The 57,671-nt window shown below is 55.7% G+C and carries 34 protein-coding genes and 2 pseudogenes (2 of these 36 running past the window's edge); 18 read left to right on the top strand and 18 right to left on the bottom strand.

Annotated features, from left to right (window positions below):
* The 4 genes from fdhF to ACXAEW_RS10590 form a co-directional block, all read right to left on the bottom strand.
* Positions 1-195 carry the 5' portion of a formate dehydrogenase subunit alpha gene (gene fdhF, locus ACXAEW_RS10605; RefSeq protein ID WP_474941292.1) on the bottom strand. Its footprint begins 2,580 nt before the window's first position, so only the first 195 of its 2,775 coding nucleotides appear in the window; the start codon lies at positions 193-195; its stop codon lies off the left edge, out of view.
* A gap of 3 nt (positions 196-198) precedes the next feature.
* Positions 199-1,902, bottom strand: a complete 1,704-nt coding sequence (locus tag ACXAEW_RS10600) for an NAD(P)H-dependent oxidoreductase subunit E (RefSeq protein ID WP_474941291.1) — start codon at positions 1,900-1,902, stop codon at positions 199-201.
* Positions 1,903-1,984: 82 nt separating this feature from the next.
* On the bottom strand, positions 1,985-2,869 hold the full coding sequence (locus ACXAEW_RS10595) for a LysR family transcriptional regulator (protein ID WP_474941290.1): 885 nt from the start codon (positions 2,867-2,869) through the stop codon (positions 1,985-1,987).
* Between the two features lie 88 nt (positions 2,870-2,957).
* The gene (locus ACXAEW_RS10590; protein ID WP_474941289.1) at positions 2,958-3,479 is read right to left on the bottom strand and encodes a winged helix DNA-binding protein; all 522 of its coding nucleotides are present in this window, start codon (positions 3,477-3,479) and stop codon (positions 2,958-2,960) included.
* Between the two features lie 875 nt (positions 3,480-4,354).
* Here ACXAEW_RS10590 and ACXAEW_RS10585 point away from each other — a divergent pair.
* A complete protein-coding gene (locus ACXAEW_RS10585; protein WP_474941288.1) occupies positions 4,355-6,082 on the top strand; it encodes a methyl-accepting chemotaxis protein in 1,728 nt (575 codons plus the stop codon).
* A 44-nt stretch (positions 6,083-6,126) separates the two neighbouring features.
* On the opposite strand, the gene ACXAEW_RS10580 is transcribed toward ACXAEW_RS10585, so the two are convergent.
* A complete protein-coding gene (locus ACXAEW_RS10580; RefSeq protein ID WP_474941287.1) occupies positions 6,127-6,684 on the bottom strand; it encodes a hypothetical protein in 558 nt (185 codons plus the stop codon).
* Positions 6,685-6,708: 24 nt separating this feature from the next.
* A complete protein-coding gene (locus ACXAEW_RS10575) occupies positions 6,709-10,305 on the bottom strand; it encodes a hypothetical protein (protein ID WP_474941286.1) in 3,597 nt (1,198 codons plus the stop codon).
* A 382-nt stretch (positions 10,306-10,687) separates the two neighbouring features.
* Here ACXAEW_RS10575 and nadA point away from each other — a divergent pair, with 382 nt between their 5' ends.
* Genes nadA through nadC form a run of 3 tightly spaced genes read left to right on the top strand, consistent with a single transcriptional unit; the run spans position 10,688 to position 14,162 of the window.
* Positions 10,688-11,740 carry a quinolinate synthase NadA gene (nadA, locus tag ACXAEW_RS10570; protein WP_474941285.1) on the top strand — a complete coding sequence of 351 codons (1,053 nt, stop codon included), beginning with the start codon at positions 10,688-10,690 and terminating at the stop codon, positions 11,738-11,740.
* 8 nt (positions 11,741-11,748) lie between these two features.
* A complete protein-coding gene (locus ACXAEW_RS10565) occupies positions 11,749-13,320 on the top strand; it encodes an L-aspartate oxidase (RefSeq protein WP_474941284.1) in 1,572 nt (523 codons plus the stop codon).
* Positions 13,317-14,162, top strand: a complete 846-nt coding sequence (gene nadC / locus ACXAEW_RS10560) for a carboxylating nicotinate-nucleotide diphosphorylase (RefSeq protein WP_474941283.1) — start codon at positions 13,317-13,319, stop codon at positions 14,160-14,162. The genes ACXAEW_RS10565 and nadC overlap by 4 nt, the downstream gene beginning before the upstream one ends.
* 712 nt (positions 14,163-14,874) lie before the next feature.
* Here the strand turns inward: nadC and ACXAEW_RS10555 are convergent.
* From ACXAEW_RS10555 to ACXAEW_RS10545, 3 genes and pseudogenes are all read right to left on the bottom strand, one after another.
* On the bottom strand, positions 14,875-23,097 hold the full coding sequence (locus tag ACXAEW_RS10555) for a PA14 domain-containing protein (RefSeq protein WP_474941282.1): 8,223 nt from the start codon (positions 23,095-23,097) through the stop codon (positions 14,875-14,877).
* 46 nt (positions 23,098-23,143) lie between these two features.
* A pseudogene (locus ACXAEW_RS10550) lies at positions 23,144-24,485 on the bottom strand (IS3 family transposase).
* A 161-nt stretch (positions 24,486-24,646) separates the two neighbouring features.
* Positions 24,647-25,486, bottom strand: coding sequence for an IS110 family RNA-guided transposase (locus tag ACXAEW_RS10545; protein ID WP_474941281.1), 840 nt, complete (start codon positions 25,484-25,486; stop codon positions 24,647-24,649).
* A gap of 586 nt (positions 25,487-26,072) precedes the next feature.
* Between ACXAEW_RS10545 and ACXAEW_RS10540 the strand changes: the two are divergent.
* Positions 26,073-27,036 (top strand): annotated as a pseudogene (locus ACXAEW_RS10540) (IS3 family transposase); the annotation flags it as partial.
* Positions 27,037-27,214: 178 nt separating this feature from the next.
* On the opposite strand, the gene ACXAEW_RS10535 reads toward ACXAEW_RS10540, so the two are convergent.
* Complete coding sequence (locus tag ACXAEW_RS10535) at positions 27,215-31,456, bottom strand: choice-of-anchor I family protein (protein ID WP_474941280.1); 4,242 nt, start codon at positions 31,454-31,456, stop codon at positions 27,215-27,217.
* Between the two features lie 303 nt (positions 31,457-31,759).
* On the opposite strand from ACXAEW_RS10535, the gene ACXAEW_RS10530 reads away from it, so the two are divergent.
* Positions 31,760-32,170, top strand: coding sequence for a group III truncated hemoglobin (locus ACXAEW_RS10530; RefSeq protein WP_474941279.1), 411 nt, complete (start codon positions 31,760-31,762; stop codon positions 32,168-32,170).
* 11 nt (positions 32,171-32,181) lie between these two features.
* Here the strand turns inward: ACXAEW_RS10530 and ACXAEW_RS10525 are convergent, their stop codons facing one another.
* From ACXAEW_RS10525 to ACXAEW_RS10515, 3 genes are read right to left on the bottom strand one after another with little or no spacing between them, the layout of a single operon-like run.
* Positions 32,182-33,204 (bottom strand): YcjF family protein, encoded by a 1,023-nt coding sequence (locus ACXAEW_RS10525; RefSeq protein WP_474941278.1) that lies wholly within the window; start codon positions 33,202-33,204, stop codon positions 32,182-32,184.
* Positions 33,201-33,689, bottom strand: a complete 489-nt coding sequence (locus ACXAEW_RS10520; protein WP_474941277.1) for an N-acetyltransferase family protein — start codon at positions 33,687-33,689, stop codon at positions 33,201-33,203. The genes ACXAEW_RS10525 and ACXAEW_RS10520 overlap by 4 nt, the downstream gene beginning before the upstream one ends.
* Positions 33,686-35,098, bottom strand: a complete 1,413-nt coding sequence (locus ACXAEW_RS10515) for a YcjX family GTP-binding protein (protein ID WP_474941276.1) — start codon at positions 35,096-35,098, stop codon at positions 33,686-33,688. Before ACXAEW_RS10515 ends, ACXAEW_RS10520 begins: the two co-directional genes overlap by 4 nt.
* A 123-nt stretch (positions 35,099-35,221) precedes the next feature.
* On the opposite strand from ACXAEW_RS10515, the gene truA reads away from it, so the two are divergent.
* From truA to ACXAEW_RS10490, 5 genes are all read left to right on the top strand, one after another.
* The gene (gene truA / locus ACXAEW_RS10510; protein ID WP_474941275.1) at positions 35,222-35,995 is read left to right on the top strand and encodes a tRNA pseudouridine(38-40) synthase TruA; all 774 of its coding nucleotides are present in this window, start codon (positions 35,222-35,224) and stop codon (positions 35,993-35,995) included.
* Between the two features lie 152 nt (positions 35,996-36,147).
* A complete protein-coding gene (locus tag ACXAEW_RS10505) occupies positions 36,148-36,939 on the top strand; it encodes an IclR family transcriptional regulator (RefSeq protein WP_474941274.1) in 792 nt (263 codons plus the stop codon).
* A gap of 451 nt (positions 36,940-37,390) precedes the next feature.
* Positions 37,391-38,221, top strand: a complete 831-nt coding sequence (locus tag ACXAEW_RS10500) for a bifunctional allantoicase/(S)-ureidoglycine aminohydrolase (protein WP_474941273.1) — start codon at positions 37,391-37,393, stop codon at positions 38,219-38,221.
* Positions 38,222-38,326: 105 nt separating this feature from the next.
* Positions 38,327-38,641 (top strand): hypothetical protein, encoded by a 315-nt coding sequence (locus tag ACXAEW_RS10495; protein WP_474941272.1) that lies wholly within the window; start codon positions 38,327-38,329, stop codon positions 38,639-38,641.
* A gap of 137 nt (positions 38,642-38,778) precedes the next feature.
* A complete protein-coding gene (locus tag ACXAEW_RS10490) occupies positions 38,779-39,765 on the top strand; it encodes a type I glyceraldehyde-3-phosphate dehydrogenase (RefSeq protein ID WP_474941271.1) in 987 nt (328 codons plus the stop codon).
* A gap of 114 nt (positions 39,766-39,879) precedes the next feature.
* On the opposite strand, the gene ACXAEW_RS10485 is transcribed toward ACXAEW_RS10490, so the two are convergent.
* From ACXAEW_RS10485 to puuE, 3 genes are all read right to left on the bottom strand, one after another.
* Positions 39,880-41,238 carry a uracil-xanthine permease family protein gene (locus ACXAEW_RS10485; protein WP_474941270.1) on the bottom strand — a complete coding sequence of 453 codons (1,359 nt, stop codon included), beginning with the start codon at positions 41,236-41,238 and terminating at the stop codon, positions 39,880-39,882.
* A gap of 78 nt (positions 41,239-41,316) precedes the next feature.
* A complete protein-coding gene (locus tag ACXAEW_RS10480; RefSeq protein WP_474941269.1) occupies positions 41,317-41,811 on the bottom strand; it encodes an ureidoglycolate lyase in 495 nt (164 codons plus the stop codon).
* A complete protein-coding gene (gene puuE / locus ACXAEW_RS10475) occupies positions 41,808-43,241 on the bottom strand; it encodes an allantoinase PuuE (RefSeq protein ID WP_474941268.1) in 1,434 nt (477 codons plus the stop codon). Before puuE ends, ACXAEW_RS10480 begins: the two co-directional genes overlap by 4 nt.
* 162 nt (positions 43,242-43,403) lie before the next feature.
* On the opposite strand from puuE, the gene uraH reads away from it, so the two are divergent.
* Complete coding sequence (gene uraH, locus ACXAEW_RS10470) at positions 43,404-43,760, top strand: hydroxyisourate hydrolase (protein WP_474941267.1); 357 nt, start codon at positions 43,404-43,406, stop codon at positions 43,758-43,760.
* Between the two features lie 207 nt (positions 43,761-43,967).
* Here uraH and ACXAEW_RS10465 read toward each other — a convergent pair whose 3' ends face one another.
* The gene (locus ACXAEW_RS10465; protein ID WP_474941266.1) at positions 43,968-44,900 is read right to left on the bottom strand and encodes a LysR family transcriptional regulator; all 933 of its coding nucleotides are present in this window, start codon (positions 44,898-44,900) and stop codon (positions 43,968-43,970) included.
* A 130-nt stretch (positions 44,901-45,030) separates the two neighbouring features.
* On the opposite strand from ACXAEW_RS10465, the gene ACXAEW_RS10460 reads away from it, so the two are divergent.
* From ACXAEW_RS10460 to ACXAEW_RS10445, 4 genes are all read left to right on the top strand, one after another.
* Positions 45,031-46,266: a urate hydroxylase PuuD gene (locus ACXAEW_RS10460; protein WP_474941265.1), complete on the top strand. Its 1,236-nt coding sequence runs from the start codon at positions 45,031-45,033 to the stop codon at positions 46,264-46,266.
* Between the two features lie 107 nt (positions 46,267-46,373).
* Positions 46,374-48,185 (top strand): autotransporter assembly complex protein TamA, encoded by a 1,812-nt coding sequence (locus ACXAEW_RS10455; protein ID WP_474941264.1) that lies wholly within the window; start codon positions 46,374-46,376, stop codon positions 48,183-48,185.
* A complete protein-coding gene (locus tag ACXAEW_RS10450; RefSeq protein ID WP_474941263.1) occupies positions 48,182-51,619 on the top strand; it encodes a translocation/assembly module TamB domain-containing protein in 3,438 nt (1,145 codons plus the stop codon). The genes ACXAEW_RS10455 and ACXAEW_RS10450 overlap by 4 nt, the downstream gene beginning before the upstream one ends.
* A 12-nt stretch (positions 51,620-51,631) precedes the next feature.
* On the top strand, positions 51,632-52,588 hold the full coding sequence (locus tag ACXAEW_RS10445; RefSeq protein ID WP_474941262.1) for a glycosyltransferase family 2 protein: 957 nt from the start codon (positions 51,632-51,634) through the stop codon (positions 52,586-52,588).
* Here the strand turns inward: ACXAEW_RS10445 and ACXAEW_RS10440 are convergent.
* The gene (locus ACXAEW_RS10440; protein WP_474941261.1) at positions 52,558-53,340 is read right to left on the bottom strand and encodes a WecB/TagA/CpsF family glycosyltransferase; all 783 of its coding nucleotides are present in this window, start codon (positions 53,338-53,340) and stop codon (positions 52,558-52,560) included. The genes ACXAEW_RS10445 and ACXAEW_RS10440 overlap by 31 nt on opposite strands.
* Before the next feature lie 180 nt (positions 53,341-53,520).
* On the opposite strand from ACXAEW_RS10440, the gene ACXAEW_RS10435 reads away from it, so the two are divergent.
* Together ACXAEW_RS10435 and ACXAEW_RS10430 are read left to right on the top strand one after the other, a co-directional pair.
* Positions 53,521-54,984 carry a hypothetical protein gene (locus ACXAEW_RS10435; RefSeq protein ID WP_474941260.1) on the top strand — a complete coding sequence of 488 codons (1,464 nt, stop codon included), beginning with the start codon at positions 53,521-53,523 and terminating at the stop codon, positions 54,982-54,984.
* Between the two features lie 206 nt (positions 54,985-55,190).
* Positions 55,191-57,671, top strand: partial view of a type I polyketide synthase gene (locus ACXAEW_RS10430; RefSeq protein WP_474941259.1) — the 5' portion only. Its footprint extends 3,960 nt past the window's final position; 2,481 of the gene's 6,441 nt are visible here — the first part of the coding sequence; the start codon lies at positions 55,191-55,193; its stop codon lies off the right edge, out of view.

The raw sequence follows: 57,671 nt of genomic DNA, 5'->3' as shown, positions 1-57,671 counted from the left end.
GGCCGCCAGAGTACGCTCCCCCTCGATCTCGACCATACAGGCACGACAATTGCCATCAGGGCGATAACCCGGCGCAGGCTTATGGCACAAATGCGGGATTTTGAGCCCGCGGCCATTTGCAACTTCCCAGATGGTCAGACCTTTTTCGGCGGTCACTTCTTGCCCATCGAGGGTAAACGTAACAGTCTCGGACATCGCTTATATCTCCTCGGGGAAGTGTTTGATGGTGAGGCGAATTGGGTTAGGAGCCGCCTGCCCCAGACCACAAATGGACGCGTCGACCATCACGGTGCTCAGCTCTTCCAAAAGACCCTGATCCCATTTTTCTGCCTGCATCAGCTTCACAGCTTTTTCACAACCCACCCGGCAAGGGGTGCATTGGCCACAGCTTTCATCCTCAAAAAACCGCAGCATGTTCAACGCCGCTTCCTTGGCACTGTCCTGATCTGACAGCACCACTACGGCGGCTGAACCAATAAAGGTGCCATGGGGTTGCAGCGTGTCAAAATCGAGGGGGATGTCATTCATATGCGCCGGCAAAAGACCGGAGGACGGGCCGCCTGGTTGATAGGCCTTGAATACATGGCCATCCAACATACCACCCGCCGCTTCGATCACGTCCAGAATGGTGGAGCCTGCAGGCAGAAGGTGTACGCCGGGCGCCTTTACTCGGCCCGAGACCGAATAGGAGCGCAGCCCCTTGCGGCCGTTCTTTTCAACAGCGCTCAGACACTCTGGCCCTTCGCGATTGATTTTAGCCACCCAATAGAGCGTCTCCACATTATGAACCAAGGTTGGCTGACCGAAGAGTCCGACCTGTGCCACAAACGGCGGCCGGTGGCGCGGTTCGCCCCGTTTGCCTTCGATGGATTCAATCATCGCGGATTCTTCACCACAGATATAGGCCCCTGCCCCACGGCGCAGGTCGATATATCCCGGCTCGACAAGACCCGCGTCTTCGAGCGCTTTGATTTCGGTTTTGAGGATGTCCAGAACCGCCGGGTATTCGTCCCGCATGTAAATGAACGCTTTCTCAGCCTCCACGGCCCATGCGGCAATCAGCATGCCCTCAAGGAAGATATGCGGTGTGCGTTCCAGATAATAACGGTCCTTGAAGGTTCCCGGCTCGCCCTCGTCACCGTTTACAGCAAGATAGCGCGGCCCCGCGTTGGCACGGACAAATCCCCATTTCTTCCCAGACGGAAATCCCGCTCCGCCAAGGCCACGAAGCCCGGCAGACAGCACCTTCTCCTGCACCGCTTCCCAATCACCGTTCGCGCGCAGATCTCGTAACGTTGCGTAACCTCCTGCGGCTTCATAAGAGGAAAAATCTTCATATTCCGGAATGTGAGCATGCGTGTCACCTGCCGCGATTGCTGCTTCGACCTTTTCCAGAGTTGCATTGTCGATGTGATTGTGCCCGATCTCCAGCACTGGAGCCGTATCACACCGTCCCATACATGGCGCACGCAGAACGCGGACCTTTGCCGGGTCCATTCCCTGTTCCAAAGCGGCCTTGAGCTGGGCCGCTCCTGCCAGTTCACACGAGAGACTGTCGCACACACGAATGGTCAAATCAGGAGGCGGCGTTTCCCCTTCACGCACAACATCGAAATGCGCATAAAAGCTTGCGACTTCATAGACTTCCGCCTGCCCGATCCGCATCTCTTCGGCAAGTGCCCGCAAGTGGTCAGCACGCAAATGGCCGTAACGGTCCTGGATAAGATGCAGGAACTCAATCAGCAGATCCCGATTGCGGGGACGCGCCCCCAAAAGGTCGCAGATTTCGCTGTGCGCCTGGTCTTCCAGCTGGCGGCCTTTGGGGGTCTTGCGCCCCTTGCCGCGCCCAGATTTCCAAACGCCTTTGCCCTGATCCAATGGTGCCACAAGCGCCTCCTGCATATACGGTGCCTGTGTTTCGAGATGTCATCACGAATATGGATCGTCAAATCTGTAATTTGAATTGTGTGATAAGGTTTTCTGATCACAAAACCGCGTCAATCGCCGCCCTCAGAACCTTTACAGTGGTCAAATCCGGGGTGCGATGAAGCGTCGCCAAACAAACAGGGCGCGCGGGTTCAGGTTCGACCAATCGCAGCACCCGCGTTCCTTCGATCGGGCCTAATGCGTCCACCAATGCATGTGGCAAGATCGTCGCAACGGACCCTTCGCGCGCCATGATCATTGCAGACATAAAACCAGAGGATTCCGACATCACATTTGGACGCACACCCTGCTCCTCCAGCAAGCGGTCCAGAATGCGCCGATTCTGCATTTGTGGCTCCAAAAGGCTCAGCGGCAATGGTTCAAGCTCAGCCCAGGAAATCGTATCCACGAAATCACGTACCATAGCTTCAGGCGCCATCAACACGTAGCTTTCCTCATACAGGTGCAGAACATCCACCATTTCGCGGCCAATACTGTCCGAATAGGTAATTCCGGCATCCAATGACCCGTCATAAAGCTGCTGCTGAATGGACTGAGCGTTTGTGACCTCTAACCGTGTCAGAAGACGCGGATGTGTCTGATGCAGCGAATTGACAATTTTCGCTGCAAAAGCTGTGGCCGCAGGCACGACCCCGATGGTCAGAACACCGGTGACTTGTCCCTTGAAAGCTGAAATTTCCTGCTCCAGAGCGCGGGACTCATCCAGAAGTCGCCGCGCGCGGCGCACGATCATCTCCCCTTCTTCGGTCAGCCCCTGAAACCGGTTGCCCCGCCGCACCAATGACAAGCCAAGGCGTTCTTCCAGATTGCGGATCCGCATAGAGAACGCCGGTTGAGACATGTTACATTCATGCGCAGCGCGGGCAAAATGGCGGTGTCGTGCCAAAGCTGACAAAATGCTGAGGTCGCGCAGTTCGATCATTGGAGGCGGAAGCTCTTTTTAGTTGGGACATCCTATACTGACGGAAAACGCTTCCAATGACACGACAAAAAAGCCCAACAGGTATCCGCTAACCTCGTGTAGCGATCTCTCGCACGGTATCCTCGAATGCGCCAGTCATTCGGTTCAGTAAGGATTGAGCCGTATCCAAATCCGATTCAATTGAGCCGAATGCCAAGAGCGCTGAAATAAGTTGCGCACGGCAACTCATAGAAATTTCTTCAGTCACCCGCATGCCTTCGGGAGTTGTCGCATAGCTGACACCTGTCCGTCCCGAACCAGATTTACTCACCAATCCCGCAGCCGCCAATTTTCGGAGGGAATACTGGATGTTCGGAATATCATCCCTATTGGTCAAACGTGCGAGCTCCTTGATCGATTTTGGGCGATCGTGCATTCGAATGATCCGCAGCAGCGCGCCCTCAGCCCCTGACAGAGGTGTATCGCATACAAATGCGACGCTTTGTTGCTGCCAACGGTCAAGACCATTGTAAGCTCTGATCAAAGCCAGTTCGAATTCATTCAAAGACGTCTCGACAGTTTGATGGGCGGTCTGTTTATCTATGGTTTTTATCGTAAGATCTTCGGTCATGGCAGTTGATTTCAAAAAAATATCTCCAAGGAATGGATCTTTCAGCCCCGCGAGCCGCCGCAGCAAACAGAGCAAATGCACGTGCAAATTTGCGTTGCATTGTAACAGGATGTCAACTTACTAGTTGTAGTACTACGTACTGATCTAATCTGCAAAGCAGGTGATGACGCGGAACATCTGAGGCAAACCGAATGCCTCCAATTCACTTAATTTAAACAACTTCAAATCTGCTGACGGCGTGGCAATGCACCGCTATCGTTGGGAATGATGTTTGAGCCATCCCTCAAAAAACATAAAACACGACTTAAATCGCCTGCTTTTGGATTGAAAAGCCACGCAAATTTCGCGCTCCGACGGTTGCGCGGGTGGCAACCTGCCACCAACACGTGGCGTATATTAAGGAAAAAGAAAACATTCGGATGTCATTGTTTTTGCAGCACGCGTAAAATCACGAGCAAAAAAAATGTTATGCATCGGTCGGTCACTCAAATTGAGGTACGCACAGAAATGTGCCTTTGGGAGAGTGAATGCGCGAGCCCTTGCAACTTGTAGCGTGAAAGTGATGTCGCGACGGACGAAAATTAGGCGTCGCCATCTGCCAGTGCGGCCACGAATACGGCTTCAAGATCAGATAAAAGCGTTAGTCGAACGCATGTTTTACCGATGTCCCGAACGATTGAGCCGCCTACGAACCGGCGCTTGATACATCCGAAACTACTAGCCTCTCTTTTCGTTCTGTCACTTCCAACGACAGAAGCCAGTCAGAAAGTACGTCGATAATGATCTCTCAGTCCCTACGCGCTCTAAGCGGCTTTTCCCTGTTCAGCAAGTGCCTTGCGCTTAGTGTCTTCACTACGTTGACCGTCGCAGCAATAATGTTTGTGTCTTCTGAGCTACTGCTGAATAAGTCAGTCGTCAACGGCGTGAACAACCTTGGACGCAGTGTGACCTATACAGTTGCAGCACGTAGCGGCGGAGCCATTCGCTTTGGCGATGCCACGCGACTACAGCAGGACCTCAGCGAGATCATGGCTTTGACCGAGGACCGCGCCATCTACGGCGCCGCTATGAACCATGCTGGCGAAATTGTGGCTGAAACCGGTTCAGCCACCGAGGCTGAAATAGCCGAAATGAGAACAGCCGCAGCAGTGGCGGTCGAGAGTAAAGAGATGACTGAGGCCCTTGGCGGTTTGGCGACTGTTGCACCTGCTTTGGCAGGCAAAGAGCGGGATGTAGCAATCGGGGCCGTGGCCTTTATCTGGTCTTCCGAACAAGATTTAGCCCATGTTGGTACTGACAAACTTTTGGCGCTGGCGATTGCTGCCACAACATTCCTACTGATGGCTGGCTGCAGCGCATGGATGCTTCGCCGCGCAATGGGTATCCCCTTAGCCAAAGTTGCAAATGAATTGGAGACCATTGCGGGGGGCAACTACCAATCCGATCCGCTGTATAAAACGCGCCGTGATGACATAGGGCTTATCTGTCGAAACGTTGACGCCTTGAAAGAGAAGCTACTGAGTGGGCAGGAAGCCGAAACCAAGCGTCAGAAAGCACAAGAAGAGCAGGCAACAATTGTCGAAAAGCTCACATGCGGACTGAAAGATCTCTCCGAAGGCGACCTGACCAAGCCGATCAACACCCCCTTCCCGCAAGACTATGAAGAGCTGCGCCACAACTTCAATAGCACCGTGGACAAGATGACTTCGATCATTGGTGCCGTTGTCGACAACGCCTCCCGGATCCGTGCTGGTGCGTCAGAGATCAGCCAATCCTCGGACGATCTGTCTCGCCGCACCGAGAGCCAAGCCGCCACACTCGAAGAAACTGCGGCAGCGATGGAAGAACTGACCATAAGTGTTCGCTCAGCTGCTGACAGCGCGCGCACTGTCGACGGCATTGTCAAAGACGCAAAGACTACTGCTGAAAACAGCGATACCGTTGTATCAGACGCCGTCACAGCAATGGGCAAGATTGAAGCGTCTTCCAGTCAGATCTCGCAAATCATCACCGTGATCGACGATATCTCGTTCCAAACAAACCTGTTGGCTCTGAACGCCGGTGTTGAGGCCGCACGTGCAGGCGAGGCCGGACGAGGTTTCGCGGTGGTCGCGTCAGAAGTACGTGCGCTGGCTCAGCGTTCCTCGGATGCTGCGGGCGAAATCAAAGGCCTCATCTCGGAAAGTGCGCAACACGTGAATCATGGGGTCGATCTTGTCGGCCGCGCAGGCGAAGAGCTGAAGAAGATCACATCGCGCGTCAGCGAGATTTCTGATCATATCTCAGGCATCGCAGCCGGAGCAGCAGAGCAGGCAACCACGCTGGCCGAAATCAACACAGGTGTCTCGCAACTGGATCAGGTGACACAGCAGAACGCAGCAATGGTTGAAGAAGCCACTGCTGCGGGCCAATTGCTAAACAACGATGCCGTATCTTTGGCTCAACATGTGTCGGTCTTTAAAACAGGAACATCCACCACAAACGTGGCCCCCTCTGCACCACGTGATTGCTTTGATGAACCCGCAGAAGGCGCCTTTGACGCGGCAAACGAAACTGAGGAACTTGCCCCAACAAAAGCAGCCGTCGGCTGGGACGATTTCTGATCGCCCGCCCAAAGCCAGCACATGACACTCTTGCGGACCGGCCCCTAATCGGGGTCGGTTGTCGTTTCCAAGCTGTCGAAGAAGGCCTTGTCCTCTTCCGACAGTTCGTTTTCTGCGAAAGGATCCTCATCGTCGCCAATCGGTTCCAAGTCGAGGGCTTTATAGTCGTCTTGGCCAACAGACGTTGCGGAGTTGAGAGCAACTTCGACACGATATGGCAAGCCTGTAAAGCCATCGCGCGCGAAAAACACCAGTGTTTCACCCGTCAACGTTGGCACTGTAATCTCAGCAAAATCCGGAACACCAAAATCCGTGAGCCGCATAACACCGTCCTGCCATGGTGCGTTCGGATCTTCCTGCGAGAGCTGCGCCTGATAGGCTGTTGCAAAGGCCTGCGGATCGTCGATCACCGAAAATCCATGCCCTTGCGCAATGTGGTTTACCGCTTGCGACAAAATCAACGCCGCCTCGGGGTCCATCAATCCTGGTGCCAAGGACAAGAGCTCTTTTAGGTCTGACGCTTTTTGCGAATCGTCAACTACAACCATGTATTCCGAGCCCGCGCCCAGAGCCAGATCGATATTTGGAAGTCCATCAGCCATCTGATTTCCCTTTCTTAAAGCGCGTTACTTTTGAATTGCAGCCCATTCGGCTTTGGCCCAGTCATCGGTTGCAGGGTGCAAAGTTCCCGGAGGAACCGTCTTTTTCCAAAGTTGCGGCTCTCCCGTGGTGGGATCAGGCGCAATCACAAAGAACGTGTGATCTTCAGCACTGCCCCAGTTCGTGTCCGCGATTACGAATTCCGGCGCACCCAAATCCTTCATCATCGCAGATTTAGCCCCACCTGCGGCCTTGTCCTTGAACCACTCTGCGGCTTTATCAACAGGCGTATAGCCTTTGGCCTTTTCATCGATGTAGTCCGCCACGGCATCTTCAACAGCTTTCGCCAGTTTTGCCGGTGTGATGTCATTCCCTGTTGGACGGTGCGTCGCGGCCCCGGCATCCAGAAGCGCGATCAGATTTGCATCTGTCAGATCCTTCCTATGATCAGCAATTTGCTTGTCATAGAGATACTGCGCACGTCCTTCGTCGATGTTCATGTCTTTAAGCGCGTTGCCCACATCCAGCAGATGCGTCTTTACGTTGGCTTCAATTTCAGCCCTATCCCTGCCCTTTAGCTTGTCTAGAGAAGGATCATTTGGCAAGGCGTTGAACCCGTGCATGCCAACGGTGCGGATGGTGACCATTTCTTCGGGTGAGCCGGTAAAATTGTCGAGTATATCGGTCAGAACCTCTTCGGTCCGATCCCCCATGTCCACAGTTCCCGTAGCTTCGGCGCTCATCTGTTCCTGGTTCAGGTCATCACCAAAGAGTGCACGTGTTGCCTCTCCGGTTTGTCCACCCGAACTTTGCTGCCAAGGCAAGTACTGGTTCGCACCTGTGCCAGGTGTGACTTTATCGATGAAAGCATCACTCCCTACATAATCGCGCACGTCATCCGCAGCGTCGGACGTCGGATCCAAGTTCAGGAAGTCAATTGCCACAGCGCTGACCTCGCGCACGAAATCCGCCCGGGTGCGAATTTCATTCCCGTTGGATTTACGCACCAAAATGAACCGCCCCGTCGAAGAGCTGCCATCGCTTGAGTCGGTGATCGTTGAGGTGGGATCATACGTGAATTGGAACGCGCCCTGAATCGCCTCGCGCAGCTTGTCCGTTTTAAACAGGCCGACAAATTTTTTCTTCAATTTGGTAAAGAGACCCTTAACCAACCCTTCTTCATCGGCTTTGTCGAGCAGGATCTCGTTCAGCTCATCCGACAGATCCTTCATCCCGAGGTCCATTACCTGGTTCAGGTCGTCAGAGCGGCTGCTCCCCGCTTTACGCGACATTGAGGTCGCCAGCGAATATTCCCAGCTGCGCATCAGCGGGTCTTCATGCCGCGGCAAGTTGGTGACCGCAGCGACTTCTGGGCCAAACGGTGGTTTATACTTCCCTTCACCCGCAATCGAGGCATAGGCATCCATCGCTTTCAAAGGCTCCGTTTCCCGCAGGCGGCGCGCGGGAGCGGTCGCGAAACAGGATCCAACCGGCCCCTGATCCAACGGTTTCATCATAGAGGCCATAACCGCCTGCTGCGCGTCGCCTTTGTCCACGGTCTCGGAACCACGTTTGCCAAGCGCCTTTCTAACCAGTCTACGGCTGGTCTTGGTATTGGTGTCCGGGATGTCATCCAGAATTTCATTAGCCTTGGCCGCATTGGCTGGATCGCCCAAAAAGTCGAGCGTTTTGACCACATGTTCATTCATCGCAGGCATGGGATTGCGCAGTGAATAAGGACTGAACAACATGTCGCCCACGGTGTCCTTGGCAGCCTGACTGTTGAGATCCAAGGCGCCGTCTTTCAGCAAGGCACCGCCCAAGGCCACCGAACGTTTTTGCGCCTTGGCCGTATCATTCGCGATCCGCGCATCACCCAGCGGGTTACGTTTGTGCTGACGCCCGGACGCCATATAGTCGTCCATGCGGCCAAAAAACTCAGGACCAACATTCGCGCCCATCTTGAGCAGGTCTTCGGCGTATTTCTCAGCGGTTTCGGGTCTGCTAAAGGCCCTCCCGCTTGCGTCCTTGAACCCGGTGTCACGCTGGTCCATGACTTTGGTCAGGCCCTTCGCCACAGCATCCGGGTATTTCCCGGTTGACGCGGATTCCAGCGCGACTTGGGTCAGGTCCGGGTCTCGCGCGAAGCCTTCGATCAGTGCTTTTGCCGCTTCATCCGAGAAACTCTGCGCAGAATTGGCGGACAAAGGACCATAGGTCAACGCCTCGGTAAGGGCCTTTTTGCCTCGCGCAGCTTTTACAAAGTCCTTGGCCTCTGTCAGCCGCTCCTTCATCCCATCGACATCAAGCTGGGCCAGGCGGATCGCTTCCGCCTTGTTCGGCCCGTCGCCCATGTCTTGCGCTTTCTTCAGGCGTGCCTCTGCCTGCTTGAGACGTTCCTCGGCTTGTTCGATGCCTTTCTTGGCATCTTCCATCAGTTGCGGCGTAACGTCCTGATCCCCAAGGACCGCCGCAAACCCATCCATCGCATCCTTCGCCGCGGCAGAGGCGCCTGGGTATTTGCCCTGTATGGAACCCGACTTTGTATATCTGCCCGCCGGGACCGGCTGCCCCTCTGCGGCCTGAAGCGCGAGTTTAGCCTTGTCCGCGGCGCTGACAGGCGGCAATGCAGCAAGCTGCGCCTCAACAAACTTTTTGAGAGTTGAGACGACTTTACCAGCCTTGGCGAGATCACTGTCAATGATCGCTCCAAAGGCATCGTAAAGTTGCTTCGCTTTTGCAGTCAGAGATTTATCGCCACGCACCATAAAAGCTTTGTAATCGTCTTGCAGCGCCGCAAAGGCAGCTTTGAGACGCTCACGCAAGGCGTCTTCGTCCACTTCTTCCGACGCGGGGCCTTGGTCATCACCAGGGGGAGGAGGAGGTGGTGGTGGTGCTTTTGCCTTGGCATTGGCGACCGCCTGAGCAATCTTGTCCGCGATGGCCTCCGCCACTTCAAACTTACCTGCCTTTAACGCCTCGACGACTTTTTCAAAGGCTGCCACCAGCTTCGGGTCAACAGGTTTGGGAAGGGTTTGAAGCTCGGCCTTGGCGGCCGTCAGCTTTTTCATCACCTTCGATTTGGGGTCCGGATCAGACTTGTCCTCTGGATCACTGTCTTTTTCCCGAGCCTCGTCTTTTGCCTTGGGCTCGTCTTTCACCTCGTCTTTCGCATCGACCTCTGGCGTCTCTTCCTTTGACACGCTGGCCGGTGTTTCTTTTGCTTCGTCCTCTGGCGCATCTGCAAATTCAGGATCATCAGGGATGTCATCCGTAATGTCGGTTTCAACCAAGTTGCCCGCAGCATCAAGGATCTGGACGTTCAGCGGCACTTTCTGTTTGCGCAGGTATTTCTTGAGCGTTTTGGCCAGCGCGGGGACCAATTTGTCGCACTTTAGCGTGAGAACTTTGCCGTCCAGCGTACAGGTGCCAAAAGCAAACTTAGCACCATCACCTTCCTTCTTGGCCTCCTGACCCAGCACTTTGGGCGGCTTGCGTCGGTCCAAACCAAAATACTGATCGTCACCGCCCTTACCAGGATTATAAGAAAAGGAGATCGGTTGCTTTTTTGCTATCTTCAATAGCTTTTTGATCTCCGGCCCTTCGACCTTGAAACCGCTCATAAAAACTCCCCCTACACCGCATCAATAGGTGAAAAAATAATTGGGAACCAATTAACTCGGACAACTGTAACCAAGCGACTTGGCCTGTCCACTGATTCGGTGGGTTAACCGTGGCAAGAAAAATCGTGATCACAAATCTGACTTTTTACGAATCAGCACACCGAAGAAACGCAAGAACCGTATTTATACAAATAATTCAGAGACCTAGTCGCCCAGTCGCGAAGCCCCTATTTTCTCGCGCTTTAACGCTCACACCCCCAAATTCAGGAAAAATTTCACAAAACCGCACCTGATTGGAAGAATATTCCAATCAGCAACATGGCAATTTGATGACAGAGACCTTATCAACGGGTCATCTTCAACTGGCAGAGCATATAGAAAAGTGTTCGACCTTCCCGCCTTGCGCGCTGAACTTTCCGAGAAATACGACCTGTCTCCTTCGACCGAACTGGCTGAAGAGATGAGCGATGTATATGACCGCATGTCCCGTGTGATCACACCTGCAGACTGGGCGATCTATGCGCCCTATGTCAAAGCGATCAACGATCTGAAGGCGAAGCGAAACGCCGTCATTCTGGGTCATAACTATATGACACCCGAAATCTTCCATGGTGTCTCTGATTTTGTTGGCGACAGCTTGCAGCTGGCCATCAAAGCCACAGAAGTCGATGCCGACGTTATTGTTCAATGCGGCGTGCATTTCATGGCTGAAACGTCCAAGATCCTGAGCCCGGAAAAAACAGTTCTGATGCCGGACATGGACGCAGGCTGTTCTCTGGCTGAATCGATCACGGCGGAAGGCGTCGAAGAAATGCGCCGCCGGTATCCTGGCGCGCCGGTTGTGTCTTACGTGAACACCACGGCCGAGGTTAAGGCCGCGTCCGACATCTGCTGCACATCATCCAACGCGGCCCAAATCGTCGGCGCGATGGAAAGTGACACCGTTATCATGACGCCGGACCAGTATTTGGCGCAGAACGTCGCACGCGATGTTCCGCACAAGAATGTCGTCTGGTGGGAAGGCTCCTGTATTGTGCACGAGCAATACACAGCCCAAGACTTGCGTGATTTTCGGGAATGGAACCCAGGCACGCGCTTGATCGCCCATCCGGAATGCCCCCCGGATGTGGTGGCCGAGGCGGATTTCTCGGGCTCGACCAGCGGGATTATCAAATACGTCACCGATCAAAAGCCGGAAAAGGCTATGTTGATCACAGAATGTTCGATGGCTTCGAACATTGCCGACGAACTGCCAGAGGTCGATTTTGTCGGCCCATGCAACATGTGCCCTTACATGAAGAAAATCACTTTGGAGAAGGTGCTCTATGCGCTCGACACGATGACCGGTCAGGTCGAAGTGGATCCTTTGGTGGCAGAAAAGGCCCGTTTGTCGGTACAGCGCATGATTGATATGTCGCGCAAGCTAGGGATCTGAGACATCTCATGCAGGTGATCGAAACCGACCGCGTCGTGATCGTCGGAGCAGGCTTGGCCGCGCTTTATGCAGCCCTCAAGCTCGCACCGCACCCGGTGGTGATGATTTCCCCTGACAGCTTGGGGTATGGAGCCAGTTCGGCCTGGGCCCAAGGTGGCGTTGCAGCCGCAATGGCGCGCACAGACAGCCCTGCTGCGCATGCCGCTGACACACGCAGTGCGGGCGCCGGCACGGTTGCACCAGAGGTCGCAGAGTTTGTGACCAAGGCTGCAAGGGACCATATCCTTGATCTGACAGAAATCGGCACGGCCTTTGATCGCACAAAGGACGGCGAATATGTCCTGTCACGCGAGGCAGCTCATAGTGCTGCCCGTGTTGTTCGGGTGTTGGGAGATCAGGCTGGCGCAGAAATCATGCGCTCCCTGATCGCCGAAGTCGAAGCGACCGACAGCATTCAGGTGCTGGAAGGTGTGCAGGCGGTTGCGCTGGAAATCACCGACGGGATGGTGAGCGGTGTTAAACTCACCTCCTCCGCCGCCGAAGGGTCTTCCCCTGTCATTTTGCGTGGTGTTGCGCATCTTTTGGCGGGGGGCGGATCAGGCGGCCTTTACGCACACACGACCAATCCTTCCCGTATTCGTGGTCAGGTGATTGGAATGGCGGCGCGTGCAGGTGCGGTGATTGCGGACGCGGAATTCGTGCAATTTCACCCCACCGCCATAAATGTGGATGAAGACCCCGCACCGTTGGCAACCGAAGCCCTGCGCGGCGAGGGCGCAACGCTGATCAATAAGCACGGTGAACGCTTCATGCGAGACGTGCACCCAGATGCCGAACTGGCCCCGCGCGATATCGTTGCACGTGAAATCTACAAGCAGACGCAGGCTGGCAATGACCCCATGCTCGACACCCGCGCCGTGTTGGGTGAGGCGGTGATGTCGCGTTTCCCAGCCGTGGCTGCGGCCTGTAAACGCCACAATATCAACCCCGTCCAAGACGCCATCCCTGTCACTGCCGCAGCGCATTATCACATGGGGGGCGTTGCAACAGATCTTTGCGGTCGCAGCTCTTTACCTGGCCTGTGGGTGTGCGGTGAAGCGGCCTCAACCGGCTTGCATGGCGCCAACCGACTGGCTTCAAACGGCCTGCTGGAAGCGCTTGTTTTCGCGCGTGCTTGCGCGGTGGACATTGATAGCTGTCTGGTCGGAGAAGCTGCACATGACACGATTGAATTGACCTTTGAACCCGGCGGGCCGCGCGCTCCGGAAGAGGCAATCACCGCGTTGCGCAAGACCATGACAGACTGCGTTGGCGTTGTCCGGGATCAGGACGGGCTGGAAGACGCATTGTTCATGATTGATTTTCTGGAACAGAACCACGGCAGCGATGAAAGTTTTGCCAATATGTGCGCAACAGCCACATTGATCGCAGCAGCCGCACTCGCCCGACAGGAAAGCCGCGGTGCCCATTTTCGTTCAGATTATGCTGAGACCACAACAGGCGAAGGCCAGCGCTCCCGGATGACGATTGAGACCGCGCTGAGCATTCGCGCCGCCATTGTGAAGGACACTACCGAATGACTGCCTCCATTCCCGACCTGATCCTGGAACCAATGGTGCGGAGCGCACTGATGGAAGATCTGGGCAGCTATGGCGATATCACCACCCGTACTGTGATTCCAAGCGGCACCACTTACGCCGCACGGATCAAAGCACGCGAAGATGCCGTGGTTTCGGGTATGCAGATTGCGGCGTTAACCTTCCGCCTTGTTGACGCGACGCTAGAGGTTGAGACGCTCATCCCGGACGGCACCCCCTGCAAAAAGGGTGACACATTGATGAAGGTCACGGGTTCGGCGGCTTCGATCCTGACCGGCGAGCGGGTCGCGTTGAATTTTGCGGGCCGTCTGACTGGCATTGCGACGCTCACAGCCGGAATGGTGTCAGAAACCGAGGGGACAGAGGCGCGTATTACCTGCACGCGCAAGACCACGCCAGGATTGCGGATCGTTGAAAAACAGGCTGTACTTCATGGCGGGGGCTTTAATCACCGCTATTCACTTTCCGATGCGATCCTTATCAAAGATAACCATATTGCAGCGGCCGGTGGCATTCGCCAGGTTCTGGAAGCGACACAAGCCAACGCCTCCCACATGATAAAGGTGGAAATCGAGGTCGACCGACTGGATCAGTTGGAAGAGGTCCTTGACGTCGGTGGCGCCGACGTTGTGCTTCTCGACAATATGGAGAATGACGCGCTCAGAACAGCGGTGGAAATGGTGGACGGCCGTCTGGTGACCGAAGCGTCCGGGAATGTCAGACAGGACACGGTGGCAGGCATTGCTGCGACCGGAGTGAACTACATCTCTGCCGGAGCATTGACACATTCTTACCGGACAATTGACCTCGGGTTGGACTTCTGAACGACAAACCAGCCTCGCCAAGGACCAGCTTTAGCGTTTGGGTTTGTGGCGAAGTACCGAAGGGTCTAGCCGGTGAGTTGGATGTGTGACGCGACCACACAGCGTTCAGTTAAACTGCGGCGAAAATCTTTTGGTGGCGATCTGCGCCAGCTGTCTGTGATCGGACCGAACCTATGGCGCCGAATGAGGTCGGCAGGATCTTCTGGAAACGAGCCACTGCTTAGGTCTGCGTCGCGTTGAACGAGTGATGCGGCGCGAGTTTACCTCATGTGCTGCGCTCTAATGCGCGTTTTGCCGTTTCTCATCACAACCTCCAATTTGAAACCGCTGCGACGTCCGCTTGAAACCGCTCGATGCACCGGCGAACCGTTCCAAAGGCCAATGGAAGATCCAGGCCTAACCTGTTCCATGAGCCGATCCGGAAATGCCCTGGAGTTCAGGCCGCTCCGCGTCGGGGGATAGATTGATCTGGTAGACCATTCAGAGGTGCTGAACGCGGTAGAGCCGTGTGTGATCGTGATCGATGATCTGGCGATAGTTCTGCCGGAATGTATTCAAAGGCGCGTGGCATCAGGGTACAACAGGTGCCTGAAGGTTTGCTGCAAGCAATCACCCGTGCCGCAATCGTCATTTGCTGGCTTTGTGTCTTGAGCCGAACAAATAGGGGCCGTGTCTCAAGACGCGGCCCCAGAAATCAGCTCAAACTGACAGGTTAGAAAAACTGAAAATCATCAACCGTTAGATCAACCGCTTTGACACCGTGGATCAGGACCGAGTGCCCTGCGACTTTCATCAGTGCTCCACCATCGACATCGGTGATATCAAGCGCATCGACAAAATCCTCAAGGCGCGTGCCGTCATTGTCCAGATTGGGTTGCCCCGTTTCAGGATCAACAAAGCGCATCAGGATTTCGTCCTCACCATCCTCGAAGTCCGTGATATGGTCTGTTTCACCCTCCGTGAAGACATTGAAAACAAAGACGTCCTCACCGTTGCCACCTGTCATAACGTCATCTCCCTGGCCGCCGTACAGGAGATCATCACCGGGGCCTCCACGGAGAGTGTCGTCGCCACCGCCGCCGCGGATCGTATCGTCACCCCGGCCACCACTCAGGCTATCCGCGCCCCGGCCGCCGTACAGGAGATCGTCGCCCGTGCCACCATGGACAAGGTCGTGCCCGTTGCCACCCTTCAGTTCATCATGACCGCCCGCACCGTGAACCGTGTCGTCACCACCCCGGGCATTGATGATGTCGTCACCATTTGATCCGAAAGCGATCCCGGCTGTATTTTCGCCAACAACAGGTTCTCCGGCTTCAGTGATACCCAGGACGACATCCGGCCCTTCATCTTCCTCGAAGCGCAGCCGCTCGATGCTGCGGAGCCGGTCAGACCCTTCACCGCCGCCCGAGATCACCACATCATCGCCATCACGCTTGATCTGATAGTCGTCGATACTGCCCAAATAGACCGCCAGATCCGTCCCTGCACCGCCATCAAGGGTATCATCGCCACCGTTGCCGATCAGGGTATCATTTGCACCGCTCCCTTCAATAGCATCATCGCCGGAGCCACCCTCAAGCAACAGTGGATCAGTGCTCAGAACCGGGGTGAAATCGATCACCTCGCTTGCAGTGGAGCCAGGTCTGGTCACGCCCAGCTCGACTGATGCAGCCCCCAGCGCCTCGAAGTAGCGCAGCTCTATGGTGTGGGAGCCGGCGCTCAAGTCGACACTGACGTCTGACGTGCGGCCGCTGCTGACACCATCATTGTCGATCACCTGAACACCGTCAATCCACAGTTCGGCTCCGTCGTCGCTAGACAGGCTGAACTGGTAGGTTCCGGCCTTTTCAGCAAGATATGCCCCGTGGTAGAGCACGGCGAAGTTGTCGGTTGGCCCACCATCGAAGAAGCTGCCAGTGGTGGCTTCGCTAATCTCGCTCACCCGTTCCTCAAAGATCGGCTCGGCGCGAAAATCGATTTGATCCAACAGTTGCGTGCCGCTTGGCACGTTGAAAAAGCGCGCCGTCATCCCGTTGAGCATGACCTTGTCGAGCCCAACAAAATCGAAGGGACGGATGTCATCAGCTACAACACTCGACAACCGGATAGTGCCCACCCCGGTGTCGATTACGGCCGTATTGCCGTCCTGGGTGATGGTCAAATCTTCGAAGCCTTTGACCGAGGCAACACCGCTCAGGTCGATCCTGTCTTGTCCAAAGGTAAATCCAAAGATGGTGTCTGTCCCGAAATCGCCAACCCGTTGGGTGGAAAAGACATAGGTATCGTTCCCCGCGGCGCCAAATAGCAGGTCATCGCCACCACCGCCATCAAGGCTGTCATTGCCGTCGCCGCCATCTAGACTGTCATCGCCCAAACGCCCAAGCACGACATCGTCGCCAGCACCGCCCTTCAGCAGGTCATCGTCGCTGCCGCCGTTCAGCTCGTCATCGCCGCTATCACCGTTCAGCGTGTCATTGCCCAGACCACCGATAAGGATATCATCACCGCCATCCCCGTTTACGACGTCGTCGCCAACCGTGCCAAAGATGACCTCGGAGACAACAGCACCCGTGAGCGCCACGTTGGCTGTGGCAAACGCGACGCCGAGATCTGCGCTGCCCTCTGCATCCACTTCACTGCCATCTGCCTCAAAGCGCAGCGTTTCGATGTTCCGGAGCCGGTCGACCCCTTCACCACCGCCCGAGACTACGACCTCGTTGCCGTCGCGAGTCAACGTGTAGTCGCCTATGCTGCCAGCAAAGACCGCCACATCCTCGCCTGCGCCACCGTCGAGGACATCATCGCCGGAGCCACCATCAAGGATATCGTTGCCGCCGCCTGCATTGATCGTGTCATTGCCAGCGCCGCCTTGGAAGGTCTCGGCACGGCTGCTGCCGTTTTGCACGTTGTCTGTCTCATCGCCCCGAAAATCTTCGAAGAACAGTTGCGTGCGCCCCTCGAAGGGACGGGCAACATCAAGATCCACGGTCGCGCTGCCCCTGGCCTCGAAATACCGCAGCTCGATATGGTGGGCGCCTTCGCCAAGCTCGATGGAGGCCGAGCGTTCGCGGGCGCTGTGAAGGCCGTCATTGTCGATCACCCGAACGCCGTTGATGAACAGCTCAGAGCCGTCATCGCTGGTCAGGAAGAACCTGTGCCTGCCGGCCTGTTCGGCAACAAAAATCCCCCCGTACTCAACGGCGAAGAAGTTACTCCGCCCACCTTCGAAGAACGTGCCATTGGTGCTTTCTTTGATTTCGGTCAGCTGCTCCACAAAGACAGGATCGGCATCAAAATCGATCGTGTCCAGAAGGCGGTCTCCGGTTGTCGGAAGGTTGAAGTGACTTGCGGTGATCGAGCTGCTCGTGGGCGCGTCCAGGCCGAGGAAATCGAACACCCCGAATTCGCGGTGATCAGTATCAAGCACCCGGATCGTGCCGACGCCGGTGTCGATCAGGGTATCGCCGCCGTCCTGGGTGATCGTCAGATCGTCAAAGCTGTCGATGCCCTCGACCCCACGTAGGTCGATACGGTCAAGATCGAAGGAGAAGCCATCGATCGTGTCATTGCCAAAGCCCAGGGTCTGGCCGATCTCCACACCGGTACCGTCGTTCAGCGCCCGTTCGGTCGAGAAGACAAAGTTGGTCTGGCCCAACCCGTCGATCAACAGATCGTCGCCGGTGCCGCCATCCAGGGTATCAAGGCCGTTACCTGCATCCAAGGTGTCGTCGCCGTCACCGCCCAGCAGGCTGTCACTGCCGGTGCCACCGTTCAGGCTGTCATTGCCCGTGCCGCCCCTTAGCAGGTCACTGTCCGCGCCGCCGTCCAGCGTGTCATCGCCACCACCGCCGATCAGGGTGTCATTCCCGTTATCGCCCGAAGTTTCATCATCGCCGGACTGTCCGCGCAAGGTATCGACACCTTTGCCGCCGGTCACGGTATCGTCGCCCGCGCCGGCCACAACACTGTCATTGCCGTCGCCTGCAATCACCCGGTCATCGCCACCACCGGACAGAACGGTGTCATGGCCGCCCAGCGCATTGACAAAGCTGTTGGCCGCGCCGCCCTCGATCAGCTCGGAACTATTGTCAAAGCGCTGCTGGGTCTGGCTCAGGTCGATGTCGATATCCGCGATCCCGTCCCCCGACAGGCGAATGCCGTCGCCGCCCAGATTGGTCAGCTTGATGTCTTCGGGGCGCCCGTCGACGGGCAGTCTCTGTCTGCCGCTCAGGCTATTGCCATCCGCATCAAAGCGTTCCACGAACATCCGGTTGCTATTGTGGGTGTCGTTCCAGACAATGGCAAAGCCGCCATCATCCAGCGCCACGACATCGTTCTGCCGCACCGTGTTGCCGACGTTGGAGCCCGAGACAAATCTGCGCGTCACCTGCTCGAACTCGCCGCTGGAGATATCGAAGATGTGGATCTGCAGATCCGAGTCGCGCCCGTCCTTATCGGCGGTCGTGATGACAATGTTGCCGTTTTCCAGCACATCGGCCGCGGGGAGCAGAGTGTTCGACCCCGACGTGGTTGATTGGTTGATGAGACGTCTTTCAAAACCGACGGGGTTCAGGTCTTCATCGAGGATCAATGCGTTGATCCGTCTCTGAAAGCCCCCACGTTCGTCGAGGATCACGAAGCCGCCGTCAGGGAGCGCGACAATCTGGCGATCTACGCAGTTTAGATCAGCGAAAGCTACAAGAATGTCGTCGCCCTCGGCAGTTTCCCGAACCAGCCCTTCCGCATCGTAGATCTGAAGTTTCAAATCTGTTGGTCCGTCAAACACGTCGAAAGACAAGGCGAATTGACCGTTCTCCAAAGGCTCTATTGCCGCTACTCGGGAACTCACAGATCCGCTGAAGGTCTGCTCGAACAGGATGTCACCATTCAAATCGCGCGTGGTGAGCGTGAAACTGCGTTGGTCCGGCACTGTCACCGTCGCCGTTTCACCGGTCGACAGGACTACCGTGTGCGATCCGTCCTCGTTGGCCTGCGCTTCGGGGGTGATCGGGTCGGAGGCCTCCTCCGGGAAGGGGATAACCTCATCCGTCACGTTGTCGGCGATCAGCTGCGCCGTGGAGCGGGTCTCAAGCAGCTCCGGTTCGGCTGGCGTGTCGGTGTTGCCTTCGTCGGTTTCCACCGGGGCAAAGATCCTGACCTCTTCCACATCGGTGCCGAACTCAGCCACGCCCAGAACGGTCTTGTTGCCGTCACCGTCAAGGATGAAATGCTCAACCGTCAGTCTCTCGCCGTCGCTGACATAGCGGATGTCCGATGTCTGCCCGGTCTCGGCATCCTCAATCAGGTAGATCGCTGCCGCGTCCAAGCCGTCCTCGCCGAAGACCCGATCAAATCCGCCGCTGACCACCAGTTCGTCGTTGCCGTCGCCGCCGAACAAGAGATCGTTGCCGCTGTCGCCTGCAAGCACGTCGTTGCCCGCGCCGCCGTTCAGCGCGTTGTCGCCATCATCGCCAAGGATCTCATCCGCCTGCGAGGTGCCGGTGACATTCTCGATCCCGGACATCACCGCGATGGTCGGCGCCTGGTCGATGACCTGCGCCCGGCCTGTTGCCAGGTTGACCAAAACGCCCTCGGCATTGCCGCCCTCATCCTGGAAAATCACACCATCATTGCCCGCGCCGCCGTCGATCCGGTCGGCCTCCCCCGCAGCCACACGGTCGCTGTAGGTGACATAAAGAGCGTCATCGCCATCACCGCCGCGCAGGGTGTCTTTGCCTTCGCCGCCCAGAAGGGAGTCATCGCCAGCACCACCGATGAGATTGTCGTCACCGACGTCGCCCCGGATCGTGTCATCGCCCGCGCCGCCGTCGATCACATTGTCTTCTGCGCTGCCAGTGATGGTGTCGTTCAGGCCCGAGCCGATAAACACTTCGATGTTCTCAAAAGTGTCGGTCTGGCCGGTGCTGTCCACCGCCTCGCCGCGCTCAAGGTCGATCTCAACCGCCGCGACATGTTCTTTATAAGACAGGGTATCGATGCCCGCGCCGCCGTCGATCACGTTGATCCCGGCCCCGGCGCGCAGCACATCGTCGCCGTCGCCCGCCTGCATGACAATGGTCTTGTCTGAGCTTTGAAACCCCGAGGCCGCATCAAGGGTATCGTCGCCGGTGCCGCCATCCAGCCTGCTGTCGATGGTTTCGTTGGTGAACAGCTGGTCGTCGCCTGAGTTCCCCTCGAGTCTAAGCCCACCGCCCAGAACGTCGCCTTCGCCGGTATGCCCGGAGAGGTCGATCCGGTCGTTGCCATCCCGTCCTCGGACAAGATTGACATGGCTCATCGTCCCGTCGACCTGGTCGTCACCGCTCGACATGGTTAGCCCCTCGACTTGGCTGATGTTGAGTGCGGATGTGCCGTCTTCGAGCGTGCCATTGCTTGTTTCGCCGCGGGCGGTACCGACCAGGCTGCTACCTGTGCCCGTCAGATCCACGGTGATACCGTCTCTGAACGTAAGCGCATCCCGGTTGCGCCCGCCATTGATGGTCAGCTGGGCAGAGTCCGCGTCGCCGACCCGACCCGAGACCTCGACAATGTCGTTGGCTCCACCCAGGTTGAGGCCCTCGATACCGTTGTCGAGGGTCAGGTTGACCCGATCTCTGCCTTCGCCGGTTTCGATGGTAAGGCCCTCGGCCCCGCCTTCGGCGTGAATGGTATCGGCACCATTCTGGGTCACCACGCTTTTTATGTCGGCGCCAAAGATAACGGTGTGGGAGCCATTGCCGGTACGCACATGCTCGAGATTGGTCAGGTGATCACCCGTGAAGTCCAGTTCGAAATTTTCAACCGCCGTGGTGTCGGAGATATCCAGCGTGTCCTCGCCTGCACCGCCATCGGCATTCTCCCCTGCCTCATAATCAAGGAACAGATCGTTACCGCTGCCGCCGATCAGCATATCCTGCCCTGTGCCACCGACCAATGTATCGTCGCCCGCGTTCCCGTTAATTGTGTCGTTTCCTCCATTTCCCTTCAGAAGGTCATCACCGAAATTCCCCAGGAATGAGTTCGCCTCGTCACCGCCGGCAAAAGTATCATCCCCGTCGCTGCCAATCACATATTCAAAGTTGGTAAACCGGGTATCCGTGTTCAGGTTCACGTTAAACCCGTCGGTTTGGCCGGAGAAGGACAGCACATCAACGCCTTCGCCGCCATCGGCCTGCGCTGTTTCACCCGTTACAACAACAATGTCCTTGTCCGCACCGGCGTGGATGGTATCGGCGCCACCACCTGCATTGATGAAGTCGCTCCCGCCACCGGTTTCAATCAGGTTCGAAGTCAGGTCACCAAGTACAATGTCATTTGCATCGCTACCGAGAAAGTTCGGGGTTGTCGGTTCGAGCTGTACAGCCGCGGCAAGTGATTCCGCGCTGAAATCTATTTCGCGAAAGCGAAACAGTTCGACATTGTCGAATTCGTTTCGACCTTGGTACTCGGTCGCGGCGTCCGGGTTAAAGTGATACAGGACCAGCGACCCATCCTCCTGCGGGGCAAAGCGAAAATCAGTGAGATCGTAGTTGAAAACCGCGATGTCGGTGTCACCATCTCCGCCATCAACGGTATCGTTGCCCCCATGGATGAGGAAGACATCGTCTCCGCCGTTACCCTGCAGATGACTGGACGTGTCCCCATCGAGAAAGACGTCATCCTCTTCGGTTCCTTGGAGGGCTTCATCACCCGCGGCTGCATCTGCAACAAAGACCGTGCCCTCTCCGTCGCCCAGACTATGACTACGCAGATCGCCCATGACCTGATCAAAGAAAGCCCGATCAAGGATACCGTCTGCAACGGCCTCCGCCACCCGGCTGAGCACGTCATCAGTCAGAGCCCCATTCAGAGCCTGCTGGGCCTCGCTGGTTTCCTGGCTCGATTGCGGCTTACCACCGACGCCGGGAACACCCTCCTCTTCATTTCCCTCCTGAACCGTACGACGCACGGCTTCACCCTCGATGGCTTCGCGGAACATATCCAACAGGACTGTGACCTGCGTGCCCAGGAACTCGATGCCATCGGGATCGGGGGTCAGATCGCTCAGTAACGCAGTGAACTTGTCGAAGATCTTGTTGATCCCGGTGGCCTCGAGGATCGAGTTAATGACCGGCTCGACAGTAAACTTGAAAATCAAACCTGATGCGTTGAGCAAGGGTTCGATCGGCCGGATCACAGAGGCCACAGCCCCCAGCGGATTGGCCAGAAAACCGATGGTGGATATTACGGTCTGAACGGCGTCATTTGCGTCGTTGATAACCTTCAGCGTGTCCTGAAGGGCATCCGCGCTGGTCAGCGGGGCAATAGCATCAGTGAAGGCTGCACCGGGAAGGTCATCGCTTTGGGAAGCCTCCTTCTGCGCGGCGGCCCGATCCTCGGCATAGTCGGAGAGCTGCGCAGCAGCCGCGTCCAGGCGGGCTCGCAGTGCAAGTGCCTGATCTGCGGTTACTGTGACGAAGATCCCGCCGCCCTGTGGGCGAAAAAGGGTCTCGACAGCCTCCTCGCTCAGTATGATGACGTCCCGCGTATCACTCGCCTCGTCCATCATCTCGACCAATGGTGGCTCAAAGTTTTCTTCGATCACTTCTACAATCTTTTCGATTACCGCCTGCATTTCTTCTGCAAACTCGCTGACATCCTCGGTGCGCTTGGCCAGCCGTTCAGCACCTTCTTTGATGTTCTCAAGTCCTTTGTCGACGGACCGGACCGCGCCTTTGAATGTTGCCCCAAGAACCCCTCCCAACTTGGAAACTACGGTCAGAACCGATTGCAAGTTACCTGCAATCGTCTGAACCTCTTCTGCAGCTCCATTCAGGCTGCCAATCGTTTCCAGCACATTGCCAATGGTTTGTATCAAAGCCTTCGCGTCGCGGATATTCTGCAAAACATGGCCCAGCCCTTGGCTGTCCGTCGTCAGGGTTTTTGGGACCAAGAGCGGCTTAATCTAAGAGAGAGTTTGGCTCATCTTATTGGTTTGATTATGCGGCGTGTTTGCGGTAATGCAAGCGTCGCGTTTCGAGTGTCTTTTGTTTGATTCTTTCGCGTTGTTTTAGAATGGCTTTGTCACGTCCGAAGTAGACGTCAGCGGGTGTGACGTTGTTGATGCCCTCGTGATAGCGCTGATGATTGTAGTGGTCGACGAAGGCTTCAATCTGAGCTTCGAGATCGCCCGGTAGGAAGTAGTTTTCCAACAAGATGCGGTTTTTGAGCGTCTGATGCCATCGCTCAATTTTGCCCTGGGTTTGCGGATGATATGGCGCGCCGCGCGAGTGCTTCATGCCTTTGTCTTTCAACCATTCTGCAAGATCACCTGATACGTAACTCGAACCGTTGTCGCTCAGCAGGCGCGGCTTGTGAACGACATGAACCCGGTCGCAGCCAGATGCCTGCATCGCTAAATCCAGAGTATCTGTCACATCCTCTGTGCGCATGTTCGTGCAGAGCTTCCACGAGACGATGTAACGGCTGTAATCGTCGAGAACCGTGCTGAGATAGAACCAGCCCCAACCAAGGACCTTGATATAGGTGAAGTCTGTCTGCCAAAGCTGGTTGATAGCCGTCGTCTTATGCTGGAACTCATTGGCTGCCTTGAGCACGATGAAGGCAGGGCTGGTGATCAGGTCATGCGCCTTGAGTGTGCGATACACCGTGGATTGCGACACAAAGTAGCGTTCCTGATCGGTGAAGGTCACCGCCAACTCGCGTGGCGACAGCTCCGTTTCCTTGAGCGCGAGATCGACAACCTTGCGTTTCACCTCAGTGGGGACCCGGTTCTAGACGTGCTTCGGCGTGGGAGATTGATCCCGCAATCCAGCCTCGCCGCGCTGCAGATACCGGTCGTACCAGCGGTAGAATGTGGTGCGGGGAATGCCGAGCTTAGCCAGCGTCCGACGCGCTGACAGGTGGCTTTCTTCGACCAGCCGGATGATCTCCAGTTTCTCTGATGCGGCATACCTCATTCGTGGTCGCCCCCATCCCCGAGCATGCTTTTTTTGAGAAGACGCAATTCAAGCGTCTGCTCTGCGACGACCTCTTTGAGATCCTTAGCCTCCCGACGCAGTGCCTTGACCTCGTCCGTGCTCGCAGCCTGCTCAGGTCCCCAGCAAGCCGCTTTTTACCCGCTTCCATGAAGTCCTTGGACCATTTGTAGTAGATGCCTTGTGAGATCCCTTCAAGACGGCACAGCTCAGCAATGCTGTCCTCGCCACGCAGGCCATCAAGCACGATCCTGATCTTCTCTTCAGAGGAATAATGTTTGCGCGTGGCGCGCTTGATATCTTTGACGATTTTTTCGCCAGGGCTCTTCGTTGTTTTTCTCATCTTCCACTCCTCAGTGGCTACGATGAGCAACAAACACTCTCTTAGCAAATCCCGCTATTTGGACCCATAGGCGCTGACGTCAGACAAAGGAACGCCTGCTTGCGCCGCTCGGATACATCACGCCAATCGAAGCTGAGGAGAAATACGAAGAAGCCTTGAAGTCACACAAAATCGCTGCTTGAAATACGAACTCTACAGTCTCCGGTAAAACCGGGGCGGTTCACATGCCGCAGCAATCGTCGTCCTCCGCCAATGGCACGCTTTCCACGCATGCCTCCACTGTCGTTTGCGATTGGCGCAAGCCCGGTGAGCGCGGCGGCTTGTTCCCCGGTGATCTGGCCGAGTTCAGGCATTTCCGCGATTAACAACGTGCTGGCAACCGGACCGATGCCGGGTACGGAACGCAGGATGTCGGCGGCATTGTCGAGGCTTTGATAATTGGCGATGGTCTGTTCGATCTGAGCTTCGAGCCCGGCAGTCTGACGATCCAGCATGGTCTTGAGTTCACCATCCATGGCCTCAAAAAAGTCCGCCGATCCTAACTTTCTGTGCGCCTTAATCTGAGCCAGAAGCCGTTTTCGTGTTTCAACGGGTTGCCCGCGCTTGGATGTCAACGCTCTGAGAAGACGTATCTTTTCATGTGGGAGGGCGCGCCCAGCATCAGGGCGAAACGCCATGAAACGCGCGATCAATTCCGCGTCGATCCGATCCGTCTTGGCCCGCGTGCCGCGACTGGCCGCGAAGGCTTTGATTTGCGCTGGCGGCAATTGTCGCGTTGTGATTGCTGCCGCATCGAGGGCAGACCACAAGCGCCATTCTTGACCACCGGTCGCCTCAAAGCACACAAGCGCTTTGTGTGAAGCCGCCAATTCGACAATCTGCGCGTGGCCGTCTTCAGTGTTGGGCAGGCGCTGTCGTTGCCCACCTGGCAGACAATGAATGTCCAGCCAATCGCGGCTGACATCTATGCCAACGATTGCAGCCTGTGTTACCGTATCCATGTTCTCGTCCTTCTGCTTAGCAGTCCTGACCGGCTACTTTCAACTGTTCGAGATGATGAAGAGAGACGGTGCTGGCTCGCTAGCAAACGTGGTCAGGCCACAAGGCTCAGACGCCATACATCGCCCCATCACCGATCTTCGCCAAGCCCGGTGATGGGGTAACAATAGCTGATCAGAGATACAGAAGGCTCAGGACAAATAACCGATAAAGCACAACCTAGAAGGTCATCAACACAGATAAGAACAGCTCCGCTTCAAGCTTTTTTGAGTTTTGTGAATGTGGCAAGACACGGGTCAGCAGATGTATAGCATGAACGGCATCATATGGCGTCTTTTAAGTCTTCCACCAATGAAGTGACCCTCCGCTATGTTTAGGGAAGCGGATGAAATACATGACAAACAAGCGGCTGAAACCTGGGAAAATCGTCACGAAACTACGGCAGATTGAAGCTCTTACATGGTAAGGGGTGCGCATCTCATCCTAAGCTCCGCCCAATCATTGTGATCAGTCATCGACCGATCAAGGTTTAATGCCGTGCCCTTGATAGCATTTATTGCAGCAAAGGAGATCGAGCATTGTGCGCCATTGGTTCGAGCACAATGGCGAGCGGGACGACAACGTACGGACGAATTCCGCGCTGTTGCGGTGCGGACCGCGTTGACAAGTGGGCTTACAAGGAAGCAGGTCGCATCAGACTTGGGCGTCGGACTATCGACACTGAACAAATGGGAACGGCGCATCGCGACACTGAGTTGATGCCTAACAAGGATCTGGACCTTGCCCGTGAGAGAATGAACGGCTTCGAAGGGAGAACCGCATTCTCAAGGACTTGCAAGGATCAGTAAACAGTACGGGGGACTGTTTGCCCGCAGCAAGAGGGAGATAAAAAAAAAGACAACGCAGTTCTTCGCGGGCCAAAAGCCGTGAGGCTCAGGTTCATCCACTGCCCGGCAGGGTCATGCATAGCATGATCCCGAGAGGGAAAGAACATCGTAATGCTTTCTGCACCGAGCGGATGTGTGACGTGCTGGATGTCAGTGAACGTGGCCTGCGCGCGTATCGCCGCCGCCCGGCCAGTCAAACACAGCGAACCGATCTGGTGGTGCTGGTCCGCATCAAGGAGCAATTCCGGCTCAGTTTGGGCAGCTATGGCCTCCCACGCATAACCGAAGAACTGAACGAGATGGGCTTAAACGTTGGCCATCGCCGCGTCGACAGATTGATGCGCGAGAATGGCATCCGCGTTGAGAGGTCGAAGAGATACAAGGTGACCACAGACAGTAGCCACGCCTTCAACATTGCAACCAATCTGTTGAACCGGGACTTCACCGTTGACCTCCCGAACCAGAAATGGGCGGGCGATATCAGCTATGTATGGACACTTGAAGGCTGGTTGTATCTCTCTGTGCTCCCGAATCTGCAGTCCCGACCGGTGGTCGGCTGGGCAGTGATCATTCGCATGACACGCGATCTCGCAATCCGGGCTTTGAGGATGCCTATCGCACCGCGGCAACCACAGCAAAGCTGCATCCACCAAACGGATTGTGGCGGTTCCTGCCCAATGGTTGGTGGGTAGCTCACCCCCGGCGCTCAACCACCTAAGAAAGCCGGGATTTCCATCTACTGACCAGCAAGCCGCGGACGTAAAGATACAGACAAAGCAACGCCCGCCAAAGGACGGGCGTTGCTGTTTTCAATCACCGGCGTGTGGTGCCGGGGCCTTGTCCTTAGGCAAAGATGAAATCATCTTCTGTAAAGGTGCTCAGTCGCAGGTTGTCACCTTCAACCACCAAGGTTTCATCATCAACGGTAACGGTGACACGCGCCGCGCTTTCGAAGGCGACTTCAAGTTCATCGAAGCTCTCGACACCCCAGGCTGAGACGTCAAGGAGGTCTTCATCTGAATTAAAGTCAGTGACCGTATCTTCAGCATCGTCAGCGACGAAACGGAAGGTGTCAGCCCCTGCGCCACCGGTCAGAATGTCAACATCCTGGCCATCAATCAGGACATCATCTCCAGATCCGCCCAGCAGCGTATCATTGCCAACGCCACCAAAGAGGCGGTCGTCACCGGTGCCCCCCAGCAGCTCGTCATTTCCGCTGGCGCCGCGCAGGATATCGTTACCGTTACCACCACGAACACTGTCATCACCGCTACCGCCACTAAGCGTATCGCGACCGTCACCGCCGCCCAGGGTGTCATCACCCAATCCACCGCGCACCAGGTCACGGCCATTCCCGCCGAGTAGGCTGTCATCACCCAATCCACCCAGCACCAGGTCACGGCCATTCCCGCCACGGAGCAGGTCATCCCCCTGGTTTCCGTTGACGGTGTCATTACCATTCCCGCCGCGCAGGACGTCGTTGCCGCGGTTGCCTCTCAACACATCGTCACCAGCGCCGCCATTCACGGTATCTGCACCTGCACCGCCGTTGATTTCATCTTGACCGCGCAGGCCACTCAGAAGATCGGCGCCCTGAAGACCGTTGATCTCGTCATCCGTTATGGTGCCGACCAGATCATCTGCAGAGCTCGTGCCGTCGATCACTTGATCAAGACCCAGTGCCAGATCATAGGCAATCGTGGTGCCATCCACTTCGTAAGACACCAGAAGCTGAGGCAGGCCGCTTGTGGAATTTTCCGCAGAAACAAATGCCAGGCCTTCAGGGCTGACACCAACGGAACCCGGTGCGATATACTCTACAAACAGAGAGCTCTCCGGATCTGTCACATCGTAAATCACAACGCCACTGTCGCGCTCTAAACCAACGAAGACATATGTGCGGCCGTCGTGTTTACCGATGGTAACTGATTCAGGCTCGGTGCCTTTGTTGTCAGAGCGACCATCCACAAACCCATTCGCGTTCAGTGCGGCTGTGATACGGGCAAAATCTGCGCCGCTATCAAAGACCAGGTTGCCTTCCTCATCAAAGATCGAGAAAGACCGACCACCAAAGGCGTGCAGAACATCGATATCACCATCACCGTCCGTGTCCCCGTCGATGGCCGAGATCTGCAGACGTTCCAGACCAGTGGTATCCACACTCTCATCAATGGTTACGACCTCTTCTTCGCCGTCCCCGTCGATATCATAGGAAACATCCCCCTCAAGGAAGTCTTCCACACGGAAGTCCTCATCACGAGAGTCACCTTCGTTGGCTGTGACGATGTAGTTGGTTCCGTCTACAGCGAAGGAGGCAATGGAGTCCGGCTGGCGCAGGCTTACAACGTTCTCGAATGTCGCTGGGTTATAGATTTCGTCGTCATCATTCACATCAGTTGCGACTTCAGAAAAGTCCTGAGTACCCGCAGAGAACAGGCGTGTGATCGACCCGGTGGCAACGTCGACAACCGCGATTGCATTGTTTTCCTGCAACGAGATGAACGCCGTTTGGCCGTCTTCGGAGAACGCTGCGAATTCGGGTTCCAGATCCCGTGCGGCGGTTTCGCCTGCAAAAATGCGGATACCTTCTTCGCGCAGGTCGTCTTCTTGGCCATTGAACTCGGTGAAGTCCACAGAAACAGTGGTGGCCGCTTCCGCACCCTCACTGATATCGATCAGGGTAACGGTGCCGAGAGGGTCGACCTCGTCGCCCGGCTCACCTTCGTTGGAGACGATAATTGTTGTACCATTGGGCGAGAAGGTAACAGCATCTGGCAAGTTACCCACGGTGACAGAGTTCAGCAGCTCGCCATCTGTGTCAAAGAGGGCGACACGGCCATCAGCATTGTCGCCGGTCTCGTCGTCTTCAAGGTTAATCGCAACCGCAATGATGCCGTTCTTTACCGCAACCGACTGAACGCCAGCGTAGCCTTCAACTTCTGTCAGATCGAAGGTTGCCAGCAGTTCACCTGCTTCGATGTCAAAGACATCAATCGTGTCATCAACAGCGTTGGTCACATAAGCGCGGCCATCCTCAGTTGCAACAATTTCAGAACGACCTTCGTCGTCATCTTCGTTTGGAACACCTTGCCCGGAGAACAACACAGTGGAGCGGATAACTTGAGCATCCGTCTCAACTGAGAAGTTAACGCCGCCCTGCTCCAGCTGAACGATGCGGGTGTCCAGACCTGCGCCCAGATCCTCTTCGTCAAAGGCATTGTCTACGTCACCAAAATTCGCGGCCAAATATTCTGCCAGCGCATCCTGCTCGGTGCCGTCTTCGGCAAAAGTTGCCGCACCGGTCAGGCGGCCATCCTCTTCGCCGTCGCCATCCAGATCGTCCAGATCAACCCGGTTCGCCGCATCACCTGTCGGGAACGGATAGTCATCACCGCCACCGGCCAAGAAACCCAAGGTCACAATGCGGAAGCTTTCGGATGCGTCACCGGCCAGCTGACCGTTTACAACCAGCTGTGCAATGATAGAGCCGTCTTCTTCGTCAACGATTGCCGCGTTCACAATGCGCGAACCCGCTTCCTGGGTCTCGTCGATCGACATGCGGATGCCCGACAGCTGCGGGAATTGGCCGTCAACGCTTGGCAGCGCGCTCACGCCGTGCTCCAGAACCTCAACCAGCTCTGCGCGGGTCAGTGTCAGGAGGGTCAGGTTGTTGTTGAACGCCAGAGTGGTCTGGATGTCGTTCTGGCTGATGCCACCTTCGGGCTTAACAACATTGCCTTCGCTGTCGATGACTTCCTCGTTTGCGGAGCGGACCGCTTCGGTCCCGCCAGCAGGCACGATTGTTTCACCGATATTTGCGCGAATGCCGCCGCCATTCTTGATCGAAACCACAACGTCATTGTCGTAGGTTTTCGCAACCGCCAAGTTTGCATCTGCGGTCAGGTTGCCAAGGTTGGTTTCCTGGGTCCGCACACCATCGGTATCCAGCTCTTCACCGGTCCCGGAACGGTTACCGTTCAGGAAGACGTTGGACACACCAAAGACGTTGGATTCAGTTGCGACGATCTGATCTTCGATCGCGTCAACAATCTCTTGGATCTCGGCGTCGACCAGACCTTCAGCGCCAAGGTCCGCAACACCCTGTGCGTCGGTTGCATATGCACCGGACACGTCGGCATCATAGCTGTCAGCAACGATGTTGCCTTCGTCGTCAAATTCGATAACCAGACGGCCTACATATTTGTAGCTGCCGTCAGTGTTCACAACCACGGTGTCGGTGCCACCGGCGTTGGTTACAAACTGCGGGTATTCACCCTGAGAGGTGTCGCCATCGCGCAAACGGTCATTTTCATCAGTCAGACGCGTGTTGGAGCCACCAGCGACGATGATGTCAACATTCTCGAGGCGCTCAGCCAGCGCCAACTCGATGTCGATACGCTGCATATGCGCCAACAGTACAACCTTGTTCAAAGTCGGGTTGTCAGCCAGAAGCGCGTCCACTTCAGATTGGATTTCTGCGGCCAATGCATCAAGTTGCGAATCGGTTGGGGTGCCATCAAATTCGGTTGGCAGAATCGAGACACCACCCGGAGAGGAGATTGAGGCCAAGGTCGGAGTGGTTGCACCGACAACACCGATCAGTTCACCGTTTTCTTCCAGAACAACCGACGTGGTAATGGTATTGGCTTCAGGTGCCGCACCGCCAGCAACAAACAGGTCTGCCAAATTGGCATCTGTGGTCACATCAAGGTTGGTGGACAGATAGGCAAAATTTGCACCTTCAAAATCTGCCCCAAGGATTTCACCTTCCGCATCGCCACGGATCAACCCGCCAAGGGTTGAGGTCCCAAAGTCAAACTCGTGGTTGCCCAATGCGATGGCTTCGATGCCAAGCTCGTTTTGAATTTGGATATCGGCGATACCAACAGAACCAAACGCCTCGGCCGATGCGTCAAAGAAAAGACCGGGAATGAATGCGTCACCGGAAGACAAGGTGATCGTTCCGTCCGCCACACCCTCAGCACGCAGTGCATTCAGGACCGCAGACAGATTAGGTGCATCCACAATCGCCGCACTACCGGCCTCTTGGTCTGCAATGTGAAGAAGTTCTAAAGTATAAGCCACAATTCTCTCCCGTGAGCCCTGAAATCGCTCACGGGTTACGTGCATTTGAAAACAAATTTTTATCGACAATGTAACAAACGGTTAAAATCTGCCGAGGGTACATTCACAAGAATTCACGGAAAACTCATTTTGAAGGAGCGATTTAACGACTGCCTGATCACCTGCAACAGATTATGTAATGAAAATTTCAACTTCTTGCCCAAAGCAGCGCACTGAAAGCAATGCCTGAAACCTATCGGAATGCCGCATCGCCTTTGAATGGAAATTCTGGCAAAACGGGCATTCACAGCCAGGTAGACAACAATGCAATCCAACACCCTCGCCCGTTTCGAGATTACAGCAGAAGAGATTTCTCATGTTGTGAAACGCTTTTACGCCGCAGTGCGAAAGGATCCGGTTTTGGGGCCCGTCTTTGCGGCGCATGTCGACAATTGGCCAGAACACGAAACCAAAATCGAGGCCTTCTGGCGTAACGCGATCCTGCGGGAGAAATGTTACTCCGGCAATCCAATGCGGGTGCATGTCTCCCGCCCGGATGTAAAGGCGGAGCATTTTTCAATATGGCTGGGCCTATTTCATGAGATACTGCAGGCGGAACTGCCCGACCTTCAAGCCCGGCAATGGGCAGCCTTGGCGGATCGCATTGGTGAAGGGTTTCGCACCGGTATTGTTGCCATGCGCCAGCCCAAGGATGCGCCCCCGAAACTCTTTTGATCCTGAAACCGTCAGTTGTGTTTTTTCAGGATCCCCTTCAGCGCGTTTTGAATAACCATCCGCGTCTTGGGGCGGTGTTTCTCGGAAAATGCCATCGGACGGCACAGATCGATAGCTGCAAGACCGACCCGGGCTGAAAGCGCCCCGTTTACCACACCTTCACCAAAACGGCGGGACACTTTGGAAAGAACAGACCCTCCCAGAATAGGCTCAAGGAGGTCATCCCCGACAGCCATAGCCCCCGTTGCCACGAGATGAGAAAAAACGCGACGGACCAAGCGCCACGCAGCAAGCCCGCCGGATCGGCCTCCGTAGATTTCACCGATGCGGCGGATCATCCGCAAAGATGCGAGCAAAGCAACGACCACATCCGCAAGCGCCAGGGGAACCAACGCGGTGACAGTGGCAACCTGACGCGCCGCAGCTTCGACCTCTGCCAAAGCCTGACGGTCAAGCGGCGTCAGATACTCCCGTTCGACCAGTTCCAGAACCGCATCAGCATCCATCACATCCGAAAGGTGTTCGTTTACGTTTTTTTCCGCCCAGGCCAGATCCGCACGCCCGCGATAGAAAGACTGCATCTCTTTTGCAAAGCTGCGCGCCTTGGCCAGATCCTGTCCTGAACCCTCACATGAATGCCGCAAGCGGTCCACACGGCGCAGCCTGGCCAAACCTGCGATTTCACGCATCGCAAACAAAAGCGCCAAGCCCCCCAGAACCGCAAAACCAACGGTTATCGCCCATCCCAAAACAGGCAGGCGCGCAATAAGGCCAGTCAAGAAATCCCAAGCCCAAAGTGACACCATCGCTCCGACAAGCGCCGCAAAGACACCCCAAAACAGGCGACCAGCACCCGAAGACTTGCGAGCAAGGCGGGCAGCGACAGGAACCAGCGGCGGCGGACCGACAACCTCGGTGATGGATCCCTGCCCCAATGCAACCCCATCCGGATCAGGCACCGGGGGAGCATCGCTGACTTGCGGACCAACGGGATCATCGCCTTCAAGATCAAACAGGATCGGCTTCCGGTTCATAGGCCACTCTCTACTTCTTGATGCAATGCGGATGCTGCAGAAACGGAATTACACGACCAGACATAGGCAATATCTGGCAGCCCCTCAGGGTTTTGCGCACCATCGGTTCGGCCCGCCTCCCGAAACCCGTGCCGTAGATAAAAGCGTTGCGCCGCAGAATTCATCTGAAATGTCCACAGTGTGAGGGAGCTCGCCTGAGCTTTGGCGTGCGAAAGCAAAGCGGCACCGACACCCTGCCCGCGCATATCGCCTGCGACATACAACGCGCAGATCTCATCTCCATCGCGGGCCAGAAACCCAAGGACCCTTCGGTTTTCTTCCGCAACGGTCACCCACCCGCGGTCAACCATAACTCCGCAAAAGGAAATTGCCTCAGCACTGGAGTGTTCTTTGGGCATCCAGACGGTATCTTTTTCAAATCCGTGCAGGATTTCCCCCATTTGCCCGGCATCCGTGGGCCGTGCAGCGCGCAAAGAGAGTGTCACAGGCGGTCCCCCAGCAAGAATTCGACGGCGCGATCCAACCGGATATGAGGCGGACCATAGCCAGGCTTCAAGTCCAGCTGTGCGGGCGCAAAGGCCATGGATTGAAACTCCCCATCCAACCAGTCCGCCGCCCCCTGGCGTGCGGGCGAAAGGAGCTTTGACGGATCATCGGGCAATGCCCCTGGATAAAAGGCGGCTGATGTCCCGCTGTCGAGCAGTCGCCCGCGGACACAAGGCAGGTCCGCACCTGCATGGGCGCGTATTTCTTCTGTTGTGGTGCGCAAGGAAGCTAAAGAAAGAGCCGCAGTCTCTGCTCCGACGAACTGCGCCCGGTCGCGTGCCTCACGGGTGAGCGCATCAATGATCGCGGTCAATTGCGGGTGTTGCAAGTGGTGCAGGTGATCGGCCTTGGTCGCGGCAAATAGGATCTTCTCAACCCGTTTTCCCCTTAAAAGCCGGGACAGAAAATCATTGCGACCAGGACGGAAGGCCGAAAGGATATCCGTAAGCCCTTGTCGCATGTCCTCAACGGCACGCGGGCCAGCGTGAATGGCCGAGAGCGCGTCGACCAGAACCACCTGACGATCAATGCGTGCAAAATGATCTCGAAAGAAGGGTGTGACCACTTTGGCTTTATAGGCCTCATAGCGGCGGGCCATCTCCGCCCCCAGTCTGCCCCGCCGCGCCGCATTTGGCGGCATCGGTGCAAAAGTAAGCGCTGGTGAGCCCTTCAGATCTCCGGGGAGGAGAAAGCGCCCAGGCGTACAGTCCGAATAACCGGCCGCGCGCGCTGCTTTCAGATAGGTTGTGAACCCCAAGGCCAATGCCTGCGCCGCAGGCTCGTCGTGGCGGGCATCCGGATCTGACTGATAAAGCGCGGTCAAAAATGACGCTGCTTCAGGTCGGTCTGCAATGCGTTCGAGCACCTCGCCAGACCATTGCGCAAAGGATTTGTCCAGCAACGCGAGGTCCAGCAACCATTCTCCGGGGTAGTCGACAATGTCCAAGTGGAGTGTTTGTGGCCCTTGCAGGGAAGACAGAAAGCCGGCCGGGCGAACCCGCAGCGAAAGGCGCAGTTCGGAAATGGCACGCGTGCTCTCTGGCCAATGGGGATCGGCTCCGGTCAAAGCCGCCAAATGGTTTTCATAGTCAAACCGTGGCACTGTATCGTCTGGCTGTGGTTGCAGATAGGCCGTCTCTATCCGACCTTCCCGTGCGGCCGACAGTTGCAGCATCCGACCCCGGTTCAACAAGCCAGCAACCAAGGACGTGATAAACACGGTTTTGCCTGACCGAGCCAGACCGGTCACCCCCAGACGCAGCGTCGTGTCGAATAGCCCTGAAGAGACGCGCGCACCCACTGTGTCGACCGTACGGGCGACTCTATCAATTGCCGTGCCAATGACCACTCTTTACCCTCTGGCGATGTTGTTTCCCTTAAAATAGGGAGCATGGCGCGGGCTTACCAGTCTTTGCGTTTCTTAACGCAAAACCACTTGCCATTGTGACACAGGCCGCGCTAGGGGACCGCCATGCCCAGATATGCCCTAAAAGTCGAATACCACGGCGCGCCTTTTGCTGGTTGGCAACGCCAGAAAGATCAACCCTCGGTCCAGGGCACGATAGAGGCCGCCTTGTCAAAACTGGAGCCGCGCGCGCACACAATTGCGGCGGCTGGACGCACAGATACCGGCGTGCATGGGCTTGGACAAGTTGCCCATTGCGATATGGAAAAAGACTGGGACCCGTTTCGCCTGTCGGAAGCGCTGAATTTTCACCTAAAACCAAACCCGGTTGCGATTGTCGATTGCGCAGAAGTCGACGGTGACTGGCACGCGCGGTTTTCGGCGATCGAGCGGCAGTACCTATTTCGCATCCTGATGCGCCGTGCGCCGGCCACGCATGATGCCGGACAGGTCTGGCAGATCAATCACCAGCTAGATGTGGGCGCGATGCAGGAAGGTGCCAACCACCTTCTGGGCTTGCATGATTTTACAACCTTTCGGTCCTCCATCTGCCAGGCGCAGAGCCCGGTAAAAACCTTAGATGAACTGCGTGTTGAGGCTGTTGATGGTTTTTCCGGCCCCGAAATCCATTTCCATGTGCGCGCACGGTCTTTTCTGCACAACCAAGTCCGCAGTTTTGTTGGCACGCTAGAACGTGTCGGTGCGGGAGCCTGGAGCCCGGCTGACGTCAAGAATGCCCTCGAAGCTTGTGATCGCGCCGCTTGTGGGCCGGTTTGCCCGGGTCATGGGCTGTACTTGGCCAGGGTTGGTTACCCAGAACCTGTGTTTTTAGCTCGCTAAGCGGGAGTTTTTTGCTCCGCCTCGCCAATTAGTGCTTTATTTACGATGCTCGCTTATTATCAAATTACATTTAATTGGAATTGGTGGAAACGTGCTTTGCATTTCTATGGGTTTTCCCAGCACTGCCTTCCGCCTGCGACGCAAAGGCACCTATGCAGCGAAACGATCTTATCTCTGCCGAAAAAAATGAATTTGCGTCAAACAGTTTTGCCAAAGGGCTTGCTGTTTTGGAAGCTTTCGATTCTGGGACTCCTTGGCTCTCCATGGCTGAGATCGCACGCCGTATAGGACAAGACAGGGCCACAGCTCGCCGGGGTACTCTGACTCTCGAAGCGATGGGTTTTCTACAACGAAGAGGGCGTTTATTTGCGCTCTCTCCCAAAGTGCTTATTCTTGCTGACAACTTCATAAAGGCCGCGAAGTTACAGACAGATGTGCTGCCAATCCTAAGCCATTACGCGGAACAAATCGGCAGCGATCTCTGTCTTGTAACCTTGGTTGAAAGCGAAGGGCTGGTGCTTTGCCATTCAGCTTGTGCTCCCCAACCCAACCTTTACCAGATGGAAACCGGGACGACGTTTTCTCCCTACAATAACGCGATGGGGCGCATGCTGTTGAGCGCATTGAGCGACACCAAACTCCAAACACTGTTGGAAAACGCAGAGGTTCTAAGACTAACCCCCTACTCCGTCAAAGATGCATCAGAGGTACTGAAGCGCGTGCAAACGTCGCGGGATACAGGATATTGCTTCGAAAACGAAGAACACCAGTCCGGTGTTGCTGGATATGCGGTGCCCGTACCGACAGATACAGGGCGCCCGCTTTCTGTGGGTATGCAGCGCCCTGCAGAGCCAGAAGATACAGCACCCGTAGATCAGTATTTATTCCATTTGAGAGCCTGTGCAAATGAATTGAGACAATTGCCAACGCTGGCATCGCTTTAATAACAAGACCCAGGATCAGCACATTAAATCTGTGGATATATCTATTTTCGGCATTTCATCCGGGCTGAACAGAGCTCAGTCCACCCGCTCTGAGGGTGAAGTGGTTTTGGGCCGATCACCGCAAATTCACTTGATCAATCCTAAATAACCATACATTTCTGAAGGCGCTTTGGGGTCATCCAAAGTACCATGTGTAAACGAGCTGCGCGGCACTTTGAACGCGCGCCGATGCATGACAGAGTATGTTGTTCTCCGACCATGAAACTTGGCCAATGCTGGAAGACAAAGTGTCGCCATTGACCGGACCACCCAAAGCCTGCAACTGCTTCACTGGCAGGCCGTAATCGTTTTCAAATAAAGTCAAATACTGCTTTGCCGCCCTTAACACTTGGCCCGGCTGAACGTCCACGTCATAGTTCTAATTCAGAACGGCAGAACGGAGATCCTGGCCATGACACAACAGCCCTATTCGACTCCGCAGGGCGGATTGCCGGGACAGACGCAGCTACTGACAGATCGCGCTGTCTTTACTGACGCCTATGCTGTGATCCCCAAAGGCACTATGCGCGATATTGTAACGTCGTTCTTACCGGGGTGGAAAGGTATGCGAATGTGGGTTCTGGCACGCCCACTCTCAGGGTTTGCCGAAACTTTTTCCCAATACATCGTCGAACTGCAACCTGGCGGAGGATCGGACACCCCTGAAACCGACGGCAAAGCCCAAGCGGCGCTGTTTGTGACCCAGGGAGAATTGTCGATCGTCGTCAACGGGTCCTCCCATAATCTGCCCGAAGGTGGCTTTGCTTACGTACCTGCGGGAGCGACATGGAGAGTCCAAAATTCGTCCGACACTGTCTGCAGTTTCCATTGGATCCGCAAAGAATGGCAATCCGCACCTGGAATTGCCCCTCCCGCGCCTTTTGTTGCACAGGAACAGGACATAACGCCAACGCCGATGCCAGGAACAGACGGTTTCTGGGCGACGACGCGCTTTATGGACCCGAATGACATGTCGCATGACATGCATGTCACAGTGGTTACGTTCCAGCCTGGTGGCGTGATCCCTTTTGCAGAAACTCATGTGATGGAGCATGGACTTTTTGTTCTGGAGGGCAAGGCCGTCTATCGTCTCAATCAGGATTGGGTTGAGGTCGAAGCAGGTGATTTTATGTGGCTGCGCGCTTTTTGTCCGCAAGCGTGCTATGCAGGCGGACCGGGCCGGTTCCGGTATTTGCTCTACAAGGACGTGAACCGCCACATGCCATTGGCACCTTTACGGTAGGTCTCGCGCTCTTGCCCCGGCATATGTTTTGGTCGTATGCTGCAAGTATTAGTTTTTCAAAAATGAATTTGGTCCTTTTCTGTGGACAAACAAGAGGGAAAGACAATGCGAGCTCTAGCCGCTATTGTGACTTTGGCGATCTGTCTGGCCACTGGTGCAACTGCCGAACAGCCGGTCAGCGAAGTCAAACAGGTGAATATCTTGGGACGTGATTGGCTTGTCTGGGCGTCTGATCGGGTACCTGGGGAACATGTGGCGCGACGCCAGAACAATGAGCTGTTCCCGTTTCGGCCTCCTGCAGTGCTGACGGTGCGCCAAGCCATGCGAGCCTACCGCAGTGCAACCGGTTGTACCGCCAATTTTGACACCATGTATCGCACGGACAACGGCGATTACCATGTGACGCTCATCTGCCCCTAATAAGGCAGTCAGAGCGCATTGTTGGGGATACAATTCCGTCCTTGCTCTCGTCAGTTGGGCACTGCATTGATACGATCAAATGGCGTGGGCAAGCGCAGTACGTCTGACCTGCGCCCTTCAGGTCAAGGAGAGCGCCCATGAAAATCGTGATCAACGGGTTTGGCCGTATTGGCCGCGCCATCTTGCGACAATTGCTGACGACTGATCGGGGCGACGGAATCGAAGTCGTGAGGATCAACGATATCGCCGCTCTCGACATTTGCGCGTATCTGTTTCAATACGACAGCACTTTTGGGCCCTTTCCGCATAACGTCGAACAGCAGGGCGACGCTTTGCACGTTATGGGGCGCCGCATCCTCATGAGCCACGCGGCAGATCTGACGGATGTGGATCTGTCTGGCGTTGACGTGGTTCTGGAATGCACGGGCATCGCCCGCACCTCAGATGTCGCCCGGCGCGGATTGGCTGCCGGCGCAAAGAAAGTGCTGATTTCCGGCCCATCCCCTGCCGCTGAATTTACATGTGTGCTAGGGGCAAATGAGGACGATTTGGGTGTGGCCCAGGTTGTTTCGAATGCGTCCTGCACAACCAATGCTCTGGCACCTCTGGTTCGAGTGATGGATGAACTCGCGGGCATCGAGCGGGCCCATATGACGACAATCCACTGTTACACAAATTCGCAACCTATGGTGGATGCACCGCGTGGCGATTTTGCCCGGTCTCGTGCCGGTGCGCTGTCGATGGTACCCACGACCACATCGGCCACGGATATGATCGAAGAGGTTCTACCGCATCTAAAAGGGCGGATCTCAGGCGCAGCGGTACGTGTCCCGACCGCATCCGTGTCGGCCGTGGATCTGGTTGCGCAACTCGGGCGCCCTGTCGATCCTGAAACAGTGCAACAGACCCTTGAGGCACGGGCTGCCAGTTCACCTGTTCTTGGCTGGACCGATCTGCCACTGGTCTCTTCCGATTTGCGCGCACGCCCTGAATCGCTGATCATTGCCGGACCAGAGACGCGCGTAATCGACGATCGCCAACTGCGTGTTTTTGGCTGGTATGACAATGAATGGGGGTTTTCCGCCCGCATGATCGATGTCGCCCGCCTCATGGCAAGCAGCTGACGGCCAGCGTCAAACGAGACCTGCGCCGCGCGACAGCGCGGCGCTTGGCCCAACGGGATGGGGCAATTTTGATTGCCCGCAGACGGGCGGGAGCCCCCACCTGCGGGATATGGCTTAAACGTCGTCTGGCAAGACCAAATTCAAAGTAATCGCGATAACGGCGGCCGGTAGCAAACCACTGGTCATCAGGGTTTTGACGGCTCCAGGCAGGTATTGAACCGCACCGGGCTCCAATTGCAGCCCCAGCCCGACCGACAGAGCGATTGCAAAGATCACCATATTGCGACGGCTCCAGACAACTTCAGACAGCATAGAAATACCCGCAGCCGCGACCATTCCGAACATGACAATCACCCCGCCGCCCAAGACTTCAATCGGCACTGTACGGATCAGCGCGCCAACCTTGGGAACCAGTCCGCACAGGATCAGAAAAAGCGCTCCAATGGTCACAACATGGCGACTCATCACGCCGGTCATTGCGATCAAACCTACGTTTTGACTGAAGGATGTATTGGGCAGCCCTCCAAATAGGCCCGCAACAGCAGAGCCAATACCATCTGCATAGGTCGCCCCTTCGATCTCCTTGTCCGTGGCCTCACGCCCCGCACCACCTTTGGTTATGCCGCTGACATCTCCAACGGTTTCAACAGCCGATACAAAGGCCATCAGACAAAAACCAAGAATGGCCGCAAATGAAATTTCAAACCCGTATTTGAACGGGATCGGCAGGGCAAAACCTGCAGCACGGGACCAGCTGCTTCCGATCGCATCAAACGTAATCATACCCACCAGCAAGGCATAGACATATCCGGCGATCAGACCGATCAGGACGGCTGCGACGGACAACATAGCTTTGCTATAAAACTTGAGGCCAAGTGTTACCAGGATCACGATGCCCGCGGCCGACCAGTTGAGGAGAGAACCATATTCAGGAGTGCCCATCGCAGGCACGCCCCCCGCGGCATATTGGATCCCGACCTTCACCAAAGATAACCCAATCATCGTAACAACCAGCCCGGTTACCAAGGGCGGCAAGGCAAAACGAATTTTCCCAATCACCAATCCCAAGGCCGCATGAAACAAGCCCCCAATCACAACCCCTCCATAAAGCGCGGCCAAAGCATCAACTCCCTTGCCGGCAACAAGCGGTATCATGATCGGCAAAAAGGCAAAGCTGGTCCCTTGTACAATCGGTAAGGCCGCTCCAATTGGCCCCACTGTCAGCGTCTGCAATAAGGTCGCTACACCGGCAAACAGCATCGACATCTGGATCATGTAAAGAAGTTCCGGGAAATCCGGTGAGTTGGAACCAAACCCGAAACCAGCCGCGCCCGCAATGATGATCGCTGGTGTCACATTGGACACAAACATAGCCAAAACATGCTGAATTCCAAGTGGGATCGCCTGCGCCAAAGGTGGCATGTAGTTCGGATCGCGCAGGTCTTCCGGCGCTCCCAAAGTCGTTTCTGACATTCTTTATGTCCCTCTCTGTTATTAAACATAAGGGCAGCCTCTTGGTGGGCCGTCCCTTAACAAAAGCTGCGCCCTGGCTCAGGGGCGCTGTACTTCAAACGGTTTGTCGAACCAGTATTCTTGAAGATTTGCCCCCTCCCCGATCCGGTCCACCACCGTAAAAAGACCTGGTTCCTGCAAGGGGGTAAGCACGCCATGCCAGGTGCCCCGATGAAAGTTGATTGCTTGTCCCGGGGATGTTTCGAATGCCAACGGCGTTCCGGGCACGCCGTTATTGTCCGGCGCCACGATGACGAGGAATCCGCTTGCGCTCATCGGGATAAAGGTCTGGCTGCCGTCCGGGTGACGCTCCACCATGTCCAAAACATAAGGAAAGCTGCGTGGCTCCGCTTTGAAAAGGCTCACACCGGCACGACCATCCGAAAAATCCAATAGAGCCCGGTCATGGTAACGACCACAAAAGCCCTGGTTGATAATTCTGTCCGGCTGTCCGGCCACCTCCAACAGGTCACCAAACGGTGCAAATCCTGTTGTGGTTATGGGTTCAACGAACAGTATGGGGAGGGACGTCATGGCAGCAGATCCTTCAGGCGATACAGAGCGATCCGTTCGACCTGACGACAGGCTTCGGCGAATTCCATGTCCCTGCTATTGCTGATCCGCTGTTGAAAAGCCTCATAGATCGAATTTTTGTCGTGATCACGCACTGCAATGATGAAGGGGAAGCCAAACCTTGCAGTATATTCTGTATTGAGTTTGGAAAACTGACTCCGTTCATAATCCGTCAGCGCATCAAGGCCGGCAGAGGCCTGCTCTGCTGTGCTTTCGGCAGTCAGCCGCTTTGCTGCCGCAAGTTTGCCTGCCAAGTCAGGATGTGCGAGCAAAACCGCCGTCCGCTCTGCCTCGGTTGCGCTACGAAAAGCGCGGCACAGGACGTTGTGCAGCCCAATAGCAGTATCATGTGCGGGCCCCAGTTCGAGGTCAAAGGCACGTTCAGCCACCCAAGCACTGTGCTCAAAGATGCTACCATAGGCGGTTACAAAATCCGAATGACCCATTTGGCTGGGGCGGTTGATCCGATTGTGCGGATGCACTCTGGCCCAGTGTTCTGCAATATCGATCCGCCGTGGGCACCAAACGCCGTCGAACCCCTGAATATAATCAATAAAGCGCTTCAATCCCGCAGCTTTTCCCGGCCGACCGACCAAACGGCAGTGAAGTCCGACCGACATCATTTTCGGCGCACCGACCTGCCCTTCTGCATAGAGCACGTCAAATGCATCTTTCAGGTACTGAAAGAACTGCTCGCCGGTAATGTAACCCGGCGCAGTGGCGAACCGCATGTCGTTTGCTTCGAGCGTATAGGGAATGATCAGTTGGTCTCGCTCCCCGGCCTCCAGCCAATACGGCAGATCGTCATCGTAAGTATCTGAGATATAATCAAACCCACCTTCCTCTGCGACAAGGCGCACGGTGTTTTCACTACAGCGACCGGTATACCATCCCCGCGGTCGGCTTCCAACAACCTCAGTATGAAGACGAATAGCCTCTGCAATGGCCGCCCGTTCCTCATCTTCGGGCATATCCTTGTGTTCTACCCATTTGAGACCGTGAGACGCGATTTCCCAACCTGCTTCTGTCATCGCTGCGACTTGTTCCGGTGACCGCGCCAAAGCGGTGGCCACACCATAGATAGTGACTGGGATGTCCGCGTCCGTGAACATGCGGTGAAGCCGCCAGAAACCCGCGCGCGCGCCATATTCGTAAATGGACTCCATATTCCAATGGCGTTGCCCCGGCCACGAAGCAGCCCCAGCAATATCAGACAGGAAAGCCTCAGAGGCCGTATCCCCATGGAGGATACTGTTTTCGCCGCCTTCCTCGTAGTTCAGCACAAACTGCACCGCGACTTTGGCGCCTCCCGGCCAGTTGGCGTTTGGGGGCTTTGCACCATAACCGATCATGTTGCGCGGATAGCGGTTGGGCGAGATTCTTGCCGTCATCTGTTGTACTGGCTCTTCTTAAAGGTGATCATTCCCTATTATGACAGAAGAGACGCGTGGTTTTTCAAATTTTCCACAAAGCTCTTGAGGAGGCAGTGGATTTGCCTTGTTACCCCCGATAAGGCAGAGTTCTGCTGAAGGCTTAAGCAAGGAGCGCGCGCGATGAGCGGATATCTGACGACACATGTGCTGGACACGGCGCGCGGCTGCCCGGCAGAAGGCCTGCTGATAGCACTGTACAAGGTCACCGGGAATTCCCATCACAAACTTGTCGAAATGCGTACAAACGCGGATGGGCGCACGGACTCTGCGATCTTACCAGCCGAAGCATTTGCAACCGGGACATATGAGCTGGTGTTCTTTGCCGGCGAGTATCTGCGCGCCTCCGGGCAAACCGGTAAAGAGCCGCTCTTCCTTGATCAAATTCCTATTCGTTTTGGAATAAGCGAGGCAGATGCGCATTACCACGTACCCCTGTTGTTGTCGCCTTTCAGCTACTCGACATATCGTGGTAGCTAGATACCAAACAAAACGGGGGAGTCTGAGTTCAACATGTTCTCCCGCCCGTTTTCTGGCAATCACAGATTGCCAGCCTCCCGTTGGGCCGCGCGCCGCTGACGCGGCGCAGCTGCACTATGAGTTAGGCCTTGACTGTCTGGGCGTGCCTTGCGCCGCGTCAGCGGCGCGCGGCCCAAGGCTGTAATGCGCCTGCCTCAGCAGGCGTTTTCAGGCGCGGGAGTTCCCCGTTTGCTCGGACAGCCTCACCGCGTCTCCAATCTGTGTCGCCATATACTCAAGAAACAGGCGAGTTTTGGGGTCTTGGTGGCGACGATGCGCATATAAGCACCCCAATTGCACTGACACTGGTGGGGTTGATAACGCAACTGGGATCAATGTCCCTGCCTCCAGATGCTCCGCAACTTCAAACACGGGTTTCAATACAATTCCCTGTCCGGCGAGCGCCCAATCGGTCAATACGTCACCATCATCGCATTCGTGCCGCCCTTGTACAGCAAAGCGTCGCGGGCCCGTATCTGTTTCCAATTGCCACTGAAATTCACTCGCGCCGGGAAAGCGGAGGTTCAAACAATTGTGGCCCCGCCCAAGCAGATCATCGCCATGATCTGGCATTCCGCACTTGGAAACATACTCCGGAGCCGCACACAGCACCCGGCGGCAATCCGCAATTTTGCGCATTTTCAATGTACTATCCGAGGGCTGCCCCAGAAAAAATGCAAGGTCCAAACCCTCGGTTGTCAGGTCCACAGCACGATCCGACAAGCGCAGGCGAACCGTAATATCTGGATAACGCTCCAGGAACTTCGGCACTGAAGGCGCGATCAACCGTCGGCCAATCCCCAGCGGAGCGGCGACAAACAGGGTTCCGCGTGGCGTATCTGTCAGCTGCATCACTTGCGCTTCGGCATCATCCACAGCTTCCAAGACGGCCACCGCGCCCGGATAAAAGGCACGCCCCTGTTCTGTTGCACTCAAATTTCGCGTGGTGCGTTGAAACAGGCGCACGCTCAGATAATCTTCCAGCTGGGAAATCCGCGCGGAGGTCACTGCGGGCGAAATTCGCAAGTCACGACCTGCAGCTGACATAGAGCCCAGTTCATAGACCCGGACAAAAGTACGAATGTTATCGAGGTAGGACATTATACCGATTTTTTTGATACTCTTGGCCAATACATAGGAATACCGAAAAAATGCAACTCTGGCTAGGTTCTCAAAAGCAGGCTCAGGACGGTTTGCTCAAATTATTAGCGACAATCATGGGAGCGCGATGATGTGGGATCTGACCCTTTGGTGGGAGTGGCTGAGTTTTGCTGCACGGTGGGTACATGTCATTACCGCAATCGCTTGGATCGGCTCGTCTTTCTACTTCATTGCTCTCGATCTTGGCCTCAATCGCGACATCTCAGGCCCCGCTGACGGTGAAGAGTGGCAGGTCCACGGTGGTGGCTTTTACCACATCCAAAAATACCTTGTTGCGCCGGAGCGAATGCCAAATCACCTCGTGTGGTTCAAATGGGAAAGCTATGCCACCTGGCTATCCGGTTTTGCGCTGTTGATGATTGTCTACTGGGCGGGCGGTGAATTGTACTTGATTGACCAGTCCAAGGCAGACCTGGACATCTACGAAGGTATCGTTCTGTCCGCAGCCGTGCTTGGCGGTGGCTGGTTGGCCTATAATACGCTGTGCAAGTCACCACTTGCTGAGCACCCAACCCTGTTGATGGTGCTTCTGTTTCTGATCCTGGTCGTCCTAGGCTGGGGATTAAATCAGGTTTTTACAGGGCGCGCGATGATGCTGCATCTTGGCGCATTCACCGCCACTATCATGAGCGCAAATGTCTTCTTTATTATCATTCCGAACCAGAAAGTTGTTGTCGCGGACCTGAGGGCCGGTCGCAAACCCGATCCCAAATATGGAAAAATCGCCAAACTGCGATCGACCCATAACAACTACCTGACCCTCCCGGTGATCTTCCTGATGTTGTCCAACCATTACCCGCTGGCTTTTGCCAGCCAATACAACTGGCTGATCGCCGCGCTGGTGTTCTTGATGGGGGTCACGATCCGCCACTATTTCAACACCGTCCACGCAAAGACCGGTGAGCCACGTTGGACCTGGATTGCTACGCTGCTTCTGTTCCTTGCGGCTGTATTCCTTTCTATCGGTGGGCGGGAAAGTGAAGGCGATCCTGAGTTTGCATTGGCAGGGTCTGCCCAGGTTTTGGCCGAAGCACCCGGATTTGAAGACGTACATGAGATTGTCAGCACAAACTGCAGCATGTGCCATTCACGTGAACCCTCTTTTGATGGTATCGGCCGAGCGCCCAAGGGGATCCTGCTGGAAACGCCCGAAGATCTGGCCCGCAACGGGCGCGCCGTTTTTCTGCAAGCTGGCGTAACGCAAGCCATGCCTCCCGCAAATCTCACGTATATGGATGCAGAATCTCGCGCAGCAATTCGAGCATGGTATCGCGCCGCCGATCTAAATGGATTAGGACGTCTGTAGGTTCACGCAAAGCTGGTTAATTTCTCGTTCCGCGGCCACGCTTGGTCGTGTTAGGTCTGAATGGGCCCTCAAGATTTTGCGAACAGGCTGCGTGAGGCGAAGACAAGATGAAACCGAAATCCAAAATGGCCCGACTGACCTGCAATCTTATCCGGTTGGTTGCAATTGGGGGGCTGTGTTGGATTTCACCTGCGGCCCGGGCCGTCCCGACTGAGTTTGAAACGCCGGAAACGGATGAGGCGCTGCGTGACCGCCTTTTACGATCCTCGTCTACCTGGCAGGCCAGAGGAAAGAGTAGCAGCGCTGTGCAGGATATACTTGCTGCGGCTTTGTCGGATTATTCAAGCCTTGTACAAGTCCTGTATGACCAAGGACATTTTTCGCCCGTTGTCTCGATCAAATTGGACAACCGCGAAGCGGCAGGTATCAATCCGCTATCACTTCCTTCCAGCATAAGCGCGGTACAGCTTCTGATACACCCAGGTCCCAAGTTTACATTTGGTCAGACCTCGGTGACCCCCATGCCCACCACACCGGAAACGCCCCTGCCGGAAGGTTTTCGCAGCGGCAGCCCCGCAACAACTGCGGTACTGCGCGATGCCGCTGCCGCAGGTATTGCCGCATGGCGTCAGGAAGGGCACGCAAAAGCCCGGATCAAAGACCAAAAGATCACGGCCAACCACATCACACAACGCCTGAATGCGCAGATCCATATCGCACCTGGTCCGCGGCTTTCTTTTGGCAAACTGGCCGTTCAGGGACCAAGCGATGTGCGCGAAGATGCGATCAAACGAATTGCAGGTTTGCCCAGCGGGGAGACCTTTCACCCTGATCTTGTCGCAAAATCGGCCGCTCGCCTCAGGCGAACCGGAGCCTTCTCTTCGGTTGTGGTGCGAGAGGCAGACCATACAAACACAGACCAAACACTTGATTTCACCGCTGAAGTGACAGATCAACCCAAACGCAGGCTCACTTTTGGCGGTGAATTGACATCCGAAGGGGCGGAAATCAGCACGACCTGGATCCACCGCAATCTTTTTGGTGGAGCCGAGCGGCTGCGGTTTGAAACACGTCTATCCGGCATTGGCGGAAGCTCGGATATTGACGGGCGGATTGGCGTTCGCCTGGACCGCCCGGCCACATTGGGCCCCGATGACAGCACCTTTTATCTGCTGGAACTGGAACGTTTGGACGAAGAGCATTACACCGCTTTACAAGGACTGGGAGCCATTGGCTTAAGGCGCATTTACTCGGACACCTTAGAGGGTGAAGTCTTTTTTGGCGGGGCGAGCGCCCTTGTAACCGATGCCTTCGGGAAAAGACGCTTTCGCTATCTTGCTGCACGGGCAAAGCTGGAACAGGATTTGCGCAACAGTACTGTGAACGCGACGAATGGCCACTTCCTGTCTGGGACTGTCACGCCATTTGTCGGCGTGCGCGGATCAAAATCGGGGGTGCAGCTGAAAGGCGATGCGCGAATTTATCGCCCGATTGGTTCCAGACTGGTCGCCGCCGCCCGGCTTCAACTCGGGTCAGTCATAGGCCCTGAGTTGTCGGAGGTTTCTCCCACGCTTGGGTTCTTCTCAGGCGGCGCGGGAACCGTGCGCGGTCACGAATATCAGGCCTTTGGCGTACCAGTCGGAGATGCAACAGCGGCCGGGCGCGGCTTTATGGCACTGTCGGCCGAGCTGCGGGGCCAGATCACGGCCTCCTTTTCAGTGGTTGGTTTCTATGATGTCGGGCTTGTGTCCGAAAAGAGTTTCCCCACATCCGGCAGCAATCAGCATTCAGGTGCCGGCCTTGGCCTAAGGTATGATATCGCTGGAATCGGCCCATTAAGATTGGACGTCGCCTTTCCGGTGAGCGGAGGAACCGAAGATGGGCTGCAATTCTACATTGGCGTAGGACAAGCATTTTGAAGCTGAACCCTTTTCATATCATTGGCGTTGCACTGCTCTGCACCGCTCCAGTTGCGGCACAAGAGAAAATTTCGACCGATGAAAGCGGCGGCTTTATTGTTCGCTTTCTCGAAGACAGCCTGTCGGGAGACAACCGCGCAGTTGATGTAATCGGTTTAAGCGGAACGTTTTCTTCCCGCGCTCAGATTGAGCGGCTGACCATCTCTGATGCCGAGGGCGTCTGGCTGGAGCTGGAAGGCGCTGAATTGGATTGGAATCGAACTGCGCTTCTACGCGGGAACCTGTCCGTCAATCAGCTCGCGGCAAAACGGGTTGCGGTATTACGTGCGCCCCTTCCAACGCCAGCCGACCCGAGCCTTCCCACGCCTGAAGCGACTCCCATAAAAGTTCCAGAGCTTCCCATTGCGATAAAGCTTAACAGCTTCAAGGTAGACCAGATCGAATTGGGGGCAGCTCTGATTGGCCAGGACAGTGTCTGGTCGCTCGGTGGAGCTCTGTCGCTTATCGAAGGGGATTTGGATGCCGCACTGGATCTGGACCGGCTGGACCGGGAAGGCGACAGTTTGCGCCTGCATCTTGATGTGGGGTCGGGAACAGAAGGAGCGAATGTCGCTCTTGTTGCAAGCGAAGCAGCAGGCGGCATCGTAGGCAGCCTGTTCCCTCTTCCCGAGGCACCGCGACTCGACCTGACATTAAAAGGATCCGGCCCGTTGTCGGATTTTCGAGCAGATCTTGAATTCAAAGCAGAGAACCTCGCAAAGGTTGATGGCCAGATCCTGTTGATCGCCCCGGATACATCCGACTCCGAAACCCCGAAAGGGCTGGAATTTTCAGCCGATCTCAACGGGGATATAGACGCCTTGATACCGCAGGTGTATCGGCCGTTTTTCGGCCCCGACATGAGAATGCGCGTAAAGGGTGAGCAATTTGAAAACCCCAATGGCACACAAGGCATCGCATTGCATTCGCTTGCGCTCAGCAGCAAGGCGTTGCGATTAAGAGGGACAGCCCTGGTTGAAAACGGGCAGTTGGAAACTGCCAACCTGCGCGCCACGGTTCATCCCGAAGAGGGGCAAACCCGCGTCATCCTGCCCGTTGCAGGAGGTCAAACCTCGGTATCGGAAATCACCCTGACCGCGCAGAAAGCAACGGGTCCGGATTGGTCTTTGCGCGCGGATGTCGATAATCTCGTGACAGCCGGTGCCCACGTTGGACAAGCACGGCTGGTGATGGACGGCCAACTGAGCCAAGAACCTTTTAATCTAGAGGCCGCAACCCGCGCGCAGGTCATCGGGCTGCGGCTGGACGATCCAGCGCTTACGGCAGCATTGGGCGACACGCTCCAGTTTGAGACCCAACTCTCTGCCGACGGACAAGACTTTGCTGCGCGCGGTTTGAAGCTCTGGTCCAATGATTACGCGATTGAGGGGGATATCACCGTTGCAAGCTGGGCGGATGGGTTAAAAGTTTCCCCGGACGTTCAGGCCGAAATCTCGAACCTTGCGCGCCTGGCCCCGTTGACAGGGCTCGACTTATCGGGAACCGCATCTGCCCAGCTGTTGGGAAATTATACCCCCCTCAGCGGCGCATTTGCCGTTGATCTGAATGCGCAAACACAGGAATTGGCCACAGGCATTGCGCAAATTGATCCGATGATCGCCGGCTCCAGCGCTTTGACGTTCAATGCGTCTCGCGATGGCGATGGTCTGCGGGTCGAAAGTTTCCGGCTGAACGCGCCAGGACTTGAAGCAAAAGCCGCCGGCCAACTTAGCAGCGAAGACGGCTCACTGGAAATTTCGGCCAAGATCGCGGATCTGAAACCGTTGTTTCCACAGGCGTCCGGCCCGCTCGAGATTGTCGGCGATATTGGCCGTCAAAAAGACCAATTTGATGGGGTGATCACCTTAAAGGGCCCTCATAGTTCGGACCTGAAGCTCACAGGCACTGCTAATTTAGACGGTCAGGCCAATCTGAAACTGGATGCAACCCTCCAACGTCTGGAGCGGTTTCTGCCGCAGCTGTCGGGTTCGCTGACAGCCAAGGGGTCCGCACAGCGCGATGCGGGCGTCTGGCAGGTTGATCTGGGCGCACAGGGTCCCGCTGGTGTCGAAGCAAAGGTTGCAGGCAGCTGGGATGAGACTGCCGCCCAAGCGGACATCAATGCAAAAGGTCGCCTTCGGTTGGATGTCGCCAATCTTTTCATTGCGCCGAACCTTTTAACCGGCCTGGCGGACTTTGACCTGTCGCTGAAGGGCTCACCCAGTCTGGAAAACGTATCTGGCAATGTCAGCACTGGCGGCAGCCGTTTGGTTCTGCCTGACGCAAAACAGCAGGTAGAGGATATTTCAGGTTCAATCCAACTGGCCAATTCCCGCGCGAGTCTGAACCTTGCGGCGCGCCCCCAAGATGGCGGCCAGCTGCGAATCGACGGCCCAGTGGCCCTGACGGCTCCCTTTGTCGGAGACCTCTCACTTGGCCTGGACAATGTGGTTGTGACGGACAATCTTCTCTATCGAACTGAGGTTGGCGGCAAGCTGCGGCTAAGCGGCCCTTTGGCAAGTGCAGCTGTATTGACCGGCCAAATCGACGTGGGTGAGACGAATATCAATATCGCCAGCGCAGGTGGGGCCATTGATGCCGCACCAATCCCGACGATTCGCCATGTTGGTGAACCCCCAGATGTCTATAGAACCAGAGCACGCGCCGGTCTGACTGAAACCGGGGCTGCAAGCGGAAGCAGCACCCTGGCATTGGATCTGCTGATAAACGCCCCCAAACGTATTTTTGTCCGCGGACGGGGCCTGCGCGCGGAACTGGGTGGCAGCTTACAGATTCGTGGCAGCGCAAACGCACCAGAACCGGCCGGGCAGATCAATTTGGTTCGGGGGAGCTTTGACATTCTCGGGCGGCGCCTCGCTCTGGACGATGGACAGATCTCTTTGGTCGGAAGCCTGATCCCCTTTCTCGACTTTTCGGCCTCCAGCAATACGTCCGAAGGCACTGCAAACCTGCGGATTTCAGGACCGTTAAACGCGCCTCGGATCGAAGTAACCGCGGAACCAAACCGCCCCAGTGAAGAAGCGCTCGCTCTTTTGTTGTTCGGGGACAATGTTCAGGACCTGTCCCCTCTCGCCCTCGCGCGTTTGGCAGCATCCGCGGCACGGCTAAGTGGGCGCAGCCTGGGGGCGCAAGGCAAACTTGAAGAAGAAACTGGCGTCGACGACGTTGACATCGGCTTTGACAATCTGGGCACAGGGGAGTTGGGTTTGGGCGGCTACGCAGCTGAGAATGTTTACACCGATTTTAACATAAACACGCGCGGTGATAGCGAATTGTCCATCAATCTTGACTTAAACCAGAACCTGTCAGTCTCTGGCACCGTGGACAGCGCCGGGCAAACCGGTATCGGCTTGTTCTTTAAACGTGACTATTAGCGGTATCGCATAATGGAAGAACATATCACACCAGTGGATGCTGTAGTTATCGGGAGAAACGAAGGGGAGCGCCTGCTCACCTGCTTGCGTTCCCTGAAAGGCCAGGTGCGACGCCTCATCTATGTTGATAGCGGCTCGACCGATGGGTCCGTTGAGGCTGCATATAACCTGGGTGCCGATGTCGTAGCTCTGGATATGAGCCGCCCGTTCACCGCAGCTCGCGCACGCAACGCAGGCCTTGCCCATCTTGATGGAGAAGACGGGTTTGTCCAGTTTGTGGATGGGGATTGTGAAGTGGTCCCGGACTGGATCAAGTCCGCACGGGCTTTTCTAGAGACACATCCGGATGTTGCAGTCGTCTGCGGCCGCCGACGGGAACGTGCTCCTGAAGCCTCTCTGTATAACCGTTTTTGTGATCGCGAATGGGACACCCCAGTTGGTGAAACCAAAGCCTGCGGAGGAGATGCCTTGATACGACGCTCTGCCCTTCGATCAGTCGGCGGGTATCGGGATGATCTGATTGCAGGAGAAGAGCCCGAATTATGCGTACGTCTGCGCGCGAACAGGTGGCAGATCTGGCGCCTTGATGCAGAGATGACCTTGCACGACGCCCAAATGACCAAATTTTCCCAATGGTGGAAACGCACACGGCGTGCGGGTCACGCTTTTGCTGAAGGCGCGTCCATTCACGGCGCTGCCCCTGAATTTCACTGGGTCCATGAAACGCGACGTGCGCTCTTTTGGGGAGCCGCCTTACCCGCAGTCATTCTTATTGCCGGTGTCCTGTACGCGCCTTTGTACTGTCTGTTTATGATCTACCCCGCTCAAATGGCCCGCTTATCCAGACGCATGGTCTTCGATGAGGCCATTTTCAGCGTCATCGGAAAATTCGCTGAGGCCCAGGGCGCACTTGAATTCTACAAGAATCAGGTTTTCGGTCAGCGCCGGGGAATTTTGGAATATAAGTGAGGTGCCTGCATACGCAGCCGAAGAGCACTCACTATCTGCCTTGGCAGAATAGCAACGCACTTCAGGTATCTCGGACCAAGGCGCAACGGACTGCTGAGTGCCCTCCACAACCATTCCAGAGCAAGATCGCGAACCCATTTGGGTGCACGTCTTTGATGCCCGCTTAGAAAATCTAGCCCTGCTCCCACAGATGCGAAACCCACGACCGGTGCGATCAAACGCCCTCGCTCCGCCATGCGTTCCTGCTTTGGAGCGCCAAGCGCGAGAAAGCAGAGGCCGATTCCTTTTTGTTGTAATGTAAACAGGATCCAGGCTGCTTCCTCACTATCGGGATCCAGACGTCCCGGCGCATACGTCCAAGCCACATTCAAACCCGGGATTTGATCCCGCAAGGCATCCGCCGCCCCTTTCAGAGCGTCATCCGTACTTCCGATAAGGGCGACAGATGCGCCAGCCTCGGCAGCCCATGCACAGAGAGGGCGAACCATATCCGAACCCGGCATGAGTGAAACCGGACGTCTAGCAAGCTGAGAAAGCCACACAATCGGTCGACCATCCGCGACAACAATATCTTGCGCCTGATACGCCTTGAGAAACCCATTTGAACAGGACATTTTCACAAGGTGATCAAGATTAATTGTAGCGAGCGCAAACCCTCTTTTCGCCGTCAAACGGGCGAAAACCTCTTTTTTTAAGCTGTCGCGCGTCGGGACATTGACGCGCACACACTCATCACCAAACTGGAACTTCACACCCTACCCCCGAGTCGGCACTACCAATGCCACGAAGCAAACCTTATCATGCCTTATTGAAGTCATAACAAGAAATCAAAATGTCTTTATCCTGAATACACCGTATTATGCCAGGAAATTACTGAAATACCGGATAGCCGTACCTAGCCCAAGGGTTATTTGGCGTCGTAAAGAGGATGGATGCCGAATTCGATTGCCTCTATTATGCTGGTCGTTTGGCCTGCCGTCAGTGTTATTCTGTTCCAGCGTTTATCCTTGGAGCGGGCTGTTTTATGGTGTTTGGTCGCCGGCTACTTACTTCTGCCGCCTGTGGCGGAATTCGACCTGCCATTGGTTCCAGATTTAAATAAATTATCGATTCCATCCGTCGTTGTTTTTCTGCTCTGTGTTTTTGTACTAAAAAAACGAATCTCTTTTTGGCCCAAACCTCTGTTGGGCAAAGGGTTGGTTGTTCTTTTTGTGCTTGGTGTCGTTCCCACAGTCCTAACCAACCGAGAAACATTGATTTTTGAAACGGTTCAAAACGCGGCCCCCACCGTTTTTTTTAACGCGGCGGTTCCCGGGTTGCGGCTGATTGACCTAGGGTCAGTTATCACCAACCAACTCATCGTCCTCATTCCGTTTTTTGTGGGAAGGCGATTTCTCTCTTCTGAGGAAGGGCAAAAAGAAATAGCAATCGCACTGGTCGTCTCAGCTCTGGTCTACTCCATTCCCGGACTGATCGAAATTCGGTTAAGCCCACAGATGAACACTTGGATATACGGGTTTTTCCAGCACGATTTCACACAAACAATCCGGCAAGGCGGATATCGACCGCTTGTGTTTCTTGAGCACCCCTTGTGGTATGCTCTTTTTATTTCCTACGCCCTCATGAGCGCGGCGATTTTGTACAAAGCACACGACGGAAGGTCAAAAACCCGCTTTTTGGGGATACTTCTCTACTTGTCAGTATTTCTTTTCCTGTGCAAAAGCCTTGCTACTCAACTTTATGCACTGTGCTTCATACCGTTGATCCTATGGTGCCCGTTACGTACGCAGCTTAGGGTCTGCATGTTGCTTGGATTGGTGGCGATTGTTTACCCGATGCTGCGAAATTTCGAGATTATCCCCTTGGATGCAATCATGGCGCAGGCTCAAAGCTTCAGTGAAGAACGTGCGCAATCATTGGGATATAGATTAGATAACGAAGAAATGATGTTGGCCCGCGCCGGGGAAAAACCGCTCTTTGGTTGGGGGGGCTGGGGGCGCAACCTTGTTCGAGATACACAGACAGCAGAAATCATCTCAATCCCGGATGGGCGGTGGATTATCGTCTTTGGAACGTTTGGCTGGGTTGGATATGTGGCTGAGATGGGTCTTTTGACACTTCCCCTCTTCTATTTCTGGCAGCAAATGCGTACCCAGAAACCTGAGCATGTTTCTCCTTACATAGGTGTTCTGATCATGGTGTTAACGGTTACTTTGGTGGACATGTTGCTGAACGCCACGCTGATCCCCTTTACGTGGCTTTGCTCCGGGGCTCTTCTTGGATACGCGGAACGCCTGAAAAACCCGAGTATAAATGAGGAGCAGCGCAAACTGTTTGCTGGCAACCTGGTTATGGGTCAAGGAGGTGCTCCCGAAGACCGACGTAGCTTGATGTGATGCCAAGGTTTCTTTACCGTTACAGCGCCTTAGTCGTATCAAAGCACGACTTGCAGCCCACATAAAGCGGAAGACATCTGGTACATGCTTCAAGGTTGAGGCGCGCAAATCAGCGTCAGTCCGGTAGTTTCTGTACGGATTGCATGGCTAAATCCGAGCCGCAATTTGTTTTGAATGATTAGAGTTAGACAAGGTTCAATGGTAAAATGACAATTGAGGGAAATGCGGTGACCGACAGACCTGCATCTGGCGATATTGCAATTGTCGGAATGTCAGTGTCTCTGCCCGGTGCGCAATCGGCACAGGACTATTGGCGCAACCTCAAAAACGGCATCTGCTCGATTGAGACGCTGGATGACGAGGCTATTTTGGCGGCCGGTGAACGTCCGGCCCTGCTTTCGGATCCGAACTATGTGCGGTCAGCAGCAAGGCTTCATGGGTTTGATGAGTTTGATGCAGACTTCTTTGGTTTTTCGCCAAAAGAAGCGGCTATTCTGGACCCCCAGCACCGTAAGTTCCTAGAAGTGGTCTGGGAGGCGCTTGAACAAGCAGGACATGTTCCGGAAGCCGTAAATGGCCCCATCGGCGTTTACGCGGGCTGTGGCATGGGCAGCTATTTCTATTTCAACATCTGCTCCAATGCCGGGCTTGTGGACGATGTGGGCATGTTCCTGCTCCGGCACACCGGAAACGACAAAGACTTTCTGACCACGCGCGTCAGCCATGTCTTTGACCTCAAAGGGCCTTCGGTGAACATCCAGACAGCCTGCTCAACGTCACTCGTTGCCGTCCATTATGCCTGCGAAGCACTGCGTAATGGCGATTGTGCAATGGCACTTGCGGGAGGGGTCACCATCGAGCTCCCACAAGGCCGCGGATACCTCTACAAAGAGAATGAAATCCTGTCACCAGATGGTCGTTGCCATGCCTTTGACCACCGCGCCCAGGGCACGGTGTTTGGCTCAGGCGCCGGTGCAGTCGTACTGCGTCGCCTGGAGGACGCAATTGCGGACGGGGATCATATCTGGGCGGTCATCAAAGGCTCTGCTATCAACAACGATGGTGCGGACAAGGCGGGGTATCTGGCACCATCGGTTGGCGGACAATCCGACGCTGTGCGCAAAGCGCTCAAAGCAGCCAATGTCGCGGCTGACACCGTGGACTATGTGGAGTGCCATGGCACCGGCACATATCTGGGAGACCCCATCGAAGTATCGGCGCTGACCGAAGCATATCGCGACAGCACCGAAGAAATCGGGTTTTGCCGTATTGGATCTGTCAAAACCAATATTGGCCATTTGGATACCGCTGCTGGCATTGCCGGTTTAGCCAAAACAGCGCTTGCTCTCAAACACAAGGAAATCCCGCCGTCCCTGGGCTTTGAAGCACCAAACCCGGCCATCGATTTTGAAACCTCACCGTTTAAGGTCGCAAGTGAGCTTACCCCATGGACGTCGCACAAAGGGCCAAGGCGGGGAGCCATCAATGCCTTGGGCGTTGGTGGCACTAACGCACATGCAATCTTGGAAGAGGCACCAGACCGTGGCCCATCCGAGGAAAGCGATTTTCCGTTTCATGTCCTGTGCATTTCCGGCCAAAACAAATCCGCATTGGACGCCAATACTGCGGCTTTGGCAGAGCATCTGCGGTCGAACCCAGGCCTGAACATGGCAGATGTCGCCTTTACCCTCAAAGAAGGGCGACGAGGTTTTGCCAAACGTCGTGTTGTCGTTGCGGAAACCGCGCAAGAAGCGGCTGAGGCTCTGGCAGAGATGAACCCACGCCGGGTCTTTACCCATGACCATTTGGGAGCTGCACCCGAGGTTGTGTTCATGTTCCCGGGCGGGGGTGCACAGTATGCAGGAATGGCACGCGACCTTTATGAGACCGAGCCTGTATTTGCCGACGCCGTGGATCGTGGGCTCGACCATCTTCAGAAAAGTCTGGATTACGACATCCGCCAGATCTGGTTGCCAGAAGAAGATGACGAGGCAGAGGCCAATGCCAAACTGCAAAAGCCTTCTGTCCAGCTGCCGTTGATCATGATTGTTGAATATGCGCTGGCGCAGCTCTGGATAAGCTGGGGGGTGAAACCTGCGGCTCTTGTGGGCCATTCCATGGGGGAGAATACCGCAGCCTGTCTGGCAGGTGTTTTGTCTTTCGAAGACTGCATTGATCTCGTACTTCTGCGCGGTCGGCTTTTTGACACGGTGCCTCAAGGTGGCATGCTTTCGATCTCATTGCCGCTGACGGAAGTCGAAGCGATTGTCGGTGATGAACTGGACATAGCCAGCGTAAATGCGCCCAATTTGACTGCGGTCTCCGGCCCGCAAGAGGCATTGGATCAACTGTCGGCAACGCTTTCACAAAGAGAAATCCAACATCAACGCATCCCGATCGATATCGCGGCACACAGCCGAATGTTGGACGCCATACTTGGCGAATATGGCGCATTTTTGCGCGGCTTGGATCTAAAAGCACCTCAACTGCCTATCCTATCCAACCGCACCGGCCGGACTCTCACTGCGGACCAAGCGACCGATCCCGAGTACTGGGTTGCACAACTGCGAAATACGGTACGTTTTGCGGATTGCATCGAAACTCTTGCCGCAACACCCGGTCGCGTCTTTCTTGAAGTCGGCCCTGGCAAGGCGTTAAGCTCACTTGCGCAAATGTCTCCGACCATA

This window comes from Epibacterium sp. ABZ3_068, from assembly GCF_056159265.1.
The sequence above is the reverse complement of the archived record's forward strand: the minus strand, read 5'-3'. Positions and strand labels throughout refer to the sequence as shown.

Bases quoted from the DNA above. Each gene is read 5' to 3' on its own strand.
- ACXAEW_RS10600 (WP_474941291.1), bottom strand. From the start codon at position 1,902: ATGCAGGAGGCGCTTGTGGCACCATTGGATCAGGGCAAAGGCGTTTGG.
- ACXAEW_RS10595 (WP_474941290.1), bottom strand. From the start codon at position 2,869: ATGATCGAACTGCGCGACCTCAGCATTTTGTCAGCTTTGGCACGACAC.
- ACXAEW_RS10590 (WP_474941289.1), bottom strand. From the start codon at position 3,479: ATGACCGAAGATCTTACGATAAAAACCATAGATAAACAGACCGCCCAT.
- ACXAEW_RS10585 (WP_474941288.1), top strand. From the start codon at position 4,355: ATGTTTGTGTCTTCTGAGCTACTGCTGAATAAGTCAGTCGTCAACGGC.
- ACXAEW_RS10580 (WP_474941287.1), bottom strand. From the start codon at position 6,684: ATGGCTGATGGACTTCCAAATATCGATCTGGCTCTGGGCGCGGGCTCG.
- ACXAEW_RS10575 (WP_474941286.1), bottom strand. From the start codon at position 10,305: ATGAGCGGTTTCAAGGTCGAAGGGCCGGAGATCAAAAAGCTATTGAAG.
- ACXAEW_RS10565 (WP_474941284.1), top strand. From the start codon at position 11,749: ATGCAGGTGATCGAAACCGACCGCGTCGTGATCGTCGGAGCAGGCTTG.
- nadC (WP_474941283.1), top strand. From the start codon at position 13,317: ATGACTGCCTCCATTCCCGACCTGATCCTGGAACCAATGGTGCGGAGC.
- ACXAEW_RS10545 (WP_474941281.1), bottom strand. From the start codon at position 25,486: ATGGATACGGTAACACAGGCTGCAATCGTTGGCATAGATGTCAGCCGC.
- ACXAEW_RS10530 (WP_474941279.1), top strand. From the start codon at position 31,760: ATGCAATCCAACACCCTCGCCCGTTTCGAGATTACAGCAGAAGAGATT.
- ACXAEW_RS10525 (WP_474941278.1), bottom strand. From the start codon at position 33,204: ATGAACCGGAAGCCGATCCTGTTTGATCTTGAAGGCGATGATCCCGTT.
- truA (WP_474941275.1), top strand. From the start codon at position 35,222: ATGCCCAGATATGCCCTAAAAGTCGAATACCACGGCGCGCCTTTTGCT.
- ACXAEW_RS10505 (WP_474941274.1), top strand. From the start codon at position 36,148: ATGCAGCGAAACGATCTTATCTCTGCCGAAAAAAATGAATTTGCGTCA.
- ACXAEW_RS10500 (WP_474941273.1), top strand. From the start codon at position 37,391: ATGACACAACAGCCCTATTCGACTCCGCAGGGCGGATTGCCGGGACAG.
- ACXAEW_RS10495 (WP_474941272.1), top strand. From the start codon at position 38,327: ATGCGAGCTCTAGCCGCTATTGTGACTTTGGCGATCTGTCTGGCCACT.
- ACXAEW_RS10490 (WP_474941271.1), top strand. From the start codon at position 38,779: ATGAAAATCGTGATCAACGGGTTTGGCCGTATTGGCCGCGCCATCTTG.
- ACXAEW_RS10485 (WP_474941270.1), bottom strand. From the start codon at position 41,238: ATGTCAGAAACGACTTTGGGAGCGCCGGAAGACCTGCGCGATCCGAAC.
- ACXAEW_RS10480 (WP_474941269.1), bottom strand. From the start codon at position 41,811: ATGACGTCCCTCCCCATACTGTTCGTTGAACCCATAACCACAACAGGA.
- puuE (WP_474941268.1), bottom strand. From the start codon at position 43,241: ATGACGGCAAGAATCTCGCCCAACCGCTATCCGCGCAACATGATCGGT.
- uraH (WP_474941267.1), top strand. From the start codon at position 43,404: ATGAGCGGATATCTGACGACACATGTGCTGGACACGGCGCGCGGCTGC.
- ACXAEW_RS10465 (WP_474941266.1), bottom strand. From the start codon at position 44,900: ATGTCCTACCTCGATAACATTCGTACTTTTGTCCGGGTCTATGAACTG.
- ACXAEW_RS10460 (WP_474941265.1), top strand. From the start codon at position 45,031: ATGTGGGATCTGACCCTTTGGTGGGAGTGGCTGAGTTTTGCTGCACGG.
- ACXAEW_RS10455 (WP_474941264.1), top strand. From the start codon at position 46,374: ATGAAACCGAAATCCAAAATGGCCCGACTGACCTGCAATCTTATCCGG.
- ACXAEW_RS10445 (WP_474941262.1), top strand. From the start codon at position 51,632: ATGGAAGAACATATCACACCAGTGGATGCTGTAGTTATCGGGAGAAAC.
- ACXAEW_RS10435 (WP_474941260.1), top strand. From the start codon at position 53,521: ATGCCGAATTCGATTGCCTCTATTATGCTGGTCGTTTGGCCTGCCGTC.